Source organism: Aliiroseovarius crassostreae (assembly GCF_001307765.1).
GTDB lineage: Bacteria > Pseudomonadota > Alphaproteobacteria > Rhodobacterales > Rhodobacteraceae > Aliiroseovarius > Aliiroseovarius crassostreae.
In genome coordinates, this window is sequence record NZ_LKBA01000023.1 from 113,542 (window position 1) to 170,610 (window position 57,069).

Sequence of the window (57,069 nt, forward strand, 5' to 3'; positions counted from 1 at the left end):
TCAATCACCCGCGCACCACGTGCAGCATCATAGCCCCCAGCCTCGGGCAGATCCCCCATTGCGTCGGTGCCGTAAAGCGCGTCATACAGGCTGCCCCAACGCGCATTGGCTGCATTGAGTGCAAAACGCGCATTCATGATCGGCACCACCAGCTGTGGACCCGGGATCAGGGCGATTTCCGGGTCGACATTTTCCGTCCCGATCTCAAAATCCGGGCCTTCCGGCACCAGATATCCGATTTCCTCAAGGAAAGACCGATAGGCCATGGGGTCATGTGATTGCCCACGATGGGCGATATGCCATGTATCCAACTGCGTTTGCAGCGCGCTCCGCCGCTCCAGCAGGGCACGGTTTTTGGGCATGAGGTCTGCCACCAGATCCGCAAATCCCGACCAGAACGCCCCGGCCTCCACCCCGGTTCCCGGCAATGCCCGATCTTCAAGGAACGCGGCCAGCTCGGCAGCAACGGACAGTCCGGCACGGTTGGTATAGTCGGTCATGGGGCACCTCTCTTTGCGATCTGTTACAGGCAAACTCCCCCAAACAGCGTTGGCAGGCAATTGAAATCCTCGGCAGGTCAGTTAAGGGAAACTGAACCGACAGGTGAGTTTTTCCATCGCGCGCCCTGACAGTCCGTCCCACCATCACACCATTCGTTCTGCTTGCAGCCCCTCACCGGGCGAATTACGTTAGCGCCAAACATATCAAAGGCTCCCCGACATGACCGAACAGGCCCAGAACCAGGCACCGCAGAAAATCCACCTTTCCGACTACACCCCACCGGCCTATCTGGTGGAGGAGGTGGCGCTGAGCTTCAAGCTCGCCCCCACTGCCACGCGTGTCTCCTCGAAAATCCGCTTCAAACCCAATCCGGCTGCCGCAAGCAGGGAATTTTTCCTGCATGGGGAGTATCTGACCCTGATTTCCGCAAGGATCGACGGCAAGGACGTCACCCCGGAGCTGGTTGACGGTGGCCTGCGCTGCGACGTGCCGGATGCTGCGTTTGTCTGGGAAGCTGAGGTCGATATCAATCCCGAGGCCAACACCGCGCTGGAAGGGCTTTACATGTCAAACGGCATGTATTGCACCCAATGTGAAGCCGAAGGGTTCCGCCGCATCACCTATTACCCCGATCGCCCGGATGTCATGGCCCCCTTCAAGGTGCGCATCGAAGGGGACCAGCCGGTGATGCTGTCGAACGGCAACCCGGTGGCCTCGGGCGATGGCTGGGCAGAATGGAATGACCCTTGGCCAAAACCCGCTTATCTCTTTGCCCTTGTGGCAGGCGATCTGGTGGCGCGCGACGACAGGTTCACCACCATGTCGGGCAAAGAGGTCGATCTGAAACTCTGGGTGCGCCCCGGAGACGAGGGCAAGACCGCTTTTGGCATGCAGGCGCTGAAAGACAGCATGAAATGGGATGAAGAGGTCTACGGACGTGAATATGACCTCGATATTTTCCAGATTGTTGCCGTGAGCGATTTCAATATGGGCGCGATGGAGAACAAGGGGCTGAACATCTTCAACACCTCCGCCGTGCTCGCCTCACCCGACACCTCGACAGATGCGAATTTCGAGCGGATCGAAGCGATCATCGCGCATGAGTATTTCCACAACTGGACCGGAAACCGGATCACCTGCCGAGATTGGTTCCAGCTCAGCCTCAAGGAAGGGCTGACCGTGTTCCGCGATCAGCAGTTTTCCGGCGACATGCGATCCGAGGCCGTGTGCCGGATCAATGATGTCATCGCCCTGCGCGGTCGACAGTTCCGCGAAGATAACGGCCCGCTTGCCCATCAGGTCCAGCCTGACAGTTTTGTCGAAATCAACAATTTCTACACGGCGACCATCTATGAAAAAGGTGCCGAACTCATTCGCATGATGAAGACACTGGTGGGGCATGAGGAATATTACAAGGCGCTGGATCTTTACTTTGCCCGCCATGATGGCGAGGCTGCGACCATCGAAGATTGGGTGCGGGTCTTTGAAGACAGCACCGGGCGTGACCTGACCCAGTTCCGTCGCTGGTACAAACAGGCTGGCACCCCGCGCCTGAAGGTGACGGATCAGTTTGAAGATGGCACCTATACCCTTCATTTTGAACAACAAACTCCACCGACACCTGGTCAGGATGAAAAGCTGCCACAGCATATTCCCGTGGCGGTTGGGCTGCTTGGCGCCAATGGGGACGAAGTGCTCGGCACGCAAATCCTCGAAGTGACAGACGCCGTGCAAAGCTTCAGCTTCAGTGGGCTGGGCGCGAAACCCACCCTGTCGATCCTGCGCCATTTCTCCGCCCCGGTGATCTTGGAGCGCGAAAGCTCTGCCGAAGAGCGCGCTTTCCTGCTCGCCCATGACACCGATCCGTTCAATAAATGGGAAGCCGGGCGGACCCTGGCAAAAGATGTCCTGATCGCGATGATCACTGGCGAGAGCACCCCCGGCGGGGCCTATCTTGATGCCGTGGCCGCGATGCTGCGTGATGACAACCTTGATCCCGCCTTCCGGGCGCTTGCAATGGGGCTGCCGGGGCAAGATGATCTGGCTCAGACGCTGGCAGATGCGGGAATGACCCCCGATCCGATGGCGATATATAACGCCCATCAGACCCTGCGCCAGCAAATGGCCGAACACCTGCAGGACCTGCTGCCAAGGCTGAGCGCGGAAATGACCGTGACAGACGCGTTTCAACCCAATGCGGAACAAGCAGGCAAACGTGCCCTTGGGCTGGAAGTGCTGAAGCTCACCAACCGGCTGGATGGCGGCATTGCGGCTCAGGCACAATATGACCAGGCGGACAACATGACCCTGCGCCTGGGCGCCCTTGGCTGCCTGCTCGACGTGCAGAAAGGCGAAGCAGCGCTTGCAGATTTCCGCAACCGGTTTGAGGGGGATGCTCTGGTCATGGACAAATGGTTTGCCATGCAGGTGGCCCATGGCACCCCGGACCGCGCTGCAGAAATCGCCGCTGAGCTGGCGAAAGACGCGGATTTCAACTGGAAAAACCCCAACCGCTTCCGCGCCCTCTTCGGCGCCCTGATGATGAACCAACCAGCTTTCCACGACGCCTCGGGCAAAGGCTATGCGCTCTTTGCCGACTGGCTGATCCGACTTGATCCGGTCAACCCGCAGATCACCGCCCGCATGAGCTCAGGCTTTGAAACCTGGAAACGCTGGGATGTGGATCGGCAGGCGCTGATGAAAACGGCGCTGGAACGGATCCTCGCCTCCCCGGATCTGTCCTCGGACACGCAGGAAATGGTCAGCCGCATTCTGAACGGCTGATCCGCCCCCCATTACCGATCCCTGAAGGGCGGCGGCCTGTTCCGCCGCCCTTTTTTCTTGTCTCAAATATCCCGGGGTGAGCGCGCTTGTCGCGCGAGGGGCAGCGCCCCTTGATGATGCCCACCCTGATCCCACGCCGCGCCCTACCGACAGACCAATCGCCAGCCCCCTTGCCCCGGCTCGCGCCCTGCCCTAGAAGGCAGGGGAAACGAAATCATGGGAAAGCACATATGTTGGATCATCTCGCCTATGAAACCCCGAAACCAAAAGTCATTGCCGGGGCAAAGGAAGATTGGGAACTGGTTATCGGGATGGAAATCCACGCCCAGGTCAGCTCCAACGCCAAGCTGTTTTCCGGCGCGTCAACCAAGTTCGGCGCCGAGCCCAACTCCAATGTGGCTTTCGTGGATGCCGCCATGCCGGGCATGTTGCCGGTCATCAATGAATATTGCGTAGAGCAGGCTGTGCGCACCGGGTTGGGGCTGAAGGCCGATATCAACCTGTTCTCGGCCTTTGACCGCAAGAACTATTTCTATCCCGACCTGCCGCAGGGCTATCAGATTTCGCAGCTGTATCACCCCATCGTGGGCGAAGGCGAAGTGATCGTGGACATGGGGCCGGGCGTGGCCCGCAAGGTGCGCATCGAGCGTATCCACCTGGAACAGGATGCCGGCAAATCGGTGCATGACATGGATCCCAACATGTCGTTCGTGGACCTGAACCGCACCGGCGTCGCCTTGATGGAAATCGTCTCCCGCCCGGATATTCGTGGCCCGGAAGAGGCCGCGGCCTATGTCACCAAGCTGCGCCAGATTCTGCGTTACCTCGGCACCTGTGATGGAAACATGCAAAACGGCAACCTGCGCGCGGACGTGAACGTCTCGGTCTGTCGTCCGGGGCAATATGAGAAATACATGGAGACGCAGGATTTCTCGCATCTCGGCACCCGGTGCGAGATCAAGAACATGAACTCGATGCGCTTCATTCAGGCCGCGATCGAGTATGAGGCCCGCCGCCAGATCGCCATTGTCGAAGACGGGGGCGAAGTGGTGCAGGAAACCCGCCTGTACGACCCGGACAAGAACGAAACCCGCTCGATGCGGTCAAAGGAAGAAGCACATGACTATCGCTACTTCCCCTGCCCTGACCTGCTGCCGCTCGAGATCGAACAGGACTGGGTAGACGGGATTGCCGACACCCTGCCGGAACTGCCGGATGAGAAAAAAGCGCGTTTTGTCACCGATTTCGGCCTGTCGGAATATGACGCGGGCGTTTTGACCGCCGAAGCGGAAAGCGCCGCCTTTTTCGAGAAAGTGGCCGAGGGGCGTGACGGCAAGCTCGCCGCAAACTGGGTGATCAATGAACTCTTTGGTCGCCTGAAAAAAGAAGATCATTCGATCACCGAAAGCCCGGTCTCTCCCGAGCAGCTGGGGGGCATCATTGCGCTCATCACCAAGGGCGATATCTCGGGCAAGATCGCCAAGGATCTTTTCGAGATTGTCTATACTGAAGGTGGCGACCCGGCTGAGATTGTCGAGGCCCGCGGCATGAAGCAGGTGACGGATACCGGCGCCATCGAAGCGGCCGTGGACGAGGTGATTGCCGCCAACCCCGCTCAGGTCGAAAAGGCCAAGCAAAACCCGAAACTGGTGGGCTTCTTTGTGGGGCAAGTGATGAAAGCCACCGGCGGCAAGGCCAACCCGAAAGCGGTGAATGACATCGTGACGGCCAAGCTGGGCCTCTGATTTTGTCGACATTTCTGGTATAAGGCCCCCGCTGTGGGGCCTTTGCCATTTCTTCCAATCAGCCGACTGCGCGAACATACGGATGATGATATGACTGAACGACGCTCTGAACTCCTGATGCCTGCGGGCAATCTGCGAAAGCTGAAAATGGCGGTGCTTTATGGCGCCGACGCGGTCTATCTGGGCACGCCGGACATGTCGCTGCGCACCAAGTCGCAGTTTTCACTTGAAGACGTGATCGAAGGGGTCGAGTTCTGCCACCAGCATGGGCGCCGCGCCTATCTGACCCTGAACCTGTTCAGCCACAACAAGGACATCCCGAAGCTGGACGAGTACATCGACACGGTGCGCAAGGTGAAGCCCGACGGGCTGATCATCGCGGATCCCGGCGTGTTTCAATACGTGCGCACCCGCGCGCCTGAACTGCCGCTGCATATCTCGACCCAGGCCAATGTGTGTTCCTGGCTGTCGGTGAAATTCTGGGAGGATCAGGGGGCAGAGCTTGTGGTTCTGGCGCGCGAAGTGTCTTACCCGGAGCTGGTTGAAATCCGTGAACAATGCCCGGATGTGAAGCTCGAAGCCTTCGTGCATGGCGCCATGTGCATGACCTATTCCGGCCGCTGTCTTTTGTCGAATTTCATGGCCGAACGCGGTGCGAACCAAGGCAACTGTGCGAACTCGTGCCGTTGGAACTATGGCGTGCGGATGCGCCTGAAGGATGGCACGATCGAAGATCTGAACATCACTGAAGACAACGCCGATATGTTTGAATTCCTACTTGAAGAGGGCGTGCGCCCCGGGGAATTCATGCCGATCGAGGAGGATGGGCGCGGCTCCTATATCCTCAATTCGCGCGACCTGTGCATCATGCCCAAGCTGGATGAATACCTGAAAATCGGCGTGGACAGCCTGAAGGTCGAAGGGCGTGGCAAGTCGGAATATTACTGTGCCATTGTCGCCCGCGCCTATCGCATGGCCATCGACGATTATTACGCCGATCCTGAGAACTGGGATCCGAAACCCTATATGCGCGAGCTGGAGGCGGTGGGCAACCGTGGCTATACGCTCGCCTTCCACAATGGCCGGCTGACCAATTATTCACATGACTACGAACACACCGCGTCCTTGGCGCAGTGGGAATATGCCGGGGTTGTGAAAGAGGCCACCGAGGACGCTTTCCTGATCGAAGTGAAAAACAAGCTCGAGGCAGGGGAAGTGCTGGAGTTCATCTCTCCCATCGCGCGCGAAACCGTTTTACTGCGGATGTATGATTTTGAAGATGCCGAAACGGGTGAGGTGAAAGAGGTGGTGCAAGGCGGCACCAGAACCACCATCCGTGTGCCCTTTGCCCTGTTTGATCATGAGGACCTGGATCACCTCAAGGCGCAGTTCCCGGCCTTCACCGTGATGCGCAAGGAAAAGGCCCTGACGGATGAGCAATGGAAACGGATCCGCTTTGACAAACTCACCCAAGGGCTTGAGATCACGGGGAAAGAAAACCCCAAAGCCTATGAAAAACGCCGTGACGCGCTGTCCGAGGCGATTGCCGAAGATGGGCGCGAGATGCGCTATAAGACCAACCGGGTCGGCACTGATGGTTGTTGTGGCAAGGGCTGTAACGGCTGCCTGATCTTCTGGCAGGGCGACCAATACGCCAAGGCGCGCGAGGTTTTGCTTAAACGCAAACAGGGGGAACAATTGACCCGGGCCGAGGCAAACGAGCTCCGTCTGGCCGCAGCCCCATTTGCCCCTGCGGATCTTACATTTGCAGATATACCCCAAAGCGACGTGCCGATTCTGCGCTGATGCAGATGCTGGTAAAAACTGGCCATATGATGACTGGTCGCCTGTTTGGCGGCTGGTCAGAACCCCGCCAAAATGCTACATCCCACGAGCCCAAACACAGCGAGACAGGTTCCATGTACGAATACCGCGTCATCCCCGCGCCCTCACGGGGCAAGAAAGCCAAAGGTGTCAAAACATCCGAAGATCGGTTTGCCCTGGCCATGTCCGATTTGCTGAATGAAATGGCGGCAGCGGGCTGGGATTATCAGCGTGCCGAGACCTTGCCAGCAGAAGAGCGCAAGGGGTTGACGGGCAAGACCTCAACCTTCCGCAACCTTCTGGTGTTTCGGCGCGAACGTGCCTGGGATGATGTGAAGGATACCTCCCCCACGGTGGCCGCCACCGCCGCCGCGGAAGAGACAAACGCCCCGGCCCTACCCTCAGCCGCCAAGGCCAACGAGGTGCCCGCAGATGCCCCTGCCCTGTCGCGCGATGGGGACAGCGCCTGACCCTCAAGCCTTGATATCAAGCGCCAGCGCGTGGATCTGCCCCATCAGGTCTGCGCCAATGGCCTGGTGCACGGCTCGATGGCGGGCAACGCGACCAAGATCGGCGAGCTTCTGCGCATGGATCACAACACGGAAATGGCTTTCGCCCCCGTCCTGATACCCTGCATGCCCCCGGTGCATTTCGCTTTCATCAATCACTTCAAGATGTTGCGGTTCAAACGCTGTTTCGAGCTTGGAAAAAATCTGGTCTCGGCGGGTCATTTTCGGACGCTTCCCTCTTCAAACATCTGCAAAATCCACTAAACTCTCTGGTCCGAGTCGAAAAGAGTGAACTAATGGCAAACGACGATCCTTTTGGTTTCGATATTTCGGTTTCTTCCGCCAAGAAGAAGAACCCGCGCGGCAGGCGTGGGATGTCTGGGGCGTTTGAAACCTCTACACGTGAATGTGAACACCCAACCTGTAAAGAGGCCGGGAAATACCGCGCGCCCCGCTCGCCGGATCATCTGGACGAGTTCAAATGGTTCTGCAAAGACCATGTGCGCGAATATAACCTGAAATGGAACTTCTTTGACGGCGCCAGCGAAGAAGAAATCAACGAACAGGCCGACAAGGACCGGGTCTGGGAACGTGAAACCAAACCGTTTGGCAAGCAGACCGAGGAACAGCGGGCCTGGGCCCGCCTGGGCATTGATGACGCCCATCAGGTGCTTGGGGAAAACGCCACGCAGAACCCGGGCAAATCCGTCACCGGCTCGACCCGGCGCCTGCCCCCGACCGAACGGCGCGCGATCGAGATTCTGGAAGCCAAGGATCACTGGACCAAGGCCGAGGTGCGCAAGGCCTACAAAAAACTGATCAAGGTGCTGCACCCCGATATGAATGGCGGCGATCGCAGCCAGGAAGAGCAACTGCAGGAAGTGGTCTGGGCCTGGGACCAGATTAAGGACAGCCGCAGCTTCAAATAAGCGCATTTTCAGGACACCCGAACGCCCTGCATGTTTTCTGCAGGGCGTTCTTTTTTCCCACCACCATTGCCAAATGCAGAATTTTGCACCGTCAACTCACGCCGTCAGACCATCCGAATTCAGGTGGCCCTACACGCGATTATCCTCTGGCAATATCAATGGCTGAAAAATACGCCACGCTCCCCTTGCACGAAACGAGATAATCGGGCACCACACCGGGGCTGGCACCGGAATACCGGACCAAAACCGTTCAGGAAGGATTGCGAAGATGGATGTGAATGCAAAACCCACCGAAGATATCTCGGTTCGCGAGGTCTTTGGCATCGACACCGATATGACGGTGAAGGGCTTTGCAGACCGGACTGATCGCGTGCCGGAGCTGGATCCGACCTATAAGTTCGACCCGGACACCACGCTCGCCATCCTCGCAGGGTTTGCCTTCAACCGTCGTGTGATGGTTCAGGGCTATCACGGCACCGGGAAATCGACCCATATCGAACAGGTTGCGGCGCGGCTGAACTGGCCCTGTGTGCGGGTGAACCTCGACAGTCACATCTCGCGGATTGACCTGATCGGCAAGGATGCGATCAAGCTGAAAGACGGGATGCAGGTGACCGAGTTCCAGGAAGGCATCTTGCCCTGGGCGCTGCGCAACTCGACCGCCATCGTGTTCGACGAATATGACGCAGGCCGGGCTGACGTGATGTTCGTCATCCAGCGCGTGCTGGAACATGACGGCAAGCTGACGCTGCTGGACCAGAACGAGGTGATCACTCCGAACCCGAATTTCCGCCTGTTTGCCACCGCAAACACCGTGGGTCTGGGCGACACGACCGGGCTTTACCATGGTGTGCAACAGATCAACCAGGCGCAGATGGACCGCTGGTCGCTGGTCGCCACGCTGAACTACCTTTCGCATGACGCGGAAACCAACATCGTGCTGGCGAAAAACGCGATGATGAACACCGAAAGCGGCCGCAAGACCGTGAGCCAGATGGTCACCGTGGCGGACCTGACCCGCACCGCGTTCATGAACGGCGATCTGTCGACCGTCATGTCCCCCCGCACAGTGCTGAACTGGGCGGAAAATGCACGTATCTTCCGCGATGTGGGCTATGCGTTCCGCCTCTCGTTCCTGAACAAATGTGACGAGCTTGAGCGTCAGACCGTGGCAGAGTTTTATCAGCGCTGTTTTGACGAGGAACTGCCTGAATCAGCGGCAAGCATGAGCCTTGGTTAACCCAAGTTAACGCTGAAAGCCCTGTTTTTGCAGGGCTTTTTCTTTTCTCATTAACAATTTCCCAGCAATCCGGACCTAAACTGGCCATGGGTGAAAATCGGGTGATGGTGGTATGCGTAGTCTCATGGTGTTGGCCTTTCTGTTCCTGTCAGCATGTCAGGAAGAACCGAAAAAAATGACGGCAGCCTCGGCGCCTCCGTCCTCGTGCGACATTATTCGCGTGGTGGATGGGGACACGGTAAAAGCCATTTGCCATGGGCGGGAACAGAACCTGCGCCTGCTGGGGTTTGACACGCCAGAGACCTTTCGGTCACGTTGCCCTGACGAAAAGGCTCTGGGAAAAATTGCCACCAGTCATCTGCGAAAACTGATCGAAAATGCGCAGGAGGTTTTGCCCGTCACAGGTCGCCCGGATAAATACCGTCGCCTGCTGACACGGCTTTATATTGACGGGCGCGACGTGGCTGAGATCATGATCGAAGCCGGGCTCGCGGTGCCCTATCACGGCGAAAAACGGATCAACTGGTGTGACCGACTGGCGGGGCGCAAGCAGGCGCCTCTGGGCTGATACTCCGCCGGAACTGGCCTCACAAATCCATCGCAAAATGTCGGAATACGGCTTTCCAAAGCGCGGGCGACGCCCTAATTTGACGATATGAAAAAGCCCAACGACAACCCCGCTGATCCGTTCAAAAAGGCGCTGGCCGAAGCGACCAAGACGCTGGCCGATGATGGCGATCTGTCCGTGACCTATTCAGTGGACCCACCCGGGGCCACGAATGACGCGGTGCGCCTGCCGCAGGTGACGCGCCGGATGACCCGTGAAGAGGTGTTGTTGGCCCGGGGCACGGCGGATGCGTTTGCGATGAAACATCGCTATCACGACCCCGCGATGCACCTGCGTTACGCCCCAGCCGGCCAAATGGCGCGCGACCTTTACGAGGCGATGGAAACCGCCCGATGCGAGGCGATGGGCGCGCGCGACATGCCGGGCACGGCGGGCAATATCGACGTAAAAATTCAGTCAGATGCGGCACGTCTCGGCTATGACCAGATCACCGAGGCTGCGCAGGCCCCGCTCGCGGATGCCGCGGGTTATCTCGTGCGCCACCTGGCCACCGGACGCGATCTGCCCCCTGCCGCGGCAAATGTGATGGAGCTGTGGCGTGGCTTTATCGAAGGACAGGCGGGCGACCATCTGAACGATCTTCAGGATACCCTGTCGGACCAGCAGGGCTTTGCGCGTTTTGCCAGACAGGTGATCGAAGATCTGGGTTATGGCGATCAGCTTGGCGATGATCCGGATCAGGACGATCAGTCCGACGAGGACGCCGAACTGGATCAGGAACAACAAGAGGACCAAGAGCAGGAACAGGGGGAGGACAGTTCCGAGGAGCAGGACGCCCAGCCTGAGCAGTCGCAAGATGAGACCATGGACCAGACCGAGGCCCAGGTTACCATTGACGACATGTCCGAAGATGAGATGGGCGATGATGCCGAGATGCCCGAAGGGGAGGCGCCGATCGAGCCACCCGCCCCGGCCCCGGCCTCTGACGCAGACCCCAATTACGAGGTCTATCTGAACGAGCATGACGAGGAAATCCTGGCTGAGGAGCTTGCTGAACCGGCGGAGCTGGAACGGCTGCGAGCCTATCTCGATCAGCAGCTGGAACCTTTGAAAGGGGCCGTAAGCCGACTGGCCAACAAGCTGCAACGCCGCCTGCAGGCGCAACAGAACCGGTCCTGGTTGTTTGATCTGGAAGAAGGCATTCTGGACGCGGGGCGCCTTGCGCGGGTTGTTGCAAACCCGACCACGCCGCTCAGTTTCAAGCAGGAAAAAGATACCGAGTTTCGCGACACGGTGGTGACGCTGCTTCTGGACAACTCCGGCTCGATGCGGGGCCGACCGATTTCGATTGCTGCGATCTGCGCCGACGTGCTGAGCCGCACGCTGGAACGCTGCGGGGTGAAGGTTGAGGTGCTGGGCTTTACCACCCGCGCCTGGAAAGGTGGTCAGGCACGCGAAAAATGGCTCGCTGATGGGCGCCCGGGGCAACCGGGGCGGCTGAATGATCTGCGCCATATCATCTATAAACAGGCGGATGCGCCAATGCGCCGGACCCGGGACAATCTGGGCCTGATGATGAAGGAAGGGTTGCTTAAGGAAAACATCGATGGCGAGGCGCTGGAATGGGCCCATCGCCGGATCGTAGCCCGCCCAGAGGCGCGGAAGATCCTGATGGTGATCTCTGATGGGGCGCCGGTCGATGATTCAACCCTGTCCGTCAACCCTGCGAATTACTTGGAAAAACACCTGCGTGACGTGATTGCAATGGTGGAAAGGCAGGCGCGGGTTGAGCTTCTGGCGATTGGCATCGGCCATGACGTGACCCGGTATTACGACCGTGCGGTCACCATCACCGATGCCGAACAGCTGGCAGGCGCAATGACCGAACAGCTTGCCGCGCTGTTTGACAGTGACCCCCGGGCGCGGGCGCGGGTGATGGGGATCCGGAAGGCGAGCTAACCCTCACCTTCCCCCGATACCGTCGGCCCCGGGGTCGTCGACCCAAGAGCGTTCAGACTGGCAAGGAAAGCTTCGGTTCCAATGCGGATCAGCGCGTCTGGAAAGTCGTAATCCGGGTTGTGCAACGCAGGCGTGTCCACACCACTGCCCACAAACAGCATGACCGTTTGGGCAATTTCGCTGTATACGCCAAAATCCTCGGACCAACGCATCGGCAACCCACCATCGGAAACCGCAAATCCCGCGCTTTCCACCGCGCCTTTCACCTGCCCGGTCAGAACAGGATCATTTTCACAGCCTGCAAATACATCCTGATAAGACCAGTTCACCGAAAGCCCCTGCGCTTTCGCCACGTCGCTCACAAGGGCTTCTGCATCGCCAACCAACGCGTCCATCGCCTCATTGGTCAATGTGCGCAACGTCACCCAGACCTCCCCGGCACCGGGGGCGATTCCAAAGGTTTTCTCCCCCAGACTGGCATGGGTCACGGTCGCCATCCGGAAGTCGGGTTCAGAGGGTGCGCCGACCGCCATCGCGGCAAAACCGAAGATCACCTCTGCCATGGCCAGTCCCGGTGAGCGCCCGGTTTCGGGTTGCGAGGCATGTGCCGTGCAGCCATTGAAGGCCACGCGCATTCCGCGCGAGGCACAATTGACCGGCCCGGCCTTCAGGCCAATCTCGCCCAAAACACGCCCCGGCACATTGTGCAAAGACAGCGCAATATCCGGGGCCAGGCGCTGAAGCCGCCCATCCGCAAGCACCGCCTTTGCCCCCGCTCCGGTTTCTTCTGCGGGCTGGAACAACAAGATCACATCCAGCCCCTCAAAACGCCTGTGTGCCAGTGTGCGGGCCACGCCGATCAGGATGGCCATATGCCCGTCATGACCACATAAATGCCCTTTTCCGGGGTATTGCGAACGATACGGCGCGTCTGAGCATTCCTCAATCGGCAATCCATCCAGTTCACAGCGCAGCATCACCCGGTGCCGGATCTTGCCCGCACCGCGAAACACCGCAGCCACACCATGCCCCCCGAGCCCGGTTTCAATGTGATCAGGGCCAAGCGGCGTCAGCACCTCAACCACCCGCCGGGCGGTTTCACGCTCCTGCCCCGAGAGTTCCGGCCAGCGATGCATCTCACGTCGCCAGCGGGTCAGTTCCACCAGGTCCTCATCAGGCATTCGATACATTCATCTTCCCACCAAGCTGCGTCGTAATGTTCAACTGCTGTGGCCTGCGCGCGGACCTGTCAACCGAATATTCCACTTTCCCTCCCGGGACCGCAGGGGCAGTATGCGCGCAAACCAGTCCCACTTCAGACCAAAGATTCCCGCCAGAGATCCCACATGTATCAAAGCTTTGACACCACCGCCGATCCCACCAAGGGCCCCGCCCGCCTAGACCGTCTGCGCCGCGCCATGGCACTGAAAGGTCTGGACGGGTTCATCATTCCCCGCGCGGATGCCCATCAGGGCGAATATGTTGCGGAATGTGACCGGCGTCTGGCCTGGCTGACGGGATTTACCGGGTCGGCGGGGTTCTGCATCGCGCTGCAAGAGAGCGCGGGTGTGTTTGTGGATGGGCGCTATCGCAACCAGGTGAAAAGCCAGGTGGATCTGGGGCATTTCACCCCTGTCGACTGGCCCGAGACGCAGCCCGGTCCGTGGATGTCACAAAAGGCCCAGCCCGGACAGAAAATCGGGTTTGATCCGTGGCTGCACAGCCGCGGCGAAATCGAACGGTTGCGCAAGGATACCGCCGCTGCGGGGCTAAGCCTTGTGGCGGTGGACAATCTGGTGGATCAGATCTGGACGGACCGCCCGGCCCCACCAGCCGCTCCGATCACCGCACACCCGCTTGAGTTTACAGGTCAGAACAGCGCAGACAAATGCGCCGAAATTGCCGACGAACTGCTGGCGCGCGGATTGAAGGCGCAGGTGCTGACCCTGCTTGACAGCATCGCGTGGCTTTTGAACATCCGCGGCACGGATATTGAGCATATCCCGGTTGTGCAGGGTTTTGCGATCATTGGCGATGACGCGCAGGTGACGCTGTTTACCGAAGAGGAGCGCGAGGGGATTGCGCGGCTTGAGGGGATTTCGGTGCGTCCCAAACACGCGTTTGTTGCCGCCCTGAAGGCGCTGGATGGCCCGGTTGGCGTCGACAAGAGCTCTGCCCCCTATGCTGTCACCCAACATCTGGAAAAAGCAGGCATTGCCTTTGAATGGAACGACGACCCCGTTGTCCTGCCCAAGGCACGCAAAAACCCCACCGAACTGGCCGGTGCCCGCAAGGCCCATCAGCGCGACGCCGCGGCCGTGGTCGAATTTCTTGCCTGGTTTGACAATATGGACAAAACCAACCTGTCCGAAATTGATCTGGTCGAAAAGCTTGAGGAAAAACGCCGCGAGACCGGGAAGCTCGAGGACATCTCATTCGAAACCATCTCAGGCGCTGGCCCCAATGGTGCCATCATGCATTACCGCGTTACACATGACAGCAATCGCCGCCTGCAAAGCGGGGATCTGGTGGTTCTGGACAGCGGCGGGCAGTATCGCGATGGCACCACCGACATCACCCGCACGCTGGCTGTCGGCGAAGTCGGTGACGAGGAAAAACGCTGTTTCACCCGTGTATTACAAGGCATGATCGCGCTGTCCCGCACCCGTTTTCCCCACGGCAGAACCGGCCGCGACCTTGACCCGATTGCGCGCTATCCGCTCTGGGCGGCGCATCAGGATTTCAATCATGGCACCGGCCATGGTGTTGGCGCCTTCCTGTCGGTCCATGAAGGGCCGCAACGGTTTTCAAACATCTCGGAAGTGCCTTTGGAACCCGGCATGATCCTATCAAACGAACCCGGCTATTACCGCGATGGCGCTTTTGGCATTCGCATAGAGAACCTGGTGGTGGTCGAAGAGGCTGTCTGCCCGCCCGATGGGGACAAAGAGCGCGCCCTTTACGGGCTGGAGACCCTCACCTATGTGCCGATTGACACCGGGCTCGTGGTGGGGGAAATGCTGTCGGGGGAAGAGCGTGCATGGCTCAACACCTACCATGCCCGGTGCCGCGAAAAGCTCTCACCGCGCCTCAGTGACGTCGCGTATCAGTGGCTACAGGACGCAACCGCGCCGATTTGACACGCGACACTCTTCTATAATCTGGTAAAGTCAGGGCCAAATCGAGATCGGCCCTTTGGCCGGAAGAATTGGGGACAACATGACTGACAACATCAAGATCCGTAAGGCCGAGGGCAAATGGACCGTGCGCGCCGGGGGCGCTGTGCTGGGCGAAAGCCTGAATGCCCTTGAAGTTATCGAAGGTCAGAGCCAACCGGTCATCTACTTCCCTCGTGCGGACATCGCCATGGCCTTTCTGGACGAAAGCCAGACCGTGACAACCTGCCCCTATCGTGGCGAAGCAAAACACTATTCGATCAACACCAAATCCAAGGTGATCGAAGATGCCGGTTGGAGTTATGGCTCTCCGATCGAGGAATTGGCTACGCTGAAAGATCATCTCGCCTTTTACGGCGATAAGGCGACAGTGGCACGGACCTGATACGGCGGCCTGATACGGGGCCTGATACGGGGGCAACGCCTACAGCAAACCGGAAATGGGCCCTGTTTGGGCCCATTTTTATGCAAGATCAGTGATCTAGATCCCCGTCCCCTTCCGGATAGGACAGGACGCCCCCCCCAACAGCGGCTTCAACACCTGTTGTCGTGGGGCAGGACGAGGGCAGACCACGCGCCACACGGACCGCAAGATAGGCAAAGGCTTGGGCCTCCAACATATCTCCGTCCAGACCTGCCTCTTCAACCGGCAGGACATCCGCCTCGCAGCGCGCCCGCAGCTCTTGCATGATGGCCGCGTTGTGCCGCCCACCGCCCGTGACCAGAATGCGGGACGGTGTCGAGGGGCAGTGCTCAAGCCCGCGGGCGACGGCCGCAGCAACACAGGCCGACAAGGTCGCCACTGCATCCGCATCGCAAAGCATCTCCACCTGATCCTTCAGCGAAGAAAACGCATCCCGGTCAAGAGATTTTGGCGGAATGCGTAGAAAATAGGGGTGCTGCAGGAACCGGGCGACAATCTCTTCCTGCACATCGCCAGACTGGGCCAATGCCCCCCCGGCATCAAAGCTCTGGCCCCGACGCGCGCGCATCACATCATTGATCGGTGCATTGGCTGGCCCCGTGTCAAAGGCGAGGCAGGCGCCAGTTGCAGCGGGATCCGCGACATTCGGATCCACCCAGGTGACATTTCCAACCCCTCCAAGGTTGAGAAAGACCAACGGCATGTCTGCCTTGATATGGCGTGCCAATGCGTGGTGGTAAAAGGGCGCAAGCGGGGCGCCTTCCCCCCCCAACAGCACATCAGCAGACCGAAAATCCCAGACCACGGGCTTGCCGGAAATCTCTGCCAAAACCTGGCCATCCCCCACCTGATGCGTTCCCTTCCCGCGCGGATCATGCGCAAGAGTTTGCCCATGAAAACCAATAATATCAACATGATGAGAGGACAACTTCGACACCAAAATCGCATGTGACGTTTCCACCAGTTCTGCCGCCTCAGCCACACCTTCTTCGCCTGGCCATGCACCAAGAACCGTGCGCAGTTGCGCCTGCTCAGCATCATCAAAAGGAAGAAAAACCGATGGTCCAAACTCTTCAACCCGTTCGCCATCGGTCAGCACAAGCGCACCATCCACCCCGTCCAGAGAGGTCCCCGACATGCAGCCAAGCGCCCAGATCGCCTGTCCCCCGCCCGGACCTTTTGTCCGTGTCTTCAACATGCTCTTCCCCTTTTGCCCGCCCCCGTCTATACGGAGGGTTCAACGACAAACATGGACCGAAAAACGATGACCTACCACCCAAAATCCGACTTCATGCGTGTGATGATCGAGCGCGGCTTCGTGGCCGATTGCACCGATTATCAGGCACTGGACGAAGCTTTGGTCAAAGGTGTCGTGCCGGCCTATATCGGCTTTGATGCCACGGCAAAATCGCTGCATGTGGGGTCGCTCATTCAGATCATGATGCTGCGCTGGTTGCAAAAGACCGGGCATAAGCCGATCACGCTGATGGGCGGTGGCACCACCAAGGTGGGGGACCCATCGTTCCGCGCGGACGAACGCCCTTTGCTTGGGCCTGAGCAGATCGACGAGAATATCGCCGGGATCAAGAAGGTCTTTGCCAAATATATCGACTATGACACTGACGGCGACAACAAGGCGCTGATGCTGAACAATGCCGAATGGCTGGACGAGCTGAACTACCTCGATTTCCTGCGCGATATCGGACGGCATTTCTCGGTCAACCGGATGCTGGCGTTTGAAAGTGTAAAGTCGCGGATTGATCGGGAACAGAGCCTGTCTTTCCTCGAATTTAACTACATGATCCTGCAAGCCTATGATTTCCTTGAGCTGAACCGCCGCTACGGCTGCGCTCTGCAAATGGGCGGCTCGGATCAATGGGGCAATATCGTCAACGGGATCGACCTGACCCGCCGCATCCTCGACAACCAGATCTTTGGCCTGACCTCGCCGCTTCTGACCACATCGGACGGCAAGAAAATGGGCAAATCGCAAAACGGTGCGATCTGGCTTAACGAGGACATGCTGTCACCTTACGAATTCTGGCAATTCTGGCGCAATACCACAGATGCGGATGTGGGTCGCTTCCTCAAGCTTTACACCGAACTGCCGCTTGAAGAATGTGAACGCCTGGGCGCGCTGGAAGGTCAGGCCATCAATGACGCCAAGATCGTGCTGGCCAATGAAGTCACCACGCTCGCCCATGGCGCCGAGGCTGCTAAAGCCGCCGAAGCCACTGCGCGCGAAGTGTTCGAAAAAGGCGGCGTGGGGGATGACCTGCCCACCGTCGCCCTCTCCGCGGATGAGATTGGCGATGGCATTTCCATCGTGCAGCTCATTGTGAAATCCGGCCTGGTGAAATCCGGCAAGGAGGCCAAACGCCTGATCGCCGAAAACGGGGCCAAGGTAAATGACGCGCCGTTGGAAAACGCAGGCCTGATGATCAGCGCCGCGGATCTGGCGGAACCAATGAAACTCTCCGCAGGCAAAAAGCGGCACGCGCTCGTCACCTTGGCGGGTTAAACACCCTTTTTCTTGCTGAAAATACCTTGGGGGTCCGGGGGCAAAGCCCCCGGCCTGCCAATACGCAATCTGCAGATTGCCCTTCCTTCCCCTGCTTGCTACCGTCCACTGCGCAGCCGCAGGAGGATCCGATGCAGCCATTCAATCCTAACCTATTCGCAACCTCTCCTCCCCCGGTGATGGAGGCGCGTCGCTGGGTCGCGGGCAAGAGCTTTTCCCAAGACCTGCCCCTGATCAATGTCAGCCAGGCCGCCCCGGTCGATCCCCCGCCAGAGGGATTGCGTCAGGCAATTGCCGACACTGCTTTGACCCTGCCCGACGCTCATCTTTACGGCCCGGTTCTGGGCCTGCCTGCATTGCGCAAAGAGGTGGCGTTTCAGTTTTCCCAGGCCTATGGAGGCACGATCGACGCAGAAAACGTGGCCATCACCTCCGGGTGCAATCAGGCCTTTTGCGCCGCCATCAGCACACTTGCCGGCCCAGGGGACGAAGTCATCCTGCCAACACCCTGGTATTTCAACCATAAAATGTGGCTGGACATGAACGGGATCGACGCTGTTGCGCTGAAAACCGGCGAAGATCTGCTGCCCGACCCGGACACAGCCCGCGCCCTGATCACCCAAAAGACGCGGGCCATTGTGCTGGTCACCCCGAACAATCCGGCCGGGGTCGAATATCCCCCCACCCTGATTGCCGCCTTTCGTGACCTTGCCCGCGACGCCGGGATTGCGCTGATCATTGACGAAACTTATCGGGATTTTCATTCCAAGGACGGCGCGCCACATGACCTGTTTGCGGACCCGGATTGGAGCGACACAGTGATCCAGCTTTACAGTTTCTCGAAAGCCTACCGGCTGACCGGCCATCGCGTGGGCGCACTGATCACCAGCCCTGCACGCCTTGCCCAGGTGGAAAAATTCCTCGACACCCTGACAATCTGCCCCGCTCAGCTGGGCCAGCACGCGGCCCTTTGGGGGATGCGCAACCTTCGGGATTGGCTCGACGGCGAACGGCGGGAGATCCTGAGCCGCGCCCAGGCAATGCGAGAGGGGTTTGCCCCGCTGGCACAAAAGGGCTGGAGCCTGATGGGATGTGGCGCATATTTCGCCTATCTGAAGCACCCGTTCGACCTGCCCTCGGATCAGCTTGCCCCCAAGCTGGTTGATCAAAGCGCCATCCTGTCCCTTCCCGGCACCATGTTTACGCCCGCAGGCGATGCGGACGGGGCGCGCCAGCTGCGGGTGGCTTTTGCCAATATCGACCGTGACGGGATCGGCGTATTTCTCGATCGGCTCACGGATTTTCATCCCTGACGCATCACCGCTTGGCAATCCGGACCGCGTGACCTAAAACCGCTTAGAGCTGAATGAAAAAGGATGCAAAGCATGGCAACCAGTAAGATCTCGCGCACCTTCGGTTGGGGCCTCATGGGCCTCGTGATGGTTGGGCTTGTAGGCTTTGGATCCACCAATTTCGGCGGCGGTGGCCGGTCGATTGGCACCGTGGGGGACACCGATATCGACGCCCAGCGGTATGCGCGTGAACTAAACAATGAACTGCGCGCGCTCCAGGCCCAGACCGGGCAGCAGATCCCGCTGGCACAGGCCCAGGCCTTTGGCCTCGACCGTCAGGTTCTTGGCCGCCTTCTGGCGACCACGGCACTGGAAAACGAAACCGCTCGTCTGGGTATTTCGGTTGGCGACGACCAGCTGCGCAAGCGGATTGTGGAAATCTCGGCCTTTCAGGGGGCCAACGGACAATTCGACCGCGAAGCCTATAATTTTGCCTTGGAGCAGTCCGGCCTGACCGCAGCGGAGTTCGAAGCGTCCTTGCGGGCCGAAGTTGCCCGCCAGATCCTTCAGGCGGCTGTCACCAATGGTGCCGCGGCCTCGTCCTCCTATGTGGATGCCCTTTACGGCTATGCTTATGAAACGCGCAGCTTTACCTGGGCCAGCCTGCCCATGTCGGCCCTGACCACGCCCCTGCCCGCCGCCAGTGCGCAGGAACTGACCGCCTATTACGACGCCCGTTCGGCTGAATTCACCCTGCCCGAGACAAAGAACATCACCTTTGCCTGGCTCAACCCGGAAGACCTGATCACCGGGATCGAGGTGAACGACGAAGACCTTGAGGCCCTTTATCAGGAGCGGATCGACGAGTTCATGGTGCCCGAGCGCCGCATGGTCGAACGCCTTGTCTTCTCCAGCACGGCAGATGCCCAGGCCGCCATGGACGCGATCACCGCAGGCGATAAGAGTTTTGAAGACATTGTCACCGAACGTGAACTGACCTTGAGCGATGTCGATCTGGGGGACCTATCACAAGACGAGCTGGGCATGGCAGGGGACACGATCTTTGCCATGACGGCCCCCGGCGTTGCCGGTCCGGTTGAAAGCGACCTGGGCCCGGCAATTTTCCGCATGAACGCTGTTCTTGCCGCGCAGGAGACCAGTTTCGAGCAGGCCCGCGAACAGCTTCAGGGCGAGCTGGCCTCTGACGCGGCCCGTCGGCAGGTAAACGACCTGATTACCGATCTGGACGATCTTCTGGCAGGTGGCGCCACCCTGGAAGAGATTGCCGGCAGCCATAAAATGCGTCTCGACACAATCGACTGGACCACAGAGAACAGCGACGGCATTGCCGCCTATGAAAGCTTCCGCGAGGCAGCTATTGCTGCACAGGAGGGAGATTTCCCCGAAATCACGCTGATGGCCGATGGCGGCGTTTTTGCGCTGCGCGTCAACAAGGTCGACGCCCCACGCCTGCAAACGCAGGACGAAGTGGCAGATCAAATTCTGGTGGGCTGGGGCCTGCAAAAGCGCCTTGAGTTGCTGGCCGCACAGGCCGAAAGCATGATCCCGGCGCTGGAGGGGGGCGAAAGCCTGTCCTCGCTTGGTCTGACTGAGGTGGTGGAAACGGAACAGGGGCGCGACGCCTTTATCAACGGCGCACCAGCCGGGTTCATCAACGAAGTCTTCACCATGAAGGCCGATGAATGGCGTGTTCTTCCGGGTGTTGAGGACGTGGTTCTGGTGCGTCTGGATGCCGTCCATGCCGCCGATCAGACCAGCGATGAGGCCGTTGCGATGAAAGCGCAATTTGCCGAGCAGACCGGTCAGGAGCTGGGCATTGACATCGAAAATGCCTTTGCCCGTATTCTCGAAACTCAGGCAGGGGTGACGCTTGATCGGGCCGTGATCAACGCCATCCACGCCCAGTTCCCGTAACCCCGCCCCCAATCGAGAGGAACCCCCATGGCCCTTACCCCGTCATTCGACGCGTTTGAAGCCGGTTGGAATGCCGGGAAAAATCAGGTGGTCTATACCCGGCTTGCGGCGGATCTGGACACACCGGTCAGCCTGATGATGAAGCTGACCGAAGCGCGCCGGGACAGTTTCATGCTGGAATCGGTCACCGGCGGCGAGGTCCGTGGGCGCTATTCGATGGTGGGCATGAAACCCGACCTGATCTGGCGCGCGCGCGGGGAGCAGTCGGAAATCAACCGTCAGGCACGGTTTGACGGGGACAGTTACGAGCCAATGCCGGGCAACCCGCTGGACGCTTTCCGCGCTGTTCTGGCGGAAAGCCGGATTGACCTGCCCGCAGATCTTCCGGCCGCCAGCGCGGGGTTGTTTGGCTATCTCGGCTATGACATGATCCGGTTGGTGGAACATCTGCCCGATCAGAACCCCGACCCCCTTGGCTTGCCCGATGCGGTGATGATGCGCCCGTCTGTGGTTGCGGTTCTGGATGGGGTGAAAGGTGAGGTGACCCTGGTTGCCCCCGCCTTTGTGTCTTCCGGCCTCAGCGCCAAGGCGGCCTATGCACAAGCGGCGGAACGCGTCATGGACGCGCTGCGGGATCTGGAGCGCGCCGCGATTGGCGAAAGCCTCGACCTTGGGGATCTCGCAGATCTAGGCCCGCTCACATCAAACTTTGCCAAGGACGATTATCTGGCGGCCGTGGAGCGCGCCAAGGAGTATATCAGGGCCGGTGACATCTTTCAGGTGGTGCCCAGTCAGCGATGGGTACAGGATTTCCCCCTGCCCCCGTTTGCACTTTACCGCTCGCTGCGCCGGACCAACCCGTCACCTTTCATGTTCTACTTCAATTTCGGCGGTTTCCAGGTGGTCGGTGCCAGCCCGGAGATCCTTGTGCGCGTGTTTGACGGGGAGGTGACAATCCGCCCGATCGCGGGAACCCGTCCGCGCGGGAAGACGCCTGAGGAAGACAAGGCGCTGGAGCTTGACCTGCTCGCGGATCAGAAGGAATTGGCGGAGCATCTGATGCTTCTGGATCTCGGGCGCAATGATGTGGGCCGCGTGGCAAAAATCGGCACCGTCCGTCCGACCGAAGAGTTCATCATCGAACGCTACAGCCACGTTATGCATATTGTCTCGAACGTGGTGGGAGATCTGCACGAAGACAAGGACGCATTGGACGCCTATTTCGCGGGTATGCCTGCAGGCACCGTGTCGGGCGCACCGAAAGTGCGGGCGATGGAGATCATCGACGAGCTGGAGCCGGAGAAGCGCGGCATCTATGGCGGCGGCCTTGGCTATTTCAGCGCGGGTGGCGACATGGACATGTGTATCGCGCTGCGCACGGCGATTGTAAAAGATGGGAAGCTTTATATTCAGGCCGGTGGTGGGGTTGTTTACGACAGCGATCCGGAGGCGGAATATCAGGAAACCGTGAACAAGTCGAAAGCCATTCGGGCGGCTGCGGAGCATGCCGGGATGTTCAGCCGTTCACGGGGAAACTAAAGCGTTTCGCATTTAACCCGAAACGCGTCAGCCCCGGCTGAGGGGCTCTGCCCCTCGCCTCTTCGAGGCTCACCCCGAGGTATTTCAGGCAAGAAAAAGGCGGCGCAGGTATCTGCAGCCTCTTACCAATTGTGTTGGTGGTGAGACACCAACTGCAACTTGTTGGATTTAAAGCGTTTCGAGATTAACTTGAGACACAAGTTGATTTCGAAACGCCCGCAACATCAGTAGGTTTCGGGCGTTTCGCCTCATTATTGTGTCTCAATAATAAGTCGAAACGCTTTAGTCCGCATTACATGCTCCAACTTTCGACAAGAAAAAAGGCCCCGGCAAATACCGGGGCATGAATTGGTGCGGTCAGAAAGAGTTAGGACAAACTCTTCTGAAAGCATCGAGCCGCCTGATTTAGAAGAGGTTTTTCAAGAGCTTGAGCGTTGGGATGAAGTCCTCAAAGATGATCGGAATATCCTGCGAGGGCCACGCCCATGACCTCGCGAGACACATCCAAGCCTGCACGCCTCGCGCCGTTTTCATTGCGGCTAACACCTGACGAACGATCTCAGCTTGAATCTCAGGCTGGGGCGATGCCGCTAGCGTCCTATATCAAGTCTGTGGTTTTTGCCGCTGAAGCTCCCAAATATCGCAAGCGGCGCAAACCACCTGTTGCGGAGCAACAGCTATTGGCTGAGGTTTTGGCGCGCCTCGGACAAACACGGCAGGCCAACAACCTCAACCAGATTGCAAAGCACCTGAACCAAGGCACGTTGATCGTCGATCCAGAACTGGAAGAAGACCTCAAACGTGCCGTGGCCGAAGTGGCATGGATGCGCGCGACATTGATGAAAGCCTTGGGGGTGTCGTTATGATCCTCAAAGGTTCTCAGCGCTCTGGAGCAAAGGCCTTGGCCGATCATCTGATGAATGATCGTGACAATGATCATGTGTCGTGCTTAGGGTTGCGTGGATTTTCTTCTGATCAACTTAATGGTGCGCTCTCCGAGATGCACGCAATTTCTAAGGCCACACAATGTAAGCAATTCATGTTTTCCCTCAGTCTGAACCCACCAACCGACCACATTGCCACCGAACAGGATTTTCTTGAGGCAGCAGATCGCGCAGAACAACAACTGGGACTGACAGATCAGCCCCGTGCGATTGTTATGCACGAGAAAGAAGGTCGTCGCCACGCGCATGTGGTCTGGTCGCGTATTGATGTCGATGAAATGAAGGCAATCAACCTGCCGCATTTCAAAAACAAACTGCGGAATTTATCGCGTGATCTGTATCTGGATCATGGTTGGGTGCTGCCCGATGGGCTGGCGACTTACGGCAACAAATCGCCTTTGAACTTCACCCTCGAAGAATGGCAGCAGGCCAAACGCCAAGGACTTGATCCTCGCGAGATTAAGCAGGCGTTCCAGCAAGCGTGGGAACGCTGCGATAGCCAAATCGGTTTCAAGAATGCCCTCGAAGATCGTGGCTATTTTCTTGCGCGTGGTGATCGGCGCGGATTTGTTGCACTGGATGTCGATGGCAATGTCCATTCGATTGCCAAGTGGACTGGCCTCAAGACCAAAGATGTGAAGGCAAAACTGGGTTCGCCAGAGAATTTACCATCCGTCGATGAAACCCGCTCCACCATTCGATCCAAAGTCACAGAGCAAATGCGCGGTTACATCCGCGATATCAAAGACCGCCAGAACCGTGATCTTGATCCGCTGCGCGACAAGCTGCGGGATATGAACATGGCACACCGTGATGAACGTCAGAAACTTAAAGACGGGCAAGAAAAACGCTGGTCACAGGAAACCAAGCTCCGCTCGGATCGTTTGAACAAAGGTCTGCGCGGTTTGTTCGACCGTCTGACAGGAACCCATAAAACCATCCGCCAGCAAAATGAACTGGATGCTCGCAAGGCTGCAAACCGCGATCAGAAACAACGTGATTTTATGGTCATGGAACAGATGAAAGAACGCCGTGCGTTGCAGCGTGAATTCCAGAAACTGAGAGAACAACAAAAGAAGGAGCGTTCGGTACTTGCCCGTGATGTTATGAGTGTCCTTCGATCACGAGATCAAGAAATCCCACATAAAGCGAGCAATGGGCGACAAAGAAGCAGAATGCGTACGCACGAGTTGGAACTATAACATTATGTGCCAGCGAGGAAAAACCGTGAATGCTGAGGCGTTTTCATGTATGATATTGGGATGAAGCAAGAAACATGGTGGGATTATTTCGACGAAGATCCAAATGAAGAAATCGGCAGGCAAATTGAGGGGCTTTTTGGCGAACCAATCAATATAGTAATGCCCCGCATTTCATGGGCATACTTGGATTGGATGGAGGTTGAACTTGGTGGCAATCTGAAAGGTTTTTTCCAAAAATGTGAAACCATTGCTATTCCACATGATGAGTCTAGAAACGAGGCCTATCGAAATGCCTTTTATTACAACTACATAAAGCGTGAAAGCAAAGGCCTGTCTCGTCCCCCATGGTGCAGAGCCGCCACTAAGAATGAAATTGCAGAGCTTCTAGACGGATTGGTTCCCATGTCTGACTAGGGCATATCAAGGGAAGCATAATTTATGTCTGATAAAGAAGATGGTAAATCAGCGTGTAGTAATGGTCCCGAATATAATCCAGAAAATTCAGTAAGCAATGGAAATGCTCCTAAGGGGACAGTAAGCAACCTCTCCGTGCCTAATTTAGGATTGGGGCCAAATACTAAGGTTGTTCGCATGGTTGTTGATGTAAAAATCAACGAACAAGCTAAATCCGAAGAAGTTCCAGAACCAGAAGATACTCGTCCTGTTGCGGTCAAAACAGGTGATGAGGATGTGGACAAGCAGTCGGAGAAAGATGGCTACTGGACCTGTCGCGGTTTGATGCCGCTCCTTTGATAGCATTTACTGCAACAAAGGAGGCCGACTATGGGACTGAAACGGACGGACGAATTCCGGGCTGATGCGGTGCGTATCGCGCTGACGAGTGGGCTTACGCGTAAACAGGTGGCTCACGATCTGGGTGTTGGCATGTCGACGCTGAACAAGTGGGTGACGGCACACCGAGACACGGATGTGGTGTCGAAAGAGGATTTGAGCCTCGCGCAAGAGAATGACCGGCAGCGACGCGAGAACCGCATCCTCAAGGAGGAGAGGGAGATCTTAAAAAAGCAACGCAGTTCTTCGCGGGCCAAAAGCCATGAGGTTTAGGTTCATCCACTGCCCGGCAGGGTCATGCGCAGCATGATCCCGAGAGGGGAAGAGCATACCGCGATTTCCCGACCAACCGTCTTTGCGAGGTCATGGATGTCAGTTCACGTGGTCTGCGGGCCTTCCGCGGTCGTCCCGCCAGCCGCAGGCAGCGGTCCGATCTGGTGACGCTGGCACATATCAAAGAGCAGTCGCGTCTCAGTTTGGGCAGCTATGGCAGAGCGCGCATGACGGAAGAGCTGAAAGAGATTGGCCTGAACGTCGGGCACCGCCGTGTAGGCCGCTTGATGCGTCAGAACGGCATATCCGTTGTGAGAACCCGCAAACACAAGGTGACAACCGACAGCACTCACACGTTCAACATTGCGCCGAACCTGTTGGATCGCAACTTTACTGCTGACCAGCCCAACCAAAAATGGGCGGGCGATATCAGCTATGTCGGGACGCGTGAGGGATGGCTGTATCTGGCCGTCATTCTCGATCTGCATTCCCGGCGTGTGATCGGCTGGGCAGTCAGCAATCGCATGAAGCGCGATTTGGCGATCCGGGCGTTGAAGATGGCCACAGCCCTCCGGTCGCCGCCGAAAGGCTGCATCCATCACACGGATCGTGGGTCGCAATATTGCTCGCATGATTATCAGAAAATCCTGCGCCAGCAGGGGGTCAAAGTATCGATGAGCGGAAAAGGTAATTGCTATGACAATGCCGCTGTCGAGACGTTCTTCAAAACCAGCAAGGCCGAACTGATCTGGCGACGGTCATGGGAAACACGACGGCAGGCTGAGATGGCGATCTTTGAATACATCAACGGGTTCTATAATCCGCGCCGCCGTCACTCAGCACTGGGCTGGAAAAGCCCCGTGGCATTCGAACGGAAGGTGGCTTAACAGGCTGCTGAAAAACTCCGGCCTCGACGCCAATCGCGGAACATGATTCATCGCAACCACGACATGGACGGAGGTGGGGATGCGTGGATCGGACAAGGTGACGGGATCGCTGTTCAGCTACGTCGATCTCGAGGAGCGCATTCCAGTGCGACATCCGCTTCGCAAGATCCGATCCGTCGTCAACGCTGCGCTGCGTTCACTGGATGCCGGGTTCGACCGGCTCTACGCCGGAGAGGGTCGGCCTTCCATTGCGCCGGAACGTTTGATCCGCGCCAACCTGCTGCAGATCCTCTACTCGATCCGAGCGGCAACTCATGGAGCAGATGGACTACAACCTTCTGTTTCGCTGGTTCGTGGGCCTCGAGATCGACGATGTCATCCGGGTCCCGACCGTCTTCACGAAGAACCGCGACCGGCTGCTGACGACGGACATGTCGCGCAAGATCATGGCCGCCATTCTGGCGCATCGCGAGGTGGCACCGCTGCTGTCCGATGACCATTTCTCGGTGGACGGCACATTGGTGAAAGCCTGGGCTTCGATGAAAAGTTTCCAGCCGAAGGAAAGGGCTGCGTCCGACGCGGACGAGGGTCCCGGCGATCCGCCAGACGGCCATATACCGCCACCAGCCTCCCCTGACCACTCCACGGCCGAGCCCGAACCGATGCCCCGCCCCACACGCCGCAACCGCAACGCCGAAGTCGACTTCCCTGGGGAACGACGCCCGAACGCGACCCACGCGTCGATGACTGATCCCGAGGCCCGGCTGTTCAAGAAGGCGCCCGGCGCCGGGGCCATGCTGTGCTTCATAGGCCATAGGCTGATGGAGAACCGCTCCGGCCTGATCGTGCAGGCCGACCTCACGTAAGCGGACGGACACGCCGGGCCGCGTGCTGCCATCGCTATGCTACACCGCCACTCGCCTGGATCGACGCGGCGTCTGACCCTGGCTGCGGATCGCGGCTATGACAGCGCCGACTTCGTCGCTGAGTTGCGCCAGATGGTTGTCACTGCCCACGTCGCGCAGAAATCCCGACATTCAGCCATCGATGGCCGGACTACCCGACACCCCAGTTACGCCAAATCCCAGCGACGCTGGAAGAAGATCGAGGAGCCTTTCGGCTGGGCCAAGACCGTCGGTGGGATGGCTCAGACCATGTATCGCGGCATCGAGCGGGTGCGCGCCCGCTTTACGTTGACAATGGCAGCATGCAATCTGGCAAGGCTTCCGAAACTGCTGGCTGCCTGACGAGGAAAGGCGCCACCAAGACTGCTTGCCCATGATCCAGCCCCACCCAGAATCCGTGTTGGGGGAAACCGTTCCTCACAGCGGACTTTTTCAAAACCCTGTTAAACGAGCACTTGGGGCGGCACGAAAGCGCGACAGGTCCAGGCCGCTTCTTCTTTTCTGCAATTTCATAGGGTTAAAAGCCGAGCATCCATGTCCCTTCAGGCCAGAATGAATGGAAAGCGAAGGCAAAGAGCACATCATGGGGAAGGTCACGGCCCTGGGCGTCGCGCACTCGAATGGTGCCAACGTCGCGCCCATTTGCAATCCGCCCGTCATCCAGCGCCGAAGCCTGACCGCCCCCCCAGCTGATCGTGATCCCGGCTTCGTTAATCTCACCAGATTTGGCAAGGCGTGAAACGGGCCAAGCGCGATCTCCGACCCGCACCACCCGCGCGAGGGCGGGCACATTGTTTGGGGGAAGCTCTCCTGTAAAAAAGGGATAGGGGCGTGTGCGGCTGTCATATCCCACATAGGGGTTCCGACCATAGGCACGGCGCGCCTGTGGTTGGTCCATCACTTTCCCATCCGGGTTGCGACCGGCAAATTCAGCCCAGCTTTCCATCCAGGAGGGAAGCTGTTCAAGTTGCGTATCGGTATGAACGCCGACAATTCCGGTGCCAAGCGCCTGCTGCCACCAGCTTTCGGTTTCACGGTCATACATCACCATGTCCGAATTTCTGAGCTTTCCGGTCACGCCGAAGCTGAGCACCTGCCCCTTAACGCGCCGGTCAAACACCATGGCGGAATTGCAGAGCGGGCAGAAGGTGACGGCGATGGGGCGACCGGCGACCTCATCATTCACGACTTCATGCCAGGTCAGGTAGCGCAACGGATAGGCGCGTGCCGGCGCGCCGTCGAGTTCCACGGCAATCACGGGTTCACGTGCGCCGAGACGGGTTTCGTCCTGCACGGAAAGAAATCGGGGATCAGACAAGGCAGGGATCCCGTCCCGGCCCGGACCACCAGACAGGATTTCGGTCCAGTTCTCAACACTGGTTCGGGTAAAGTCGGTTTGCGGAAATTCGTGTTTCCAGAACGCAGGATCTGCCCGCAGGCATTGCGCCCAAAGCCCGAGGATCACGGTCAGGATGGTCAGTGCCAGACGTCCGTGAAACTGTATTTGGGTCTGGGATATAAGCTGGACGGGTAAACGCATCGGGGCCTCCTCTTCCCGTGGCATCTGGTCAACAGATGGTGACAGAGAGAGGAGGCCCCGCCTAGACCCGCTCACGCGGGTTTGAGGGCATGTGTTCGCAAGCGATAGAGGCGTTACTCGACCACTTTCACCGAGGTCATCACGTCCGGATCGCCCAGGATCTGACCGTTGGGGCCTGCGCCTTTCTTGATGGCCTCGACCACGTCAAAGCCATTGGTAACCGCGCCGACGATGGTGTATTGGCCATCAAGGAACGGACCCGGCTTGAACATGATGAAGAACTGCGAGTTGGCAGAGTTCGGGTTTTGCGACCGCGCCATGCCAACAACACCGGCGGCAAAACTTTCCGAGGAGAACTCGGACGGAAGATCCGGGTAATCCGATCCCCCCATGCCGGCGTAATCCATCTTGTCGCCATCTTTTTTGCCGTATTTCACGTCACCGGTCTGGGCCATGAACCCCTCGATCACACGGTGAAACACCACATTGTCATATTGCCCCTCACGCGACAGCGTCAGGATGCGCTCCACATGCTGCGGGGCGAGATCCGGGCGCAGGGTGACTTCGATCTGACCGTTGGCCTCACCGGCCACGGTGATTTCGATCTTCGGAAAATCACTTTCGGCAATGGCGGCATTGGGTTCGAAGCTTTGAGGCCACAGAGTATAGGCGGCATAGCCGACGATCACCAGAACGCCAGCCAGAAATACCGTCCAGAACCCGCGCTTGTCCTTGGTGCTATAATCAGACATCTGCGGCCACCTTGACCGACACCATCACATCCGGCTCTGCAGGCGGCTCACCGCGGGTGATTGCATCCACATGCTCCATGCCCGAGGTCACACGACCGTAAACGGTATATTGGCCATTCAGGAAATGGTTGTCGTTGAAATTGATGAAGAATTGCGAGTTGGCCGAATTTGGGTTCTGCGAGCGCGCAGCGCCAAGGGTGCCACGATCATGCGGCAGTTTCGAAAACTCTGCCGGCAGATCCGGCAGATCCGACCCACCGGTCCCCGCACGACGCAGGCTCATCGGGTCTTTGCCGTTGGCCACATCGCCAGTCTGGGCCATGAATCCGTCGATCACACGGTGGAACACCACGCCGTCATACTCGCCACGACGGGCCAGCTCTTTCATGCGCTCAGCATGTTTCGGGGCCACATCCGGCAGCAGCTCAATCACAACCGTGCCGTTTTTCAGCTCCATCAGGATCGTGTTTTCAGGATCTTTATATTCGGCCATCTGGGCCTCCTTTATATTCAGATTTGCCGACAACCTATGTTGCGCGGCAACGGTTGAAAAGACCCCGACCTGAATCCGGCGCAATTTCCGCATTCATCGTTGACCATAGTGGACAAATGGTGTGCATAGGCGACAAGATTGTAAGGAGGGGTGTCATGGCCTGGAAAACGCTGGACGAGATGGAACTGGCAGGGAAAGTGGTGCTGACGCGCGTGGATATCAACGTGCCGGTCAAAGATGGCGAGGTCACGGATGACACCCGTATCCAGCGCATCCTTCCAACCATCAGGGACATTCTGGCCGCGGGCGGCAAACCTGTTCTTCTGGCCCATTTCGGGCGCCCTAAAGGGGAACGCGTGCCGGATATGAGCCTTTCAGTGGTGCGCCCTGCCCTTGAGGCCGCGCTGGGACGACCGGTCAAATTTGCCGAGGATTGTATTGGTGGTCCGGCCAAACAAGCCGTGGCCGCACTTGAAGAAGGCGATGTTCTGCTTCTGGAAAACACCCGCTACCACGCCGCTGAAACCAAAAACGATCCTGCTTTTGCCGCCGGTCTTGCGGCCCTCGGCGATATTTACTGCAATGATGCCTTTTCGGCGGCGCACCGCGCGCATGGGTCGACCGAAGGGGTCGCCCGGCTGCTCCCGTCCTGCGCCGGTCGTCTGATGCAGGCTGAGCTTTCGGCGCTTGAAGCTGCTTTGGGGCAGCCTGAACGCCCTGTTGTCGCGGTTGTCGGCGGGGCAAAAGTGTCAACCAAACTCGACCTTCTGGGCAATCTGGTCAGCAAGGTGGACCACCTTGTCATCGGCGGTGGAATGGCAAATACCTTCCTCGCCGCGCAGGGCATTGACGTGGGCAAATCACTGGCCGAACACGATATGGCCGATACCGCGCGCGAGATCCTGGCCAAGGCAGACACCGTAGGCTGCGAAGTGATCTTGCCAAGCGATGTGGTGGTGGCGCGGGAATTCGCAGCAGGGGCTGCCAGTGAAACTGTCCCCGCCGATGCCTGCCCTGCCGACGCAATGATCCTCGACGCAGGACCTGAAAGCGTCGCGAAAATTATCGACACCCTGTCAACCGCCAAGACCCTGATCTGGAACGGGCCTCTTGGGGCGTTTGAGATCGAACCGTTTGATGCGGCAACCAATGCGGCGGCCGCTAAAGCGGCGGAATTGTCGGCAGACGGCAAACTTACCTCGGTGGCGGGCGGGGGCGACACGGTGGCTGCGCTGAACAAAGCAGGGGCAACCGAGCGATTCACCTATATCTCAACCGCTGGCGGTGCATTTCTGGAATGGATGGAGGGCAAGGAACTGCCCGGCGTGGCGGCCCTATCCAACTGATAACGTCTTATAATCAAATACTTAACCCCGCCCATTTCGGCGGGGTTTTCTTTTGCATTCTCGCTTGACTCTATTCTGACTATTTTAGTAAGTTATCAATATCAGCCACCCGACACCCGGCCAGCCGACACATTTTTCTCAAGAGCGCGAACATGAAGACACTGGCTGACATCCCCCCGGAACCACTGGAAATCCTGCACCACCTCCCCCTGCCCTCCGGCCTTGTTCCCCTAGCGGAATGGCTCCTCGACCGAATTGAAGGAAATCGCACATGACTGTCCAACTGCGCACCCTTTCACTGGATGCAATGACCAAACCGCAAGCCCCGCAATATGAGGCCCTTTCGCTGACCCGGAATGGCAAAACGGCCCAGATCACCCTCAACGGGATGATCTACACGCTGACAATCACCCGTGCCGGCAAACTGATCCTGACCAAGTGACGCGCGAACCAATCGCCGGTTCCCCGCAGCATGGGTTCCTGGCGGCTCCGGGGGCAGCGTCATTAAACCGTTTCATCCGACGTTGCCTCCGGTTTTTTGCCCGTCTCCCTACTGTCCCAACAGAATGTTAGCGCCAGCAGAATTGCAACATTGGGGTCTCTCGCCTAGAAGGGAGGGGAAAATTTCACCCTGACATCGGACGGGACCATCATGCCGAACCAAGCACAATTGGACAAAATCAAAGCCGGCCAAGGCTTTATCGCAGCACTCGACCAATCGGGCGGCTCCACGCCCAAAGCTCTGCGCCTGTACGGCGTGGAAGAAGACGCCTATTCGAACGACGCCGAAATGTATGACCAGATCCACGCCATGCGTGCGCGGATTGCACAGGCACCTGCGTTCACCGGCGAAAAAGTCATCGGCGCGATCCTGTTCGAAATGACCATGGATCGGGAGATTGACGGCAAGCCGACCGCCACTTTCATGTGGGACGAACGCGGCGTTGTGCCTTTCCTGAAGGTCGACAAGGGCCTGGCCAATGAGGAAAACGGTGTGCAGCTGATGAAACCAATGCCAGATCTGGATGCCTTGTGCGAACGCGCTGTGAAAGCAGGCGTTTTCGGCACCAAGATGCGCTCGGTAATCAATGCGGCCAATGCGGAAGGCATCAAGGCGGTTGTGGCCCAGCAGTTCGAAATGGGCAAACAGATCATCAGCCATGGGCTGGTGCCGATTATTGAGCCGGAAGTGACCATCTCGATCACAGACAAGGCTGAAGCCGAAACCCTTCTTCTGGCCGAGATCAAAGCCCAGCTTGACGCCTTGCCCGAAGACCAGACCGTGATGCTCAAACTGACCCTGCCCGAGACCGCCAATCACTATAAAGCCCTGGTCGATCATCCGCGCGTCGCCAGCGTTGTGGCGCTGTCCGGTGGCTACTCCCGCGAGGAGGCGAACACCCGCCTTTCGAAGAACACGGGCATGATTGCCAGCTTCTCTCGCGCGCTGACCGAGGGTCTTTCCGCCCAACAGTCTGATCAGGCGTTCAACGACACCATCGCAGGCACTATCGACAGTATCTACCAGGCGTCGATTGCAGGCTAACCCCTCACGCCAAAATGATTTTTTTCAAAACGCCCGCGATCAGTTTCGCGGGCGTTTTTCATTCAGCCCCCTGCTTTCCAGAGCTTTCAAATTGCTCCTGTTGCCCGCGCGACTCACTTCCTGCCTCTGTCTGACTTTTTTCAAAACCGATTCGTTTTTGGGATTCACAAGGCGAATCGCCTATGGCATAGTCCTCTTGCACCACCCAAAAAGAGGTGGGCATGAAGGCAGTACATACAGGCGGGAAACCTATGGGCGCCCCTCGCGCAAAAACAGGAATTGGTGGAGTGGTCTACTTCGTCGCGGTCACTGGCCTCGGCATCTACTTTACCTTTGCCAGTGTGCAGGGCGACTTCGGAATTTTCCGACGCGTGCAAATTGAGGCCGAGGCGCAAGCGCTCACACAAGAACGCGCAGCGCTCTCGGCCCAAATTGCGGGCCTGACCAACAAAACCCAACGGCTCTCCGACACCTATCTCGACCTCGACCTGCTGGACGAACAAGCGCGCTCGGTTCTGGGCCTGGTACGGGCTGACGAAGTGGTTCTGCGTTAAGCAACTTGTCTTGAATTCCGACAGGGCTGAGCTTCCCCCTCTCCGCTTATTTCCCCACAAACCGGTAAAAAACTCATGCAATGGGCTCGCCCCAAGTCGCCTTCACGTGACTTTTTTCCTGAACTCCAAGTTTTTGTCGACCTGAGGAAGAAAACTCTGTAATAAATAGTTTAATGCTAAACTATTGCATCAATCAGAGTTGACGCCAAAAGGAGGATGCCGCATGGCCGCCCGGAAAAGCGCCCAGAAAAAGTCCGCTAAATCAAACACATCCAAAGAAGAGCTGCTTGAGTATTACCGCGAGATGCTTCTGATCCGTCGATTCGAAGAGAAATCGGGGCAGCTCTATGGCATGGGGCTGATCGGCGGGTTCTGTCACCTTTATATTGGTCAGGAGGCTGTTGTGGTCGGGTTGGAAGCGGCCGCAATCGAAGGCGACAAGCGCATCACCTCTTACCGTGACCATGGCCACATGCTGGCCTGCGGCATGGATCCGAAAGGCGTGATGGCAGAGCTGACCGGCCGCGAGGGCGGACTGTCGAAAGGCAAAGGCGGCTCGATGCACATGTTTTCGAAGGAAAAGCATTTCTACGGTGGCCACGGCATTGTTGGCGCACAGGTTCCGATCGGCACCGGCCTGGCTTTTGCAGACAAGTATCTGGAAAATGGCGGCGTGACCTTTGCCTATTTCGGCGATGGCGCAGCCAACCAGGGGCAGGTTTACGAAAGCTTCAACATGGCCTCGCTTTGGCAGCTTCCGGTCATCTATGTGATCGAGAACAACCAATATGCCATGGGCACCTCGTTGCAGCGCGCAAGCTCCACCCCCGAAATCTACACCCGTGGCGAAGCATTCGGCATTCCTGGTGAGGCCGTGGACGGGATGGACGTTCTGGCAGTGAAAGAGGCCGGCCTGCGAGCGACGGAGCATTGCCGCTCGGGCAATGGGCCATATATTCTGGAAATGAAAACATACCGTTACCGCGGCCATTCGATGTCGGATCCGGCCAAGTACCGCACCCGTGAAGAGGTGCAGAAGGTGCGTGAGGAACGCGATGCGATCGAACATGTGCGCGAGCTTCTGCTGCAGGGCAAACACGCCACGGAAGATGAGCTGAAAGCCATAGACAAGGACATCAAATCGGTTGTGAACGACGCTGCCGAGTATTCGAAAACCAGCCCGGAACCCGCTCTCGAAGAGCTGTGGACCGATATTTACGCCTAAGCCGGACGAGGAGAGAGAAACATGGCTACTGAAATCCTGATGCCCGCCCTGTCCCCGACCATGGAGGAAGGCACGCTGGCAAAATGGCTGGTCAAAGAAGGTGACACCGTATCGTCCGGTGACATCCTGGCCGAGATTGAAACCGACAAGGCGACGATGGAGTTCGAAGCGGTTGATGAAGGCATCATTGGCAAGATCCTGATCGAAGAAGGCACCGAAGGGGTGAAAGTCAACTCGCCCATCGCCGTGCTGGTGGAAGAAGGCGAAAGCGCGGATGACATTGCCGCGCCCGCCGCTGCGACCGAAGCGGCCCCGGCCGCTGAAGCCCCGGCCCCCGCTGCCCCGGTTGCTGCCCAGCCGATCACACCAGTGGTTCCGGCTGATACTGAAATTCCGGCCGGCACCGAAATGCGGCCCACCACCGTGCGCGAAGCCCTTCGTGACGCGATGGCCGAAGAGATGCGCGACGATGAGACCGTCTTTCTGATGGGGGAAGAGGTTGCCGAATATCAGGGCGCTTACAAAGTGTCCCAGGGGCTCCTGGACGAATTCGGCGCCAAGCGCGTGATCGACACACCGATCACCGAGCACGGTTTCACCGGTCTCGCCACCGGGGCTGCAATGGGTGGCCTGCGTCCTGTGGTCGAATTCATGACCTTCAACTTCGCCATGCAGGCGATTGACCACATCATCAACACCGCCGCCAAGACGCGCTATATGTCCGGCGGCCAGATGTCCTGCCCGATCGTGTTCCGCGGCACCAATGGGGCCGCTGCCCGCGTGGGCGCCCAGCACTCGCAAGATTATGCCGTCTGGTATGCGCAGATCCCCGGCCTGCATGTGGCCATGCCCTACTCGGCGGCGGACGCCAAGGGAATGCTGAAAGCGGCCATTCGTGATGACAATCCGGTGGTCTTTCTGGAAAACGAGCTGCTTTACGGCACGAGTTTTGATGTGCCGGTGATGGATGATTACACCGTCCCCTTTGGCAAGGCACGCATCTGGCGGGAAGGCAATGACGTGACCATCGTCAGTTTCGGGATTGGCATGAAATACGCTTTGGAAGCCGCGGATGAGCTGGCCAAAGAGGGTATTTCGGCAGAGGTTATCGACCTGCGCAGCCTGCGTCCGATCGACTATGACACGGTGATCAATTCGGTGATGAAAACCAACCGCTGCGTCACCGTGGAAGAGGGCTGGCCGGTGGCCTCCATTGGCAACCACATCTCGGCCACGATCATGGAGCGTGCATTTGATTATCTGGATGCGCCGGTGATCAACCTGACGGGCAAGGATGTGCCCATGCCCTACGCTGCAAACCTTGAAAAGCTGGCGCTTGTGACCACCACCGAGGTGATCCAGGCCGTCAAAGCCGTTACTTACCGCTAAGGAGCTCGACACATGGCTATCGAAATTCTCATGCCCGCCCTGTCGCCTACGATGGAAGAAGGCACTTTGGCAAAATGGCTGGTCAAGGAAGGGGACACGGTACAATCCGGTGACCTTCTGGCCGAGATCGAAACAGACAAGGCGACGATGGAGTTCGAAGCGGTGGACGAGGGTGTCATCGGGAAGATCCTCGTTGCGGAAGGCACCGAGGCCGTCAAGGTGAACTCGCCCATCGCAATCCTCGTTGAAGAGGGAGAAGAAGTTGGTGACGTGGCCGCAAGCGCCCCCGCAGCGCCTGCTGCAGCCGAGGCTGAGGCCGCTCCTGCAGCGGTTGAGGCATCGGCACCTGCGCCCGCAGCCCCCGCCCCGCAAGCCGCTGATGGAACACGCATTTTCGCCTCGCCGCTGGCGCGTCGCATTGCGGCGGACAAAGGTCTGGATCTGACGCAAATCAGTGGCACCGGCCCCAAAGGGCGCATCGTGAAGGCGGATGTGGAAGGCGCAACAGCGTCGCCCCCCGCAGCAGCTCCGGCGGCGTCCGCCCCAGCAACCCCGGCTGCAGCCCCTGCCCCCTCCGTATCTTCGGATGCAGTGGCCGCAATGTATCAGGGTCGTGCGTTCGAAGAGGTCAAGCTTGACGGGATGCGCAAAACCATTGCCGCCCGCCTGTCGGAAGCCAAGCAGACCATCCCGCATTTCTACCTGCGCCGCGACATCAAGCTCGACGCTCTTCTTGCGTTCCGCAGCCAGTTGAACAAACAGCTGGAAGCGCGTGGTGTAAAACTGTCGGTCAATGATTTCATCATCAAGGCCGTGGCCAACGCCCTGCAACAGGTGCCCGAAGCCAATGCCGTTTGGGCAGGCGACCGGGTGCTTCAGATGAACGCCTCGGACGTGGCTGTCGCCGTGGCCATTGAGGGCGGGCTGTTCACCCCGGTCTTGCAGGACGCCGATCAGAAGTCGCTGTCGAGCCTGTCGACCCAGATGAAAGACCTCGCTACGCGCGCGCGCGACCGCAAACTGGCACCGCATGAGTATCAGGGCGGCAGCTTTGCCATCTCGAACCTCGGCATGTTTGGGATCGACAATTTTGACGCCATCGTGAACCCGCCGCATGCGGGCATTCTGGCAGTCGGCACCGGGGTGAAAAAACCTGTGGTTGGTGAAGATGGCGAATTGACGGTTGCGACAATCATGAGCGTGACCATGTCTGTGGACCACCGGGTGATTGACGGGGCCGTTGGGGCCAACCTTCTGAAGGCCATCGTCGAAAATCTGGAAAACCCGCTGACCATGCTGGCCTGAAAAGGATCGGGTGCCGGAAGATCCCTGCACCCGATATATTCAAAAAATTACATCCATTGATCTGGCTCAAGGTGGCGCCCTGCCCCTTGGGCCATTTCTTTTGCGAATGAAGATATCCGCAGGAGACAGACATGGATTTCCCCGCCCTTCTGGCCGACACCACTGCCAACACGGACGAGTTTCGCAAGCTCAACCCCGATGGTGGGAAAGGCTTTGCCGCCATGCACCGCGCCGCGATGGGGGAAGGGGCGCTGTCAATGAAGGCGAAAGAGCTTCAATGCATTGCAATCGGGATTGCCAAGCAATGCAATGACTGCATCGGCTTTCATGTGCGTGCCGCGATCAAGGCGGGCGCAACCCGCGAAGAGATTTCAGAAACTGTCGCCGTGTCGATCATGATGGGGGGCGGCCCCGCCTATATGTATGGCGCGCGCGCCTTGCAGGCGTTTGATCAGCTATCCGAACTTGCGGTTCCGGCGTGATCTTAAAGCGCGTCAGGGGGCTTCCGAAGTGCCTTAAAACATGTCAGGGTGCCGGTATCGGGCGCCCTTTTCATCTTCTGCCATGTTCATCATCTGTCACGATATGTCACCAGCTCAGCGGCTGAGGGTCTGATTCATCTGGGTTGATGGTTGCGCGCACCCCGCCTCGCCCACGATACGCGCAGGCACACCGGCCACAGTCACGTTTTCCGGGACTTCCTCCAACACGACGGACCCCGCTGCGATACGCGAGCAGCAACCGACGTGGATATTGCCCAGCACCTTTGCCCCGGCCCCGATCAAAACCCCATCGCCAATTTTCGGATGACGGTCTTCGTCCTCTTTGCCCGTGCCCCCCAGCGTGACGGAGTGCAACATCGACACATTGTCCCCCACCACGGCGGTTTCGCCAATCACGATGGAATGGGCGTGGTCAATCATGATCCCTTTGCCAATGCGCGCACCTGGATGGATGTCGATGCCGTAGACTTCGGAACAGCGCATCTGAATAAAATAGGCCAGGTCCTTGCGCCCTTCATCCCACAGGAAATGCGCCAAGCGATAAGCCTGCATCGCCTGAAACCCCTTGAAGTAAAGAACCGGCTGCAACATCCGGTGGCAGGCCGGATCACGCTCAACGATCGCGGCCACATCCGCACGTGCCGCATCTGCCAGATCCGCACAGCTGTCATAGGCTTCATCCGCAATCTCGCGCAGCAAAACCATACTCATTTCATTCGAGCTGAGCTTGGCGGCAAACCGGTAGGACAGTGCTTTTTCAAGCGTCTTGTGATGAAGAACACAAGCGCCTACCAGCCCACCCAACAGGGGTTCTTTCTGAATTGCTGCTCTTGCCTCATCAGTGATGCGGTCCCACACTGGGTCGAGTTTTGTCACGATTGCGCGCTTCTCTGCCATGGTTTTTCCTCAAGTTACCGAACCGTTTTACACCAGCTCCGCAGGGAATGCCAAACGCAAAGCCGTGATGGCGGCAATTGCAAACAGGAATGACTTAAAGCGTTTCGACTTTAACCTGAGACAGGGAAAAGTCGAAACGCCGCAAGAGATATCAATTTTCGGGATAAACATGTGTGTCAGGTTTATCCCGAAACGCTTTATGAGTAGCAAATTCAAAACGCAGCTTTTGCAGGTGCTGGACGATCTGGACCAAGAAGATGCCCTCGGGGCCGAGGGGCAACGGGTCGTGGAACTGGATCAGCACGCCGTTGGGCGCCTGTCCCGCATGGATGCGTTGCAAAATCAGGCCGTGGCGCAGGCTCAGACCACGCGACGCCACGCCCAGCGCCAACGCATTCACGCCGCCCTCGATCGGATCGAAGACGGCGCGTTTGGCTTTTGCGAGGATTGCGGAGAAGATATCCCCGACGGTCGACTGGAACTGGACCCTTGTGTGACGCGATGCGTCAGTTGCGCATCAGGGTGATATCAGACATAACGTTGGGTCCTCAGGGCCGCAAAAATCGTCAGCATGCAGTCACAATAGTCGGGATCATCCTGATACGGTTCCTGTTCGCGCGGCATTTTGCGGGCAACGGCAGCCAGGCTGCCATTGCCCCATTTCGGATGCGCACGCCCCGTCACATAACGGTAGCGATCTGCCATATTGGCCCGCGCCACCATGCGCAACATAGCGTCGGGGCGGTCCTGCGCGGGCAGCGCAAGAAGCGCACAGGCTGCGGCGGCCACATCACCGGGAAGGACAGGACGCATGGTCAGACCTCCAGATCCATCCGGGCAAACAGGCCGGGGCCGAAGCGATCAGACATTTGCGCCACCTCGATCTGACAGCTTCCCGTCACCCCATCGCTCGCAATCTCCGCGGCACTATAGGTCCACACCGGTTCCGAGACGAACGTTTCGCGCAGGATGGTTCCCCCCTGACGAACACGCACCATGTATTGCTCAAAGGCTTCCCCAAGCGGAACATCTCCGATCCCCCATTGGTCCCCCTCTAGGCGGGTGCGCCGGATCCAGCTGATCTCTTGCCCCCCGGCCCCATCAGAGCTTGCCTTCAGATAGGCTGGGGCATAAGGGCGCAGTCCGTTCCCCTGGAACGCCTGCACAACATGCTGAAAGCTCGGATCGCTGACCGGCAGATGTGCCGCCCCGACCCGATAGTGGCGTTCAACCCCTCTGGAGGACATGGCGAGGTCGATCTGCTCCGGACGGCCATCCAGAAGCACGAAGTAGCTGCCGACAGGCCAGCTTTCCGGCATCAGGGCATCCGTGCCCAACTGACCACGCAACCGACCTGAGATCTCATAGGTCCGTGTATCGACAAGCGTGGCCGTCGTGAATTGGAAAAGCTCCCAATTGTCCGGCGTCCCATCACCAATGGCAGCGATATTGGCCCCATTGAGCACATCTGCCAGCGAGGCACTGGACAGGGAACCGTCAATCAATTTCACCCGCAAGGCCGCCCCGTGGTCCAAAACAGCTGGGGGCGCGATATCCAGTTCGGTCTCAGTCAGTCCAATGACCGAACGAAGGTCAATCACGGTATTGAGAGCATACCCGCTGTCAGATGCCGACCCGTAGGCTGCGGCCTTCCCAAGCCATGGCCTGGATGATACCGCCAGATAAGGCGCATGGGGCACCTCGTCCCCACGGATCAGGGGCAAGTCAAGAAACAGCGGAAAGGCAGGCGCAGGCGCGACGAAGCTGACCGGTGTCAGGCTTTCCTCGACATTGGCCGAAGCCCCGTAGATCCCGGTTTCAACCCGCGTGGCCTGCACCTGCTGGACACCGGCCTGCTCGACCTGGTCCAGACGATAGAACTCGGTTCCGGCGTCCGTTTCGATCTGCACGATGTCCCCGGCAACCTTGCCAAGATCAGAAGGCGGCATGGCAAAGCTGGCCCGGTCCCGGGCGACGCGTGCTTCAGATAGCCAGCGTTCGGTGATTTCCAACGCTTCATTTGCGGTCAGGATCAGGGGGAATTCCGATTGCGACACGGTCTGAATATCATCATCCGGGAAACTGGATTCGGTCGACCGCAGCTCATAGCTGCCTTCGCTTTCCACATAGGTCAGGCGCACCCGACCCACCACATCCGGCTCGCCATCCCGCACGCGTTCCAGGCTGCTGTCACGGTCAGGCGACAGGGCAAGCTTATCCGGGTCGAGCACATGGTCCACAACCCCGCTCCGTGACCTGAAATGCAGCACCCCATCATATTCCGCGGCCTCCATACCATAAGCCAGCATCAGAGGTTGCAGCGCAGACCGCCCGGCCGAGATATCCTTGACCACATAGCCGCGCACCGACCCATGGAGCTTGGAGACATCATAGCGGGTCACACCGGAGCGTTCACAGACCTCCGACACAACAGATGCGAGCGAACGCGAGGAACTGCGCCCGTTCACCCAATGACCACGCAGGTAGTTCTCCCCATCACTCCAAAGCTCGAGATTCATCGGAAACTCCGGATAGGGTCGCGCGTCCCAGGCCCAGACATGGGCACGGTCCATATCCACCATCTGCACATCCGTTGCAGTGTGTACCGGATTGTTGGCCTCATCCCCCCAATAGCCATACATGGCCCGCAGATATTGCATCTGCGCAAGGTCATCCCGCCGGCCGGTCGAGTAATGCGGCAGCCCACTTTCCGAACTTTTGGGGTCCAGAAACTTGTTCGGCTCATTGGTCGCCTTGTCGATCGCCGCACAGCCCAGCTCGGTAAACCAGAACGGCTTTGACCCCGGCAGCCAGTCGGTGGGCAAATTGTGTCGTACCCCACCTATGCGGTTGTGGTGTGACCGATACCACCAGTTGCGCAGATCCTTGTATCTGAACACCCAGGGTTCCGCATGGGCGCCATCTGTGATCGGCAAGCGGTTCTGCGCATCGCGATCTGCCTGCGAGGCATAATACCAATCATACCCCTCACCTCCTTCAATATTGGCCTTCAGGTATTCCAGATTGTAAATCGACCGATAGCTGGCATCCAGATGATCAACTTCATCACGCCAGTCAGACAGCGGCATGTAATTGTCGATCCCGATGAAATCGACCTCATCATGGCTCCAGAGCGGATCGAGATGGTAATAGACATTCCCCGACCCGTCGGTGGGGTGGTAGCCAAAATACTCGGACCAGTCCGCCGCATAGGAAATCTTGGTGTCATCTCCCAAAATAGCGCGCACCTCTTCGACCAGCTCGATCATTTTCTCAACCGCCGGGAAACTGTGCCCGGCGCCACGGATCTGGGTCAGGCCCCGCATTTCGGATCCAACAAGGAATGCATCCACGCCACCCGCAGACGCGCAAAGATGCGCATAGTGCAGGATAAAGCGACGATACGAGAACTCCTCCGGGCCGCTATAGCTCACGCCATTTGGCGTCACTGTAAAATCAGACGGTTGGGCCGTCCCGAAAAAGCTTGCCACTTCCGCGGCGGCAGCGGCAGTTCCATCCGGGCTGCCGGACACGCCAGGGGCAAGCGATGTGGTGATCCGACCGCGCCAGGGCAACCTGGGTTGCTCACCACTGCCGGTCCACGGGTTTATCAACCCGTTTCCGTCGAGTTGCTCCATCAGGATGAACGGGTAGAACGTCACCTTCTGCCCGCGATCTTTCATGGCGGTGATCGCCTGTTTCACCGACTGGTCTGTCGGGGTGCCTCCATAGACAGCGCGGCCATCTTCATGCGGCACGACTGAGGCATTGGTGCGGGTGATCCCGGAGACATTCCAGGGCATCTCTTTCCCGTCATCCCCTTTTTGTTCAACCTTGGGCTGGATCTGACAACTGCCACAGCGCAGATCCGACCCAAACCAGGACACGACAAGAGAACTCGCCCCACAATTGGGCAGATCATTGCTCAGCATCTCCAAAGACGCCTGAAAATCCGTAAGCCCGGTTGCGTTGTTGACATTGCTGCGCCCCGCAACACCAGGTTCTGCAGAAAAAGAAACCTTGCTGGTAGCCAGAGAATACTCTCCCGTTCCAGGCATGATCGCCACGGCTTTGGTGCCGCGCGCCACTTCTGCGATCTGGTTGGGTTGCTCAGGGCGCACCACTTCGAAATTGAACTGGGGGATCCGGTTGCCGAACTGCCCCAGAGGGAGGTCTTCGATCACAACATAGGCCGTGCCCCGATAGGCTGGCGCATTGCCCAGCCCCATGGTTGCCTCGATCTTGGGATCAGGCAGTTGCGCCTCATCCCCCGGATAGACGCGCATGTTCAGATCACTGGTCGCAATTTCCTTGCCATCCGCCCAGATACGCCCCACCCGGGTGATTTCCCCCTCACAAAGCGCCAGCGCGACACTTACTGTATAGCTATAAGAGGTCACCTCTGGCTGGCTGGGACCACCCTTGCCACCGCCTGAGGTTTTGGAGTGCTCCTTGAACCGCGTTGCCCAGATCACCTGCCCGGCGACCCGCGCACGCCCATAAAGCTGCGGGATCGGCGCGCCTTCAGACGCCCCGGTCAGACGGAAACGGTCAACCCGCCCGGTTTCCACGGGATCCGAGCCGCCCCCCAGAATTTTCCCGTCAATCATCCGTCCAAGGGTTGCCCCGACTGCCTTGCCAATGGCAACCGAGGAAAGCCCCAGAATGCCACCGCCAATCGAAGCCCCAACTGCGCTCCCAACGCCTGCAAGCAGAATTGTTGCCATCAGTCCATCCTTTCCGGAAATGCAAATGCCGCAACCACGCGGCGCGCCCAGGGCGCTGACAGGGGGCTTTCAACCACCCCATGGCCGCTATAGGCGTGAATGAAAGTTTTATGGGGCGAAACAGCCCCCAGAATGCCAAGATGCTTTGCCACGGCGCCCTGCCTCATGCGAAACAACAGCACATCCCCCGGCACCGCCTGGTCAGGGGTTTTCTCAATCAGATACCGGGAGGCATCTTCCCAGAGGGCTTCCTGCCCCGAAGGTTCGGACCAGTCCTGAGTGTAAGCAGGCACCTCAACGGGCTCGCGCCCGAGCACGGCCCGCCAGACCCCTCTGATCAGCCCCAGACAATCCGTCCCTCCCCCCGCACAGGAAGATTGATGTTGATAGGGCGTCCCAATCCAGCGCCGCGCCTCCTGCAGCGCACGTTCATTCTGCGTCATCTGTGACATGATAAACCTGTTGATGAATGCCCGGACATAACCCGCCAGGACAATGAGCGAAGAGGGCAATGCGCTGGTTGTCAGCTCAGCGCACCGCCATCATTTTGGTCTGTGGAAACCGGGTAGGACATAAGCCAGTCCTCACCCGGGATGGTCGGAAAGCCGCGGAAATTCAACAAGTTGTCAAATTTAGCCTTGCAGGTCTCGGCCCGTTTGTCACACCCTGCTTCCAGACGGATCACATCGCCAGCGACGATCTCGGCCCGCAGGGCTTCCCACAGGGTGATTTCGCGCGCTCCGCCGGGAAGAACCTTATCCTTGCGGATCAAACCAACCAGCCCGGCCCCGTCGCCGGTTTTCACCGAAAGCCGCCCTTTTTCAAACCAACCGCTGTCAAAAGCCCCCAGGGCTGCAAAGGAAAAGGTGATCTCATTTCCGGCCACTTGCAGGGGCGCCTCGACAACATAAGCGGGGTCATCCAGATCGACCTTGCAGGACTTGTCCCCCAGAAGCGCCGAGCAGGGTTTCTGAAACGCCCGTCCCTGCGGACGGTTCAACGCTTCGGACAAGCCTACAAGCTCTGCCCGGAAGGCCCCGTTTTCACGGGTGATTTCACCGATATTTCCACGAAACTGCAAATATCGCTGCGAGGGCGTTTCCCAGTTTACCAACCAGGCCTCGACCTCCGCGCCGTCATAGCGACCCGCCCGGATGTCTTTTTCGGTGATGGCCGCATCATTCAACGCCCCCATCGCTTCGGAATTGTCGATCGACAGACCCGTGGTCTGTTCCAGCGCATAGGCGGTCAGCCCGGTATCCGCCTTGCACAAGACCGCACCGATCATCAGGTCCCGGTCATGATCAGTGAAGCCAAAGGCCTCGCCGTCACGACGCGTGACCACCCAGGCTCGGCAAACGGTGGTCATTCCCGTGGCAAAATGCGCATCAAATTGAGGAGAAAGAGGCATCAGACACGCACCTCCACAACCGGCACATTCGGCGCATCCCCCGCCTGGAAGGATGAAACCGAGGTATGAATGCGATCCGTATCAAAACGCACGGGCACGTCGAACTCATACCCTGCGGTGATCTCTGCCCCTTCTTCCGGCGCGATCTCAAAGCTCACCAAACCGGTGGTTGCATCATAGGTGAAATCCACCCCTTCAACCAGCGGATCCCCCTTAAGACCAAGGGTCACCGTCCCCTCCACAGGTTTCTGGATGGGGCGGTCATAGCTTTGCTCACCGCTGCGGTATGTCTTGGTCAGCTGCCAGTCGGTGCGTGTGCCATTGCCATGGCCAATCACCTGATCGGTATAGGAAATTTCGGCAGAAGGCTGGGCGCTTTTGTAATCGGACCAATCCTTCCAGCGGAAAGAATGCAGCTGCCCGCGGCGGGCCTCGAAAAAAGCAATCAGAGTTTCGATATCGTCCAGGCTGCGCATCGCAATCCCTGCATCATAACGTCGACGGGAATGCTCCCATGGCGTATTGCGCTCTTCAAATCCATTGGCAAGCGTCACCACTTCGGTGCGCCGCTCCGGCCCCCCGATTGAGCCAAAGCTGAGATTGGCTGGGAAACGGACTTCATGAAAGCTCATTCTAAACCCTCCTTATCGATGCCGCTGACCGCGTGACAACGCACGCGTCATCTGTGCCGCGACCTGACTTTGTGACCGGCGGAAGCCTTCCACATCCGGCGTTGTAATGTTCATGGTGATATTGATGGGCTGACCACCGCCCTGCGCACGGACACCTAGGCTGCCATCAGCCCCTCGGGTCAGGGGCATGATCGCCTCAGGGCCAGCTTCGCCCATCAGCCCGGTGCCGCCGCGCATCTGGAAAGTGGTGGCACCAGAGACAACACCGCCCTTGGCAAAAGGCATCACCTTGCCCTGCGCGAACGCACCACCCTTTTCGAAGGCCAGCATCCCGTTCATGACACTCCCCACCCCTTGGGCAAGGATTCCGCCAAAGTGATCGGTCACTGGTTTCAGGGCCGCGTTATAGGCAGCTTTCGACATGCTTTCGGCCAGGTTCGACAATGCATCCGACAGTTTCATGCCGTCAAAGGCCAGCCCGTCAAACGCCTTTTTCAGACCAGAGCTGAAACCTGAAGACAGTTTGCCCACATCAACATTCAGATCCGAGATGGTGGAATGCACCCCCTTGAGCTCGCCCGAAAACGCCGAGGTGAGCGAAACAGCCTGACCCAGCGAGGTGCCAAGCGCCTCGACCTGATCATCGAAACTGTCCAGCATTTCCAATCCAGACATATCTATTCTCCTTCATCTGCAGGGCGTTCATCCGGGAATTGCACCAGCAATTCATCCAGACGGGCCCGCATCGAGGGTGCGCCCTGACCATCCAGGCCCAGCATCACCATCAACTCGTTAGGGGTCAGCGCCCAGAACTGGTCCGGGCGCAATCCAAGCTTGTTAAATCCCAGCCGCATCAACTGGGGCCAGTCGAAACCAGGGCCAGGACCGGGGGCCTTGCTCACGCGACACCACCTTCGGGGTCCGGCATCGCAAATGCGCGGGCCAGAAGCTGACCTGCCGCTTTTGCCGCCATGACCGGACCTCCGGCTATCTCAGCTGACAGAAGGTCGGACGCCTGCCCCTGCCAGCCCCCCCCGCGAAGACCGGCGACAATCAGTGCCAGCACATCACGGGTGGAAAACGCCCCGCCCTCGAACCGCTCGACAAGGGACACGATTGTGTCCTCGCCAAGGCTGGCTTCAAGCTCAGCCAACGCCCCTAGGGTGAGTTTCAAGACGTGGGGCTGCCCGTCGATGGTCAGCGCCACCTCTCCCGTCCACGGATTGGCCATGATCAGAGCGCCGTAAAGGTCAGGGCGCCAGCCGACGCCATCGACAGCTCATAGGTGGCCTCGCCATTATGCGTGCCGGCATATTCGATCGAGGTGATCATGAACGGGCCTTCAACCGTGCCGAAATCCGGGATAATCACCTGGAAATTCTGCACTTCATTATCGAAAAACACCTGTCGGGCACGTTCATCGGTGGTTGCATCACGAAAGACGCCCGAGCCTGAGATGCTGGCCGATTTCACACCGGCCCCTCCCAGAAGCTCACGCCAGCCGCCTGCACTCTCCAGCGAGGTCACATCAACGCTTTCGGCGTTGAAGCTGATCCGCGTGGCGCGCAGCCCCGCGATGGTTTCAAAAACACCCGCACCGGTCATGTCGAGTTTGATCAGAAGGTCCTTGCCTTTTTGGGCTACCATTGGGTCACTCCATTAATGAAAGCGTTAGTCGTCTTCGACGCGGGCATGGAAGGTCAGGTCGATCCTGCGCACATCCGCATCCTGAACACGGCGGGCCTTGGCCCGGTTGAAATTGAGATAGACCAGCTTGCCGCGGGCCAGGATCAGGGTGGCATCCACCAGACTGTCAGAAATGGCCGCGGCCACTTCTTTCGCCTGCTGGAACCCCGCCGCATCGGTCACCACAGAAACGGTGAATTCATGCAGCGCCCCATGACCGGTCATGTCCGATTTCTCAGCCACATCCTCCGGCCCGATCGAGACATAGGTTCCGGTGATAATCCCGGATGGAACGGCATCATAGATCGCCGAACCAATCAGGGCATCCAGAGTGCTATCCGCCTGCAAACGTTGGTAAATCGCCTGTTGAAGGGCAGCAGAAACGCCATAGCTCATGCGACCACCTCCTCTTTTGCGAAACAGGTCAGATACTGGGCGTTGCCATCCGCTTCGGTCACCGCAAGGATGCGGAATATCCGGGCACCCGCACGAAATCGCTGTTCGGGTTTTGGACGTGACGGCGCACCATGAGGGGCGGCCCGGACGGTGATGCGAAAGCTGATCGAGGACAGCGTCACATGATCGGCCGCTTTCTCATTCCCCGTGCCAGCTTTGATATCTGCCCAGAGCTCACCAAGCGCGACCCAGGTTTCGTCAAAGCCCCCTGCGCCATCCGGCACCCTCTGAGGCTCTTCCAACGTCAATTTGCGATTGAGAACAGGTAAGGTCACTGCGCACCCCCACCAAAGAGCCGCACCACACGATACCGCTGGATCAGAGCGGTCACACCAGAGGGCAGATCCCCCGCTCCGACGCTCATATCTGAACGGTTTTCATAGTAATACGCGGCCAACATCAGCACCGCTTGCGCGAGATCTGCGGGAATATCCGCCCAGTCCACACCGAAACCAGCATCAAAACCGATTTCCACTTCACCCGCGACCGGAATGGCCGGCAGGCAGATCCCGGTCGACACCAGCTTGGGACGGTGCAGGTCTTTTTCAAGGCGATAGCGGTCTGATGCAATCACCTCATCCGCGCCAAGGCGGTCGGTAATGGTCAGGCCGGTGATTGCGCTGACCGGACCAACCGGCAGGGCCTGCGTCGCCAGATCGCGCCAGGCGGTCAAGGTCCAGGTAAACGACCGGGTGATCAGGATCTTGCCGGTGCGAGCCTCGATCGCGGCCATCGCCGCGCGCAAATAACTCTCCAACACATTATCCTGCACCCCGTCATCGGCAAACCCGGTGCCCAGCCGCAGGTGGTCCTTGAATTGGGCGACCGGCAGGGCCGCGATCGGCACAGTGGTCTGCTCGACTAACATCATGGATCATCTCCGAAATTCGGGCCCCTCACGTCAAAGGAATGGGTTGGATGGGCACACGCTGTCCGTATTGCTCGGACGGAGGGGGAGCAGCTAGACAACACGGAGTTGGCCAGCGTGTGCCCAGCCCGAACGGTGACACGCACCGCCCGGACCTTGGTTCCCGGCTTAGGACACCGAGAATTTCAGCAGTTTGATCGCAGCAAAGTCGCTCACGTCACCGCCCACGCGCTTGGTGGCATAGAACAGAACATGCGGCTTGGCCGAGAACGGGTCGCGCAGAATGCGGGTATCGGGGCGTTCAGCCACGGTGTAACCATTGGCAAAGTCACCGAAGGCAATCGAGGCGCTGCCCGATGCGATGTCCGGCATGTCTTCTGCGATCAGAACCGGGTAACCGATCAGACGGGCGGGCTCGCCAGCCACGGTGGCATCCGACCACAGGAAGCGGCCATCTGCATCTTTCAGCTTGCGCACGGTGCCCACGGTTTTCGAGTTCATCACAAAGACGCCATTGGCGCGGTAATCAGCACCCAGCGCATAGATCAGGTCGAAAATCGCATCCGCCGGGTTGGTGCCGTCAAAGTCACCATCCGCACCAGTTGCCACATAGCCCAGGTTGCCCCAGCTCCACGACCCGTTCTCAACCGCAGTATGGTTCAGGAAACCATTCGGCTTGTCGACGCCATCACCGTTGATAAAGGCAGCCGATTCCGCGCGGGCAAATTTCTCGGCGATACGACCCGCCAGCCAGCTTTCGATATCAAACGCACTGTCATCCAGCAGGCGCTGCGACACTTTCGGCAGGGCCGACAGTTCGTGCAGCGGGATCGAAATACGGTCGATCTTGGGGGTGCCGGTCTCAGCGGCGGAACCGGTTTCAGAAGCCCAACCCGTAACCAGATCATCCTGGTCGATCAGCACGTCATAGGCGGTGCCTTCGACATTGACCACATTGGCAACCGAGCGCAGGGATGCGGCGTTGGACAGCACACCTTTGATGGTGTCAGCGGTCACCGGATCCACCAGGTAACCACCGTCGGCGGCCACGGCGGTCGACATGGCTTTGCCTTCCAGTTGAAGGCCGCGCAGGCCGTCATCGTCGCCCGAACGCACATAGGCTTCAAAGGCTTTCTGGTGGGGGGCGCCGAGATCGGTTTCAGCGGCCAGGTGCGGCCGTGCCGCGTTCAGTTGAGATTTGCGATCCAGCATGGTCAGTCGCTCTTCCTGTTGTTGAAGTTTGGTGGAAATTTCAGATTGAAACTCTTTGATATCGCTCACGAAACCGGCCAGTGCGGTCTTCACCTCGGCAACCGGGGCGTGTGCCTGACCGGGACCAGAAGGCGCACCTGTCCGGCCCTGAGCTTTGATCTCTTTTTCGCTCATGGATGGGTCCTTGATAGAAGGTTCAGATCACTGGCGCGGCTCACTCGCCTGCCAGTATTTGGCGCGCCTCCGAAAGGGCGGCGGCCAGTTCACACAGGAGGGCATCATCGCCCGGGGTTTCCCCCTTGGCGCCCACCCGCGCACTGGGCAACATCGGGAAAGTGACAAGCGACACTTCCCAAAGTTCCAGCTCGCTCAAGAGCCTCTGGCCCTTGTCGTTCTTTGTGGCTTTCACGGTGCGATAACCGATCGACAGGCCATCCATGGCCCCGGCCTCAATCAAAGCGGCGGCTTCTCGGCCCCGTTCCACATCGGTCAGGATCCGCCCTTTGACAAACAGGCCCTTGTGATCTTCACGCACCTCGTCCCAGACACCAATCGGCTGGCTTGGGTCATGCTGCCAGAGCATTTTGACATTTCGCCCTTTTGCCGACAGCTCGGTAAGGCTTTTCGCATAGGCGCCTTTCAGCACAACGTCATTGCCGTTATCAACCTCACCGAAATAGCTGGCATACCCTTCAATCGCGATGCCCTCATCGGTCTGAACTGTCTGCCCGAGGCGGACGAATTTATGCTCCAACCCCATATGGGTATGGTAATCGCTCATGGTCGCATTCCTTCTTGATCGTCGTCCGACAGTTTCGGCAGCCCCAGAAGCGCCCGCTTTTCGGCATCGGACAAAAAGTCCGCCTCAGCCACGCGTTTCCATTGCTGATCCCGTTCGGCGGCCAAAGCAGGCACCTGATCCAGGTCGGGCTTGAGCGTCACCGCCTCGCCGGTGAACTCGCTCAGCCAATGCCCAACATTGGCCGCAACCCGCTGCACCATCGGAACAACCGTCAACCGGTAGAAGGCCCGATTGGCTTCCTGGTAATTGGCGTAGGTCGCATCCCCTGGAATGCCGATCAGCATCGGGGGAACCCCAAAGGCCTGCGCAATTTCGCGCGCGGCGGCCTCTTTTGTTTTCTGAAACTCCATGTCAGAAGGCGAGAACCCCATCGGTTTCCAGTCCAGCCCCCCTTCAAGGAGCATGGGGCGCCCGGCATTTCGTGCGCCGACGTGATGGGCTTCCATCTCGCTCAGCAGGCGGTCATATTGATCCGCCGACATCTGCGCCTGTCCATCCAACCCCTTGTAAACAATCGCTCCTGACGGACGGGCGGCATTGTCCAATAGGGCCTTAGACCAGCTGGATGCCGCATTGTGCACATCAATTGCAGTGGCCGCGGCCTGCAGGGGCGACAGGCCGTAGTGATCGTCCTGCGGATGGAAATTCTTGATGTGGCAGACCGGGCTTGGCCCTTCCCCCAAATGGAACCGGTGTTTCTTGGCCCCAACCGCATAGTCATAGGCCACCGGCCAGCCATTGGCCCCCGGCACCAGATTCATTCGGTCCGAGCGCAGAACGTGCAGCTCCAGCGGGGTGCCCTCCTGGCCGCCAACCGCCTCCAGATACCCATTGCCGGTTAGGGTAAGCTGGCCAAACAGGGCCTCAAACAGCTCTGCGCGACTTTGCGCAGCATTCGGACGCGACAGCAGGTCCAAAATCGGGTGCTCATCATAGCGCCGCTCGGCATCCTGAAGCACAAGCGGCAGCGCCGCGCCAGCTTCTGCAATCAGTTTCACGGACCGAAAACCAACCGGGTTGGCCGCAAAACCGATTTTGGTCAGGCTGACCACATCCCGCGGGCTCCACGCCACCCGCCCCGAGCCGTGATAGGCGATAACGGGGCCGGTGGCCGAGGCCTTGGTCTCGACCGGAGCTTCCTCACCACGCTTCAGAAAGTTAAAAACCATATGCTGGTTCTCCTCGTTTCAAGCCGCCAATAGGCAAGCCGGTTCCAGTCCGGCGCGAGCGCACCCGCGCCAACCGGTTCATATTTCTCTTGTCTTGGGTTGGTCAGGATGCCGGTTCAATCTGCCGCAGCATCCCGCCTTTCGATGTTTGGCACTTTGCCACCACTGGTTAAAAAAGAGTTTAACCGAGCGTTCGCACCTGTGGCCGGGACCAATGCGCAACAGGGGCAATCATCAGTTCGTGCAATGCCCAGACCAACGCATCCAGGCGATCAGGACTGCCCTTGCCCTCATACCCTGTCGGGGTCATCTGGCACATTTGATCTTCAAGCTGGGAAAAGAAACCCGCGTGATAGACTTTGCCCTGCTCATAAAGTGCTGCCACCGGTTCTGCCCGTTGTGCCTTGCCCCGGCTGGCATGAACCGCTCGATAAGGCACCGAGGGATCAATCTGGCGCACCACCTGCTCCACCAGAGCCCCACCCTGATTGACTTCGGCCACCAGACGGTCTGCCCCATGTCGGTGCATGGCCGCCAGCGCCGCCTCGGCCCATTCTGTCGGCGTTGCCCCGGAGGTTGAGGCATCCTCAAGCACATATGCACGCCAATCACGTGGATGCCCTTCGGTCACGGCGCCCACAACGACGATACCGCATTCATCCGACCCTTTATGCGCGGTGACAGACGGGTCAACGGCAACCACGATGCGGTTGAAATCCGGCAGCGCGCCCTCATGGCGCTTCTGGTCAATCTCCTTCATTTCCCACATTGCGCCTTCCACACCCTCCATCAGCACCCCGTCCAGCTCCTGTCGGCCAAGATGCGTGCCCGCATAGCGGTGGCGCACCTCCTCAAGAAAACTTTTCGCAAGATAGGCCCGGTTGGCTTCGGTTGGTGCATGGGTGGTGACGGTCGAGGGGTTGGCCAGAATTTCTTTCAGCACATTGACATTGCGCGGCGTGGTGGTGATCACCTGCCGTGGATGCGCGCCCAGACGCAAACCGAACTGAAGCATATCCCAGGTCTCTTCGGCCTTTTTCCATTTCGCCAGTTCGTCCACCCAGGCTGCATCAAACTGCGGCCCGCGCAGCCCTTCTGGATCGCTGGCGGAAAACACCTGCGCCACCGCCCCGTTCGGCCAGACCAGCTGGCGGCGCGAGGCAATCCACTCCGGCCGGCGATCAGGCGGCGAACATGCGATAATGCCACTTTCGCCAAACACCATCACATCGCGGGTCTGATCAAAGGTCTCACCTATCAAGGCAACCCGACGCGAGCGGCCCGGATCAAAAGGGCCATCCCCCTCGACCTCAGCGCGCACCCACTCGGAGCCAGCGCGGGTTTTCCCCGCGCCGCGCCCCCCCATGATCACCCAGCTACGCCAGTCCCCTTCCGGCGCCACCTGATGCGGCAGCGCCCAGAAGTCGAAAATGTAAGGAAGGGCTGCAATTGCGCCGTCAGTCAGGCTGCTCAGGAAGGCCTCTTGCTCGTCTGACGTCGCGCAGGCAAGCCAGTCTGCGCCCGATCTCTTCTCTGGCCTGAGCAAGGTTGAGGCTGGTTCCAGCCGCTCCTTGCCCGGCAGTTTTGCTAGTCTGTTCAAGTCTCTTCCTTTCATCAAATACGGTCTGCAGAGCCTTGCGCAATTCGGTCGATGTTTTCGCCAAACCACATTCGCCCTCACTCATTCCTTCTTCAGAAGCCCGCAACTGGCGCTCCAACTCATTCAAAACACGATTAAACAATCCATTGGCGATTTCGATATAATCCATCGCCTCTGTATCTGCTTCCAAAGGCTTATTATTGCTCATCTTTTTGTGTCTGCCTCTCATGCTCTCGTCCGCACGAGCGACATGAAAAAACGGCCCGAGGCAAATGCCTGGGCCGTTGATCCACGTCTTCTAGCGTAATTGAAAACTTACCGGGGACCGTGCGCACGGTCAAATCGCGCACTGGCAACAGCGCACGATCTGTTCATCGGATGTTTACTGTTTCGCACGCTCCGCTTCGATTTTGCGCCAGTTGGCGACATTGGCATTGTGCTCTTGCAAGGTGGTTGCGAAAGCATGCCCGCCGGTTCCATCCGCGACGAAGAACAGGTAATCCGTGTTCGCTGGGTTCAGGGCAGCCTCGATCGCTGCGCGTCCCGGATTGGCGATCGGTGTGGGCGGAAGCCCGTCTATGACATAGGTGTTATAGGGGGTTTCCCGCCGCAATTCTGATTGCCGCAATCCCCGGCCCAGAGCGCCTCGCCCCTTGGTGATACCATAGATCACGGTCGGGTCGGTCTGAAGACGCATTCCTTTGTTCAGGCGGTTCACGAATACGCTTGCAACCTGACGACGCTCCTCGGCCAGACCGGTTTCCTTTTCGACGATCGAGGCCATGATCAGCGCCTCTTCCGGGTTGGCATACGGCACCCCCTCTGCCCGATTTTTCCAGGCTTCCAAAAGGGTAATTGCCTGCGACGCCATCATTTCGGAAATCAGCTCTGATCGGGCGCGACCGGCTTTCATCTCATAGCTGTCCGGCGCAAGGCTGCCTTCGGCCGGAACCCCGGCAATCTCACCAGACAAGAAATCAGCGGCTTTCAGGCTTTCCACCACCTGCCAGCTGGTGACACCTTCCGCAATCGCGATGCGGTAACGGGTGTCGGCCTCTTCTCTCTTCGAGAGGTAAACATCCGGGGCCGCCCCTTCGAGCTCTGCCGGTTTGAACTCGGCTGCCACCTTGTATTCCTGCGAGACGGGATCCAGCTCACGCACTTGCATGACCGCGCTCAGGACGCCGATACGATAGAGAATTTCCGTGCCACATGTCGACGCCCCGCCACGGGTGACAATCTCGATGATATCTGCCATCGAGGCCCCTTCAGGCACCAAAAAGGACCCGGCCTTAAGCTGGCTGGACTTTTCGGAATAGCTGACACCGACCCGAAAGACCTGAGGATAGGAAATCGCCCCCAGGGTCTCCAGATTTTTTGACACCCGATTGAAATTCGACCCACGCTCTACCTTGAGACAGACCGCCTGTGCCAGAGGCCCCGCTTGGGTAAACTCACGTTTGCCCCAAGCGATCATCCCCACCCCGACAATCAGGATGAGGATGAAAAGCGTCAGCGCGTTGGACGCGATGTTTCGCCACATCAGTCAGTGACCTTGCCCATAACAAGACAGGCATTGGTGCCGCCAAACCCGAAACTGTTCGACAGGGTGATGTTGATTTCGCGCGGTTCGGCCTTGTTGGCCGCCAGCGACAGGCGCGGCTCAACTGCCGGGTTATCGAGGTTCAATGTTGGCGGTGCAATCTGGTCGCGGATTGCCAAGGCACAGAAGATCGCTTCCACCGCACCCGCGGCGCCCAGCAGGTGACCGATTGAGGATTTGGTCGAGGACATAGTGACCTTGCCGGCCGCGTCGCCCAGCAGACGCTCAACCGCGCCCAGTTCGACAGTATCCGCCATGGTCGAGGTACCGTGGGCGTTGATATAATCAACGGCGGACGGTTCCAGCCCAGCCTTTGCAAGGGCAGCGGTCATCGCGCGGAACCCCCCATCACCATCTTCTGAGGGCGCGGTGATGTGATAGGCATCACCGGACAGGCCATAGCCCAGAACTTCGGCATAGATCTTGGCACCGCGCGCCTTGGCGTGTTCGTATTCTTCCAGTACTACGATCCCGCCACCTTCGCCCATCACGAACCCGTCCCGGTCGTTGTCATATGGGCGGCTGGCCGCCTTGGGGTCATCTTCGCGCTTGGTCGAAAGGGCCTTACAGGCGTTGAAACCCGCAATGCCGATCTCACAGATTGCGGCTTCGGCACCGCCAGCCACCATCACATCTGCATCCCCGGACTGGATCAGACGGGTTGCATCACCGATAGCGTGCGCACCGGTCGAGCAGGCGGTCACAACCGCATGGTTCGGACCTTTGAAGCCGTATTTGATGGACACCTGTCCAGAGATCAGGTTGATCAGCGAACCGGGAATAAAGAAAGGCGAAACGCGGCGGGGGCCACGTTCCTTGATCAGCACAGCCGTATCCGCAATTGACGACAGCCCGCCAATGCCGGACCCAATCATCACGCCCGTACGCAGGCGACTTTCCTCTGCATCCGGGGTCCAGCCCGCATCGGCCAATGCCATATCCGCAGCTGCGATACCGTACAGGATGAAGTCATCCACCTTGCGGCGCTCTTTCGGAGCCATCCAGTCATCGGGGTTGAACGTCCCGTCAGTGCCATCACCAAACGGCACTTCGCAGGCATATTTGGTGGTTACATTAGAGGCATCAAACTTGGTGATCGGACCTGCGCCCGACTGCCCGTCCAGAATACGTTTCCAAGTTTCCTCGACCCCGCAGGCCAGCGGAGATACCATGCCCAGACCTGTCACTACCACTCGACGCATATTTGTAGCCCTTTCAAAGGTATTTCAAACTCTCGCGTTAAATAACGCGGGCAAGCCATGCGGGGCAAGGCGTTTTCCGGAAACGGGCAACTGCCCGCACATCGTTCCGCCCTGCCTGCAGGAAAATTACCTGTTCACAAACGAAAAACGACGCCCCAAAGGGCGCCGTTTCCCAATTTCTGTCACGCGCGCTTATTGAGCT

55 protein-coding genes and 2 pseudogenes (2 of these 57 cut by a window edge) are annotated in these 57,069 nt (G+C 58.6%); 29 read left to right on the forward strand and 28 right to left on the reverse strand.

Annotation, left to right across the window (positions count from 1 at the left end):
• A protein-coding gene (locus tag AKJ29_RS16300; RefSeq protein ID WP_055192597.1) for a malate synthase G crosses the window boundary here: on the reverse strand, positions 1-500 show its start. Its footprint begins 1,648 nt before the window's first position; only the first 500 of its 2,148 coding nucleotides appear in the window; the start codon lies at positions 498-500; its stop codon lies beyond the left edge, outside the window.
• 220 nt (positions 501-720) lie between these two features.
• Here AKJ29_RS16300 and pepN point away from each other — a divergent pair, with 220 nt between their 5' ends.
• The 4 genes from pepN (at position 721) to AKJ29_RS16320 (ending at position 7,324) form a co-directional block, all read left to right on the forward strand.
• The gene (gene pepN, locus AKJ29_RS16305) at positions 721-3,285 is read left to right on the forward strand and encodes an aminopeptidase N (RefSeq protein ID WP_055192598.1); all 2,565 of its coding nucleotides are present in this window, start codon (positions 721-723) and stop codon (positions 3,283-3,285) included.
• A 230-nt stretch (positions 3,286-3,515) separates the two neighbouring features.
• On the forward strand, positions 3,516-5,030 hold the full coding sequence (gene gatB, locus AKJ29_RS16310) for an Asp-tRNA(Asn)/Glu-tRNA(Gln) amidotransferase subunit GatB (protein WP_055192599.1): 1,515 nt from the start codon (positions 3,516-3,518) through the stop codon (positions 5,028-5,030).
• 90 nt (positions 5,031-5,120) lie between these two features.
• A complete protein-coding gene (locus AKJ29_RS16315; RefSeq protein WP_082392647.1) occupies positions 5,121-6,836 on the forward strand; it encodes a U32 family peptidase C-terminal domain-containing protein in 1,716 nt (571 codons plus the stop codon).
• A 113-nt stretch (positions 6,837-6,949) separates the two neighbouring features.
• On the forward strand, positions 6,950-7,324 hold the full coding sequence (locus AKJ29_RS16320) for a hypothetical protein (RefSeq protein ID WP_074963776.1): 375 nt from the start codon (positions 6,950-6,952) through the stop codon (positions 7,322-7,324).
• Positions 7,325-7,327: 3 nt separating this feature from the next.
• Here AKJ29_RS16320 and AKJ29_RS16325 read toward each other — a convergent pair whose 3' ends face one another.
• Positions 7,328-7,585, reverse strand: coding sequence for a BolA family protein (locus AKJ29_RS16325; protein WP_055192601.1), 258 nt, complete (start codon positions 7,583-7,585; stop codon positions 7,328-7,330).
• A gap of 74 nt (positions 7,586-7,659) precedes the next feature.
• Between AKJ29_RS16325 and AKJ29_RS16330 the strand changes: the two genes are divergently transcribed.
• The 4 genes from AKJ29_RS16330 (at position 7,660) to cobT (ending at position 12,059) form a co-directional block, all read left to right on the forward strand.
• Positions 7,660-8,292, forward strand: coding sequence for a J domain-containing protein (locus AKJ29_RS16330; RefSeq protein ID WP_055192602.1), 633 nt, complete (start codon positions 7,660-7,662; stop codon positions 8,290-8,292).
• Between the two features lie 268 nt (positions 8,293-8,560).
• Entirely contained in the window at positions 8,561-9,532 is a 972-nt protein-coding gene (gene cobS / locus AKJ29_RS16335) for a cobaltochelatase subunit CobS (RefSeq protein ID WP_055192603.1), read from the forward strand.
• A 112-nt stretch (positions 9,533-9,644) separates the two neighbouring features.
• The gene (locus AKJ29_RS16340) at positions 9,645-10,100 is read left to right on the forward strand and encodes a thermonuclease family protein (RefSeq protein WP_082392648.1); all 456 of its coding nucleotides are present in this window, start codon (positions 9,645-9,647) and stop codon (positions 10,098-10,100) included.
• Positions 10,101-10,187: 87 nt separating this feature from the next.
• Positions 10,188-12,059 carry a cobaltochelatase subunit CobT gene (gene cobT / locus AKJ29_RS16345; RefSeq protein WP_055192605.1) on the forward strand — a complete coding sequence of 624 codons (1,872 nt, stop codon included), beginning with the start codon at positions 10,188-10,190 and terminating at the stop codon, positions 12,057-12,059.
• Here the strand turns inward: cobT and AKJ29_RS16350 are convergent.
• Positions 12,056-13,249, reverse strand: coding sequence for an amidohydrolase (locus AKJ29_RS16350; RefSeq protein ID WP_055192606.1), 1,194 nt, complete (start codon positions 13,247-13,249; stop codon positions 12,056-12,058). The genes cobT and AKJ29_RS16350 overlap by 4 nt on opposite strands.
• A 156-nt stretch (positions 13,250-13,405) precedes the next feature.
• Between AKJ29_RS16350 and AKJ29_RS16355 the strand changes: the two genes are divergently transcribed.
• Together AKJ29_RS16355 and AKJ29_RS16360 are read left to right on the forward strand one after the other, a co-directional pair.
• Positions 13,406-15,199 carry an aminopeptidase P family protein gene (locus AKJ29_RS16355; RefSeq protein WP_055192607.1) on the forward strand — a complete coding sequence of 598 codons (1,794 nt, stop codon included), beginning with the start codon at positions 13,406-13,408 and terminating at the stop codon, positions 15,197-15,199.
• Positions 15,200-15,278: 79 nt separating this feature from the next.
• Complete coding sequence (locus AKJ29_RS16360; protein WP_055192608.1) at positions 15,279-15,620, forward strand: DUF427 domain-containing protein; 342 nt, start codon at positions 15,279-15,281, stop codon at positions 15,618-15,620.
• 88 nt (positions 15,621-15,708) lie between these two features.
• Here AKJ29_RS16360 and AKJ29_RS16365 read toward each other — a convergent pair whose 3' ends face one another.
• Positions 15,709-16,857 (reverse strand): anhydro-N-acetylmuramic acid kinase, encoded by a 1,149-nt coding sequence (locus tag AKJ29_RS16365; protein ID WP_055192609.1) that lies wholly within the window; start codon positions 16,855-16,857, stop codon positions 15,709-15,711.
• 66 nt (positions 16,858-16,923) lie between these two features.
• Between AKJ29_RS16365 and tyrS the strand changes: the two genes are divergently transcribed.
• The 10 genes and pseudogenes from tyrS to AKJ29_RS19045 all read left to right on the forward strand — a co-directional run bounded on the left by tyrS (position 16,924) and on the right by AKJ29_RS19045 (position 28,291).
• Positions 16,924-18,180, forward strand: coding sequence for a tyrosine--tRNA ligase (gene tyrS / locus AKJ29_RS16370; RefSeq protein ID WP_055192610.1), 1,257 nt, complete (start codon positions 16,924-16,926; stop codon positions 18,178-18,180).
• 131 nt (positions 18,181-18,311) lie between these two features.
• Positions 18,312-19,493, forward strand: a complete 1,182-nt coding sequence (locus AKJ29_RS16375; protein WP_055192611.1) for an aminotransferase — start codon at positions 18,312-18,314, stop codon at positions 19,491-19,493.
• Positions 19,494-19,565: 72 nt separating this feature from the next.
• Complete coding sequence (locus AKJ29_RS16380; protein ID WP_161805470.1) at positions 19,566-21,407, forward strand: SurA N-terminal domain-containing protein; 1,842 nt, start codon at positions 19,566-19,568, stop codon at positions 21,405-21,407.
• Between the two features lie 27 nt (positions 21,408-21,434).
• Positions 21,435-22,946 carry an anthranilate synthase component I gene (trpE, locus tag AKJ29_RS16385; RefSeq protein WP_055192613.1) on the forward strand — a complete coding sequence of 504 codons (1,512 nt, stop codon included), beginning with the start codon at positions 21,435-21,437 and terminating at the stop codon, positions 22,944-22,946.
• A 584-nt stretch (positions 22,947-23,530) separates the two neighbouring features.
• Positions 23,531-23,812: a plasmid mobilization relaxosome protein MobC gene (mobC, locus tag AKJ29_RS16390; RefSeq protein WP_055192614.1), complete on the forward strand. Its 282-nt coding sequence runs from the start codon at positions 23,531-23,533 to the stop codon at positions 23,810-23,812.
• Complete coding sequence (locus AKJ29_RS16395) at positions 23,767-25,092, forward strand: relaxase/mobilization nuclease domain-containing protein (protein WP_235477637.1); 1,326 nt, start codon at positions 23,767-23,769, stop codon at positions 25,090-25,092. The genes mobC and AKJ29_RS16395 overlap by 46 nt, the downstream gene beginning before the upstream one ends.
• Before the next feature lie 45 nt (positions 25,093-25,137).
• Positions 25,138-25,506 carry a hypothetical protein gene (locus tag AKJ29_RS16400; protein WP_055192616.1) on the forward strand — a complete coding sequence of 123 codons (369 nt, stop codon included), beginning with the start codon at positions 25,138-25,140 and terminating at the stop codon, positions 25,504-25,506.
• A gap of 24 nt (positions 25,507-25,530) precedes the next feature.
• Entirely contained in the window at positions 25,531-25,845 is a 315-nt protein-coding gene (locus AKJ29_RS19530; protein WP_139231457.1) for a hypothetical protein, read from the forward strand.
• Between the two features lie 30 nt (positions 25,846-25,875).
• Positions 25,876-27,044 (forward strand): annotated as a pseudogene (locus AKJ29_RS16410) (IS3 family transposase).
• 79 nt (positions 27,045-27,123) lie between these two features.
• Positions 27,124-28,291, forward strand: a pseudogene (locus tag AKJ29_RS19045) (IS5 family transposase).
• Positions 28,292-28,466: 175 nt separating this feature from the next.
• Here the strand turns inward: AKJ29_RS19045 and AKJ29_RS16420 are convergent.
• The 3 genes from AKJ29_RS16420 to AKJ29_RS16430 all read right to left on the reverse strand — a co-directional run bounded on the left by AKJ29_RS16420 (position 28,467) and on the right by AKJ29_RS16430 (position 30,734).
• Positions 28,467-29,489: a DUF3179 domain-containing protein gene (locus AKJ29_RS16420; RefSeq protein WP_082392650.1), complete on the reverse strand. Its 1,023-nt coding sequence runs from the start codon at positions 29,487-29,489 to the stop codon at positions 28,467-28,469.
• A gap of 113 nt (positions 29,490-29,602) precedes the next feature.
• Complete coding sequence (locus AKJ29_RS16425) at positions 29,603-30,241, reverse strand: peptidylprolyl isomerase (protein ID WP_082392652.1); 639 nt, start codon at positions 30,239-30,241, stop codon at positions 29,603-29,605.
• Positions 30,234-30,734: a peptidylprolyl isomerase gene (locus AKJ29_RS16430; RefSeq protein ID WP_055192707.1), complete on the reverse strand. Its 501-nt coding sequence runs from the start codon at positions 30,732-30,734 to the stop codon at positions 30,234-30,236. The genes AKJ29_RS16425 and AKJ29_RS16430 overlap by 8 nt, the downstream gene beginning before the upstream one ends.
• 155 nt (positions 30,735-30,889) lie before the next feature.
• Here AKJ29_RS16430 and AKJ29_RS16435 point away from each other — a divergent pair, with 155 nt between their 5' ends.
• The 8 genes from AKJ29_RS16435 (at position 30,890) to AKJ29_RS16465 (ending at position 38,581) form a co-directional block, all read left to right on the forward strand.
• Complete coding sequence (locus AKJ29_RS16435; protein WP_055192618.1) at positions 30,890-32,080, forward strand: phosphoglycerate kinase; 1,191 nt, start codon at positions 30,890-30,892, stop codon at positions 32,078-32,080.
• Positions 32,081-32,387: 307 nt separating this feature from the next.
• Complete coding sequence (gene hemP, locus AKJ29_RS19050) at positions 32,388-32,522, forward strand: hemin uptake protein HemP (RefSeq protein WP_235477694.1); 135 nt, start codon at positions 32,388-32,390, stop codon at positions 32,520-32,522.
• A 210-nt stretch (positions 32,523-32,732) separates the two neighbouring features.
• Positions 32,733-33,626 carry a fructose bisphosphate aldolase gene (locus tag AKJ29_RS16440; protein ID WP_055192619.1) on the forward strand — a complete coding sequence of 298 codons (894 nt, stop codon included), beginning with the start codon at positions 32,733-32,735 and terminating at the stop codon, positions 33,624-33,626.
• Between the two features lie 251 nt (positions 33,627-33,877).
• A complete protein-coding gene (locus AKJ29_RS16445; protein WP_055192620.1) occupies positions 33,878-34,180 on the forward strand; it encodes an FtsB family cell division protein in 303 nt (100 codons plus the stop codon).
• Between the two features lie 223 nt (positions 34,181-34,403).
• A complete protein-coding gene (pdhA, locus tag AKJ29_RS16450) occupies positions 34,404-35,405 on the forward strand; it encodes a pyruvate dehydrogenase (acetyl-transferring) E1 component subunit alpha (RefSeq protein ID WP_055192621.1) in 1,002 nt (333 codons plus the stop codon).
• A 21-nt stretch (positions 35,406-35,426) separates the two neighbouring features.
• On the forward strand, positions 35,427-36,794 hold the full coding sequence (locus AKJ29_RS16455) for a pyruvate dehydrogenase complex E1 component subunit beta (RefSeq protein ID WP_055192622.1): 1,368 nt from the start codon (positions 35,427-35,429) through the stop codon (positions 36,792-36,794).
• Positions 36,795-36,806: 12 nt separating this feature from the next.
• Positions 36,807-38,099: a pyruvate dehydrogenase complex dihydrolipoamide acetyltransferase gene (locus AKJ29_RS16460; RefSeq protein ID WP_055192623.1), complete on the forward strand. Its 1,293-nt coding sequence runs from the start codon at positions 36,807-36,809 to the stop codon at positions 38,097-38,099.
• Between the two features lie 131 nt (positions 38,100-38,230).
• A complete protein-coding gene (locus AKJ29_RS16465; RefSeq protein ID WP_055192624.1) occupies positions 38,231-38,581 on the forward strand; it encodes a carboxymuconolactone decarboxylase family protein in 351 nt (116 codons plus the stop codon).
• Positions 38,582-38,695: 114 nt separating this feature from the next.
• Here the strand turns inward: AKJ29_RS16465 and cysE are convergent, their stop codons facing one another.
• Positions 38,696-39,499: a serine O-acetyltransferase gene (cysE, locus tag AKJ29_RS16470; protein ID WP_055192625.1), complete on the reverse strand. Its 804-nt coding sequence runs from the start codon at positions 39,497-39,499 to the stop codon at positions 38,696-38,698.
• Between the two features lie 199 nt (positions 39,500-39,698).
• Here cysE and AKJ29_RS16475 point away from each other — a divergent pair, with 199 nt between their 5' ends.
• Positions 39,699-40,025 carry a TraR/DksA family transcriptional regulator gene (locus AKJ29_RS16475; RefSeq protein WP_055192708.1) on the forward strand — a complete coding sequence of 109 codons (327 nt, stop codon included), beginning with the start codon at positions 39,699-39,701 and terminating at the stop codon, positions 40,023-40,025.
• A 2-nt stretch (positions 40,026-40,027) separates the two neighbouring features.
• Here the strand turns inward: AKJ29_RS16475 and AKJ29_RS16480 are convergent, their stop codons facing one another.
• From AKJ29_RS16480 to AKJ29_RS16570, 20 genes are all read right to left on the reverse strand, one after another.
• The gene (locus AKJ29_RS16480; protein WP_055192626.1) at positions 40,028-40,312 is read right to left on the reverse strand and encodes a DUF7742 family protein; all 285 of its coding nucleotides are present in this window, start codon (positions 40,310-40,312) and stop codon (positions 40,028-40,030) included.
• A 2-nt stretch (positions 40,313-40,314) separates the two neighbouring features.
• The gene (locus AKJ29_RS16485) at positions 40,315-44,226 is read right to left on the reverse strand and encodes a baseplate multidomain protein megatron (protein ID WP_055192627.1); all 3,912 of its coding nucleotides are present in this window, start codon (positions 44,224-44,226) and stop codon (positions 40,315-40,317) included.
• On the reverse strand, positions 44,226-44,669 hold the full coding sequence (locus AKJ29_RS16490; protein WP_055192709.1) for an NlpC/P60 family protein: 444 nt from the start codon (positions 44,667-44,669) through the stop codon (positions 44,226-44,228). Before AKJ29_RS16490 ends, AKJ29_RS16485 begins: the two co-directional genes overlap by 1 nt.
• A gap of 80 nt (positions 44,670-44,749) precedes the next feature.
• Complete coding sequence (locus AKJ29_RS16495) at positions 44,750-45,637, reverse strand: DUF2163 domain-containing protein (RefSeq protein WP_055192628.1); 888 nt, start codon at positions 45,635-45,637, stop codon at positions 44,750-44,752.
• A complete protein-coding gene (locus AKJ29_RS16500) occupies positions 45,637-46,269 on the reverse strand; it encodes a DUF2460 domain-containing protein (protein ID WP_055192629.1) in 633 nt (210 codons plus the stop codon). The genes AKJ29_RS16495 and AKJ29_RS16500 overlap by 1 nt, the downstream gene beginning before the upstream one ends.
• Positions 46,270-46,281: 12 nt before the next feature.
• A complete protein-coding gene (locus tag AKJ29_RS16505; RefSeq protein ID WP_055192630.1) occupies positions 46,282-46,944 on the reverse strand; it encodes a phage tail tape measure protein in 663 nt (220 codons plus the stop codon).
• A 2-nt stretch (positions 46,945-46,946) separates the two neighbouring features.
• Positions 46,947-47,171: a rcc01693 family protein gene (locus tag AKJ29_RS16510; RefSeq protein WP_055192631.1), complete on the reverse strand. Its 225-nt coding sequence runs from the start codon at positions 47,169-47,171 to the stop codon at positions 46,947-46,949.
• The gene (locus tag AKJ29_RS16515; protein WP_055192632.1) at positions 47,168-47,500 is read right to left on the reverse strand and encodes a gene transfer agent family protein; all 333 of its coding nucleotides are present in this window, start codon (positions 47,498-47,500) and stop codon (positions 47,168-47,170) included. Before AKJ29_RS16515 ends, AKJ29_RS16510 begins: the two co-directional genes overlap by 4 nt.
• Before the next feature lie 2 nt (positions 47,501-47,502).
• Positions 47,503-47,916: a phage major tail protein, TP901-1 family gene (locus AKJ29_RS16520; protein WP_055192633.1), complete on the reverse strand. Its 414-nt coding sequence runs from the start codon at positions 47,914-47,916 to the stop codon at positions 47,503-47,505.
• A 24-nt stretch (positions 47,917-47,940) separates the two neighbouring features.
• Complete coding sequence (locus AKJ29_RS16525; RefSeq protein ID WP_055192634.1) at positions 47,941-48,351, reverse strand: DUF3168 domain-containing protein; 411 nt, start codon at positions 48,349-48,351, stop codon at positions 47,941-47,943.
• Positions 48,348-48,686 (reverse strand): head-tail adaptor protein, encoded by a 339-nt coding sequence (locus tag AKJ29_RS16530; RefSeq protein WP_055192635.1) that lies wholly within the window; start codon positions 48,684-48,686, stop codon positions 48,348-48,350. The genes AKJ29_RS16525 and AKJ29_RS16530 overlap by 4 nt, the downstream gene beginning before the upstream one ends.
• Entirely contained in the window at positions 48,683-49,282 is a 600-nt protein-coding gene (locus tag AKJ29_RS16535; RefSeq protein WP_055192636.1) for a head-tail connector protein, read from the reverse strand. The genes AKJ29_RS16530 and AKJ29_RS16535 overlap by 4 nt, the downstream gene beginning before the upstream one ends.
• A 165-nt stretch (positions 49,283-49,447) precedes the next feature.
• Positions 49,448-50,665, reverse strand: a complete 1,218-nt coding sequence (locus tag AKJ29_RS16540) for a phage major capsid protein (RefSeq protein WP_055192637.1) — start codon at positions 50,663-50,665, stop codon at positions 49,448-49,450.
• A gap of 40 nt (positions 50,666-50,705) precedes the next feature.
• Positions 50,706-51,251: an HK97 family phage prohead protease gene (locus AKJ29_RS16545; protein ID WP_055192710.1), complete on the reverse strand. Its 546-nt coding sequence runs from the start codon at positions 51,249-51,251 to the stop codon at positions 50,706-50,708.
• 17 nt (positions 51,252-51,268) lie between these two features.
• Positions 51,269-52,462 carry a phage portal protein gene (locus AKJ29_RS16550; protein ID WP_055192638.1) on the reverse strand — a complete coding sequence of 398 codons (1,194 nt, stop codon included), beginning with the start codon at positions 52,460-52,462 and terminating at the stop codon, positions 51,269-51,271.
• A gap of 181 nt (positions 52,463-52,643) precedes the next feature.
• On the reverse strand, positions 52,644-53,936 hold the full coding sequence (locus AKJ29_RS16555) for a DNA-packaging protein (RefSeq protein WP_055192711.1): 1,293 nt from the start codon (positions 53,934-53,936) through the stop codon (positions 52,644-52,646).
• A complete protein-coding gene (locus AKJ29_RS20255) occupies positions 53,920-54,270 on the reverse strand; it encodes a permease (protein WP_235477641.1) in 351 nt (116 codons plus the stop codon). The genes AKJ29_RS16555 and AKJ29_RS20255 overlap by 17 nt, the downstream gene beginning before the upstream one ends.
• Positions 54,271-54,444: 174 nt before the next feature.
• Positions 54,445-55,605: an endolytic transglycosylase MltG gene (gene mltG, locus AKJ29_RS16560; protein WP_055192639.1), complete on the reverse strand. Its 1,161-nt coding sequence runs from the start codon at positions 55,603-55,605 to the stop codon at positions 54,445-54,447.
• Complete coding sequence (gene fabF, locus AKJ29_RS16565) at positions 55,605-56,867, reverse strand: beta-ketoacyl-ACP synthase II (RefSeq protein WP_055192640.1); 1,263 nt, start codon at positions 56,865-56,867, stop codon at positions 55,605-55,607. Before fabF ends, mltG begins: the two co-directional genes overlap by 1 nt.
• Positions 56,868-57,059: 192 nt before the next feature.
• A protein-coding gene (locus AKJ29_RS16570; protein ID WP_055192641.1) for an acyl carrier protein crosses the window boundary here: on the reverse strand, positions 57,060-57,069 show its end. It continues 224 nt past the right edge of the window; only the last 10 of its 234 coding nucleotides appear in the window; its start codon lies off the right edge, out of view; the stop codon is at positions 57,060-57,062.

Bases quoted from the DNA above. Each gene is read 5' to 3' on its own strand.
- pepN (WP_055192598.1), top strand. From the start codon at position 721: ATGACCGAACAGGCCCAGAACCAGGCACCGCAGAAAATCCACCTTTCC.
- gatB (WP_055192599.1), top strand. From the start codon at position 3,516: ATGTTGGATCATCTCGCCTATGAAACCCCGAAACCAAAAGTCATTGCC.
- AKJ29_RS16315 (WP_082392647.1), top strand. From the start codon at position 5,121: ATGACTGAACGACGCTCTGAACTCCTGATGCCTGCGGGCAATCTGCGA.
- AKJ29_RS16320 (WP_074963776.1), top strand. From the start codon at position 6,950: ATGTACGAATACCGCGTCATCCCCGCGCCCTCACGGGGCAAGAAAGCC.
- AKJ29_RS16325 (WP_055192601.1), bottom strand. From the start codon at position 7,585: ATGACCCGCCGAGACCAGATTTTTTCCAAGCTCGAAACAGCGTTTGAA.
- AKJ29_RS16330 (WP_055192602.1), top strand. From the start codon at position 7,660: ATGGCAAACGACGATCCTTTTGGTTTCGATATTTCGGTTTCTTCCGCC.
- cobS (WP_055192603.1), top strand. From the start codon at position 8,561: ATGGATGTGAATGCAAAACCCACCGAAGATATCTCGGTTCGCGAGGTC.
- AKJ29_RS16340 (WP_082392648.1), top strand. From the start codon at position 9,645: ATGCGTAGTCTCATGGTGTTGGCCTTTCTGTTCCTGTCAGCATGTCAG.
- cobT (WP_055192605.1), top strand. From the start codon at position 10,188: ATGAAAAAGCCCAACGACAACCCCGCTGATCCGTTCAAAAAGGCGCTG.
- AKJ29_RS16350 (WP_055192606.1), bottom strand. From the start codon at position 13,249: ATGTATCGAATGCCTGATGAGGACCTGGTGGAACTGACCCGCTGGCGA.
- AKJ29_RS16355 (WP_055192607.1), top strand. From the start codon at position 13,406: ATGTATCAAAGCTTTGACACCACCGCCGATCCCACCAAGGGCCCCGCC.
- AKJ29_RS16360 (WP_055192608.1), top strand. From the start codon at position 15,279: ATGACTGACAACATCAAGATCCGTAAGGCCGAGGGCAAATGGACCGTG.
- AKJ29_RS16365 (WP_055192609.1), bottom strand. From the start codon at position 16,857: ATGTTGAAGACACGGACAAAAGGTCCGGGCGGGGGACAGGCGATCTGG.
- tyrS (WP_055192610.1), top strand. From the start codon at position 16,924: ATGACCTACCACCCAAAATCCGACTTCATGCGTGTGATGATCGAGCGC.
- AKJ29_RS16375 (WP_055192611.1), top strand. From the start codon at position 18,312: ATGCAGCCATTCAATCCTAACCTATTCGCAACCTCTCCTCCCCCGGTG.
- AKJ29_RS16380 (WP_161805470.1), top strand. From the start codon at position 19,566: ATGGCAACCAGTAAGATCTCGCGCACCTTCGGTTGGGGCCTCATGGGC.
- trpE (WP_055192613.1), top strand. From the start codon at position 21,435: ATGGCCCTTACCCCGTCATTCGACGCGTTTGAAGCCGGTTGGAATGCC.
- mobC (WP_055192614.1), top strand. From the start codon at position 23,531: ATGCCGCTAGCGTCCTATATCAAGTCTGTGGTTTTTGCCGCTGAAGCT.
- AKJ29_RS16395 (WP_235477637.1), top strand. From the start codon at position 23,767: ATGGATGCGCGCGACATTGATGAAAGCCTTGGGGGTGTCGTTATGATC.
- AKJ29_RS16400 (WP_055192616.1), top strand. From the start codon at position 25,138: ATGTATGATATTGGGATGAAGCAAGAAACATGGTGGGATTATTTCGAC.
- AKJ29_RS19530 (WP_139231457.1), top strand. From the start codon at position 25,531: ATGTCTGATAAAGAAGATGGTAAATCAGCGTGTAGTAATGGTCCCGAA.
- AKJ29_RS16420 (WP_082392650.1), bottom strand. From the start codon at position 29,489: ATGCGTTTACCCGTCCAGCTTATATCCCAGACCCAAATACAGTTTCAC.
- AKJ29_RS16425 (WP_082392652.1), bottom strand. From the start codon at position 30,241: ATGTCTGATTATAGCACCAAGGACAAGCGCGGGTTCTGGACGGTATTT.
- AKJ29_RS16430 (WP_055192707.1), bottom strand. From the start codon at position 30,734: ATGGCCGAATATAAAGATCCTGAAAACACGATCCTGATGGAGCTGAAA.
- AKJ29_RS16435 (WP_055192618.1), top strand. From the start codon at position 30,890: ATGGCCTGGAAAACGCTGGACGAGATGGAACTGGCAGGGAAAGTGGTG.
- hemP (WP_235477694.1), top strand. From the start codon at position 32,388: ATGACCAAACCGCAAGCCCCGCAATATGAGGCCCTTTCGCTGACCCGG.
- AKJ29_RS16440 (WP_055192619.1), top strand. From the start codon at position 32,733: ATGCCGAACCAAGCACAATTGGACAAAATCAAAGCCGGCCAAGGCTTT.
- AKJ29_RS16445 (WP_055192620.1), top strand. From the start codon at position 33,878: ATGGGCGCCCCTCGCGCAAAAACAGGAATTGGTGGAGTGGTCTACTTC.
- pdhA (WP_055192621.1), top strand. From the start codon at position 34,404: ATGGCCGCCCGGAAAAGCGCCCAGAAAAAGTCCGCTAAATCAAACACA.
- AKJ29_RS16455 (WP_055192622.1), top strand. From the start codon at position 35,427: ATGGCTACTGAAATCCTGATGCCCGCCCTGTCCCCGACCATGGAGGAA.
- AKJ29_RS16460 (WP_055192623.1), top strand. From the start codon at position 36,807: ATGGCTATCGAAATTCTCATGCCCGCCCTGTCGCCTACGATGGAAGAA.
- AKJ29_RS16465 (WP_055192624.1), top strand. From the start codon at position 38,231: ATGGATTTCCCCGCCCTTCTGGCCGACACCACTGCCAACACGGACGAG.
- cysE (WP_055192625.1), bottom strand. From the start codon at position 39,499: ATGGCAGAGAAGCGCGCAATCGTGACAAAACTCGACCCAGTGTGGGAC.
- AKJ29_RS16475 (WP_055192708.1), top strand. From the start codon at position 39,699: ATGAGTAGCAAATTCAAAACGCAGCTTTTGCAGGTGCTGGACGATCTG.
- AKJ29_RS16480 (WP_055192626.1), bottom strand. From the start codon at position 40,312: ATGCGTCCTGTCCTTCCCGGTGATGTGGCCGCCGCAGCCTGTGCGCTT.
- AKJ29_RS16485 (WP_055192627.1), bottom strand. From the start codon at position 44,226: ATGGCAACAATTCTGCTTGCAGGCGTTGGGAGCGCAGTTGGGGCTTCG.
- AKJ29_RS16490 (WP_055192709.1), bottom strand. From the start codon at position 44,669: ATGACGCAGAATGAACGTGCGCTGCAGGAGGCGCGGCGCTGGATTGGG.
- AKJ29_RS16495 (WP_055192628.1), bottom strand. From the start codon at position 45,637: ATGCCTCTTTCTCCTCAATTTGATGCGCATTTTGCCACGGGAATGACC.
- AKJ29_RS16500 (WP_055192629.1), bottom strand. From the start codon at position 46,269: ATGAGCTTTCATGAAGTCCGTTTCCCAGCCAATCTCAGCTTTGGCTCA.
- AKJ29_RS16505 (WP_055192630.1), bottom strand. From the start codon at position 46,944: ATGTCTGGATTGGAAATGCTGGACAGTTTCGATGATCAGGTCGAGGCG.
- AKJ29_RS16515 (WP_055192632.1), bottom strand. From the start codon at position 47,500: ATGGCCAATCCGTGGACGGGAGAGGTGGCGCTGACCATCGACGGGCAG.
- AKJ29_RS16520 (WP_055192633.1), bottom strand. From the start codon at position 47,916: ATGGTAGCCCAAAAAGGCAAGGACCTTCTGATCAAACTCGACATGACC.
- AKJ29_RS16525 (WP_055192634.1), bottom strand. From the start codon at position 48,351: ATGAGCTATGGCGTTTCTGCTGCCCTTCAACAGGCGATTTACCAACGT.
- AKJ29_RS16535 (WP_055192636.1), bottom strand. From the start codon at position 49,282: ATGATGTTAGTCGAGCAGACCACTGTGCCGATCGCGGCCCTGCCGGTC.
- AKJ29_RS16540 (WP_055192637.1), bottom strand. From the start codon at position 50,665: ATGAGCGAAAAAGAGATCAAAGCTCAGGGCCGGACAGGTGCGCCTTCT.
- AKJ29_RS16545 (WP_055192710.1), bottom strand. From the start codon at position 51,251: ATGGGGTTGGAGCATAAATTCGTCCGCCTCGGGCAGACAGTTCAGACC.
- AKJ29_RS16550 (WP_055192638.1), bottom strand. From the start codon at position 52,462: ATGGTTTTTAACTTTCTGAAGCGTGGTGAGGAAGCTCCGGTCGAGACC.
- AKJ29_RS20255 (WP_235477641.1), bottom strand. From the start codon at position 54,270: ATGAGCAATAATAAGCCTTTGGAAGCAGATACAGAGGCGATGGATTAT.
- mltG (WP_055192639.1), bottom strand. From the start codon at position 55,605: ATGTGGCGAAACATCGCGTCCAACGCGCTGACGCTTTTCATCCTCATC.
- fabF (WP_055192640.1), bottom strand. From the start codon at position 56,867: ATGCGTCGAGTGGTAGTGACAGGTCTGGGCATGGTATCTCCGCTGGCC.